Below are 56,608 nucleotides of genomic sequence, written 5' to 3'. Positions count from 1 at the left end.
ACCCGTTGGACGACTACCGGGCAGGCAAACTCCATATATATGACGCTTGCGGCTAGGTCTGTGCCCAGCTTTTTTGCTAAGGTGTTCAGCAATCTATAAGACCATATCGCGAGGTGTCTGCTTGATTAGGGTGCTAGTAGTCGATGATCATGATCTCGTTCGTACAGGCATTACACGAATGCTGGCTGACATCGACGGCCTGCAAGTAGTCGGCCAGGCTGAGTCAGGGGAGGAGTCTCTGATCAAGGCTCGGGAATTGAAACCCGATGTGGTGTTGATGGACGTCAAGATGCCTGGGATCGGCGGTCTTGGTGCCACGACCAAGCTGTTGCGCAGCCACCCGGACATCAAGGTCGTGGTGGTGACGGTGTGCGAGGAAGACCCGTTTCCGACGCGGCTCCTGCAGGCCGGTGCTGCGGGCTACCTGACCAAAGGCGCGGGCCTGGCGGAGATGGTGCAGGCCATTCGCCTGGTCTTTGCCGGCCAGCGTTACATCAGCCCGCAGATCGCCCAACAGTTGGCGATCAAATCCTTCCAGCCCACCAGCGATTCGCCGTTTGATACGCTGTCGGAGCGGGAAATCCAGATCGCCTTGATGATCGTCGGTTGCCAGAAAGTGCAGTCGATCTCCGACAAGCTGTGCCTGTCGCCCAAGACCGTCAATACCTACCGCTATCGCATCTTCGAGAAGCTCGCCATCAGCAGTGATGTTGAATTGACCCTGCTCGCGGTGCGCCACGGCATGGTGGACGCCAGCGCCTGACATGACTACGCCGTTTGATCCAAGTGCCTTTCTCTCGACCTGCAGTGGCCGCCCCGGCGTGTACCGCATGTTCGACAGCGAGGCACGCCTGCTGTATGTGGGCAAAGCCAAGAACCTCAAGAACCGGCTGGCGAGTTATTTTCGCAAGTCCGGCCTTGCGCCGAAAACCGCTGCCCTGGTGGCACGTATCGCCCAGGTCGAAACCACCATCACCGCCAATGAAACCGAGGCGCTGCTGCTTGAGCAGACGCTGATCAAGGAATGGCGGCCGCCGTACAACATCCTGCTGCGTGACGATAAATCCTACCCTTACGTGTTTTTATCGGATGGCAACTTCCCGCGCCTGAGCATTCATCGCGGGGCTAAAAAACAAAAGGGCAAGTACTTCGGGCCTTATCCCAGCGCAGGTGCGATCCGTGAAAGCCTGAGCCTGCTGCAAAAAACCTTTTTTGTACGCCAGTGCGAAGACAGCTTCTACAAGAACCGCACGCGGCCGTGCCTGCAATACCAGATCAAGCGCTGCAAGGCGCCCTGTGTGGGCCTGGTTGAGCCGGCAGAGTACGCCGAGGATGTGCGCCACTCGGTGATGTTCCTCGAGGGGCGCAGCAATGCGCTCACCGATGAGCTGTCCGGGGCCATGGAGCAGGCGGCCAGCACCCTGGATTTCGAAAAGGCTGCCGAACTGCGTGACCAGATCTCCCTGCTGCGCCGCGTCCAGGACCAGCAAAGCATGGAAGGCGGCACCGGTGACGTCGACGTGATCGCCGCGTTCGTCAACCCGGGCGGCGCCTGTGTGCACCTGATCAGCGTGCGTGCTGGCCGAGTGCTGGGCAGCAAGAACTTCTTCCCGCAGACCGGTATCGACGAAGACGTTGCCGAGGTGATGGCCGCATTCCTTGGTCAGTACTACGTGAGCAGCCCAGAGCGCGACCTGCCCTCGGAGCTGATCGTCAACGTGGTGCATGAAGACTTTCCCACCTTGATCGAAGCGATCCACGAGCTGCGCGGTCGCGAGTTGGACATCAGCCACCGCGTACGCGGCACCCGTGCCCGCTGGCAGCAACTGGCCGTGACCAACGCCGAACAGGCCCTGGGCGCGCGCCTGGCCAATCGACAGCACGTTGCCGCACGCTTCGACGCCCTGGCCGAGGTCCTCAACCTGGACGAGCCGCCCCAGCGCCTGGAGTGCTACGACATCAGCCACTCCAGCGGTGAGGCCACGGTTGCTTCCTGCGTGGTATTCGGGCCGGAAGGGCCGATCAAGTCCGACTACCGGCGCTACAACATCGAAGGCGTTACCGCCGGCGATGACTACGCCGCGATGCACCAGGCGCTCACGCGGCGTTTCAGCAAGTTGAAGGACGGGGAGGGCAAGTTGCCCGATATCCTGCTGGTAGACGGCGGCAAGGGCCAGTTGTCCATGGCGCGAGACGTGCTCAACGAACTGGCGGTGCCCGACCTGATCCTGCTCGGCGTCGCCAAGGGCACCACGCGCAAGGCCGGTTTCGAGACGTTGTACTTGAATGATGCCGCCCATGAGTTCACGTTGAAGGGCGACTCGCCTGCGCTGCACCTGATTCAACAAATCCGTGACGAAGCCCACCGTTTCGCCATTACCGGCCACCGCGCGCGCCGTGGCAAAACCCGGCGAACCTCAACCCTGGAAGGGGTGGCAGGGGTTGGCCCGACGCGGCGTCGCGACTTGCTTAAACATTTTGGTGGCTTGCAGGAGCTCTCCCGTGCCAGCATTGACGAAATAGCCAAAGCACCCGGTATCAGTAAAAAGCTCGCTGAATTGATTTATGCCAATCTGCACAGCGAATAGAATGCCTTCTCACCTCGTAGCCAGTTGTGCCGATGAATATCCCTAATCTGATCACCGTACTACGCGTCCTGCTTATCCCGATTTTCATTTTGTTGTTCTATTTGCCGTATGAATGGAGCTACGTCGCGTCCAGTTCGGTATTTGCATTCGCAGCCGCCACCGACTGGCTCGACGGCTACCTGGCCCGCCGCCTGGAACAGAGCACGCCGTTCGGCGCGTTCCTCGACCCCGTGGCCGACAAACTCATGGTGGCCGTCGCCCTGGTGCTGCTGGTGCAGGAACACGGCAACCTGTGGCTGACCCTGCCGGCCGCCGTCATCATCGGCCGCGAGATCGTCGTCTCGGCCCTACGCGAATGGATGGCCGAAATCGGCGCCCGCGCCCACGTCGCCGTATCGAACATGGGCAAATGGAAAACTGCCGCGCAGATGCTCGCGCTGGTCATCCTGCTGGCCAACCCGTCGGACTTCACATTCTGGGTGCTCACCGGCTACGCCCTGCTGCTGGTCGCCGCAGGCTTGACGCTGTGGTCCATGCTGCAATATCTGCGTGCGGCCTGGCCCCATCTGCGAACCACTGTTGAAAAGAAATAAAACTTTTTTGAATCAAGGGGTTGACGGGTGCTGAGGATTCTATAGAATGCGCATCACCAAGCGGGAATAGCTCAGTTGGTAGAGCACGACCTTGCCAAGGTCGGGGTCGCGAGTTCGAGTCTCGTTTCCCGCTCCAAGCATTAATGAAAAAGCCACTCTAACGAGTGGCTTTTTTTTGCCTGCGATTTGTGGAATAGACGCTTTGGCGTCGTTTTTCGTTTCTTGAGAAAACCACTGAAATCCAGGGTGATCGGTAAATCTAGGTACCGTTCCAGGTGCTGTCTCATGGCCAGGCTCGAACCCGCATTGTTGCTGGATACTCTCAGGTCGTGAGACGAGCTGTTCACCCCATCATTGGTTCGGTCTGGCCTTAAATGACACTGAAATCAATTAAAATTCGATGTGTCCGGGGTGAGTAAAATTCGGTGACTCAATTTTCTGAACCCTCTGCCAACCCCGATAGTTGATCCAGTTCTGTGTAGTCAGATGATGTTTCTACAGCCGTAAAGTCGTGATCATTTGTTTTATGAGCGTGCTCCTGAATCGTTGTGAAATCTTCGTTGTCAGGGTTATGGACAGGTACCATTTCTATTTGAAGGGCAGGGCCGAACGGAGCGCAGCTTGAACTCTTCTTCAGAACCATCGCCCAGGATTTGGGTGAGCTTAAAGCGCTGAGCGTGGGGCAGAGCAGTGATGAGGTGGTCCGTTTACTGCATCGGATTCGGGGCGCGCTGGCGGTCGGCAAAGCCAAGAGCCTGATCCAGTTGTGTCGCGAGCTGGAGATCGCTGTCGCACGGGATGGGCTGGCCCACACCCATGCAGATGTTGCAGCGTTTATCCAGCGCGTCGAATGCGCTATTGAGATTTATAAGCTTGGAATGCCGCCCCGTTCAGGCAGATCCCCACCGCATAAGGCTACAAAGCCGACCCCGAGTCGTTTCTTGGAGAACGATGCTGCAGATAGCTATAACGTCGGCGATACGTCTGCCTCCTCATGGTCAGTTTCAACTTCTCCTTGACTGATCACTATGACCGTCTGCCATCTGGACGATCACAAAGCTTTTCTGGAGCACTGGCTATTAACCGGTTCCCGCCATCCTCTTAAGCTGGCTTGACTGATTTTCAGCCAGCAACAAGTAGGAAGTGAACATGAAAAGGTTGCATAAGAAAGTCGCGCTGGTGACTGGTGCCTCCAAGGGCATCGGCGCAGCGATTGCCAAGCAATTGGCCCAGGATGGCGCCACTGTGATCGTCAACTATGCCAGCAGTCGCTTAGACGCCGAGCGAGTGGTTGAGCAGATTTTGCAAACCGGCGCCAGGGCCTACGCGGTGCAGGCGGACGTGTCCAACAGCACTGACCTCAAGGCGTTGTTCAAGACCATCGTGCATGAGCATGGCCATCTCGACATTCTGGTCAACAATGCCGGTGTCTATTCGACCAGTCCCCTGGCCGATATCACCGAACAGGAGTTTCACCGTCAATTCAACCTCAACGTTCTAGGGCTGATCCAATGCACACAAGCTGCCGTTGAAGTGTTCAACGTGCTGGGGGGCAGCATCGTCAATGTCAGCTCAAGCGTGACTTCGTTCACGCCGGCCAACTCAACGGTGTACACCGCGTCCAAGGCTGCGGTTGACGCGATCACCCGCACGCTGGCCAATGAACTGGGGCCGAGAAATATCCGGGTCAACTCGGTCAACCCAGGGTTGGTCGTCACCGAGGGCGTGCACGCCAGTGGCTTCTTCGAAGATGCGTTCCGTCAGAAAATCGAAGCGATCACGCCGCTGGGCCGCATCGGTCAGCCCGAAGACATCGCACCCGCCGTCGCCTTCCTGGCGTCGTCCGATGCAAGCTGGATCACCGGTGAAACCCTGATAATCGGCGGTGGCCTGCACTAAGCCTGGGTGGCGTGCTCGCGCACATAGTGGCGGGGCGACTGTGACATCACGCGCTTGAATGCGGTACTGAATGCGCTTTCGGACTCATAACCCAATGAGAACGCGATGGTGGAGACCGAGTCATCGGAGTTTTTCAGTCGGTCGCTTGCCAGCAACATCCGCCAGTACGTCAGGTATTCCATCGGTGCTGCGCCCACCACTTGCTTGAAGCGCAACGCGAACGCCGAGCGCGACATGGTAGCCCGTTGCGCCAACTCCTGGACGCTCCAGCGATGGGAAGGGTCAGCGTGCATGGCACTCAGAGCGACACTGAGGTGACGGTCAGCCAAGCCGTAAAACCAACCAGTGCCGTTGTTCTCCAGCGTTGCCAGGTGGGTGCGTAGTACTTCGACCAGCATCAGGTGCGCCAAGTGCTCATTCATCAGCGAGCGGCCGGGGCGCTTCTGCTGTAGCTCCGACGTGAACCGTTCCAGCGCCCAGCGCAGGAGCGATGCCTGCGGTTCATTGGCCTGCACGTGAACCATTGAGGGCAGGCTGCTGAGTAATAACTGGGTAGGAACACCGCTGAAGTCAAACCGGCCACCGACCAATTGCGTGTCGTTGCCGCCGTAATGCAGGGCCAGTTCGTCCGTTGCGAGGGTTTGAAAGTGACCATCGGAATTCATCAGCGGCTGGGACATATCGCTGTAGAGCGAAAAAGGCATGCCCCGAGTCATCAGAAAGCAATCGCCTTGGTGCAGGCGCTGCGGCTGCTGTTCGCCCTCTACGTGCAGCCAGCAACTGCCCTTGATCACCGCCGTGAACTTGATGCCTTCGCGCTCGGGAAAGGTGAAAGCCCAATCACCGCCCAGGGAAAGCGTGGCGGAGTGGTAATTACGGATTCTCAACAGTGAAAGAACGTCGGACAGAGGATCCATGCATCACCTGGTTGGACGAATAATAAAGTAATCGCGATTTTATATCAGAGCTAATCCAGATTTCATCTTTAAATGTGAGGTTCTCCATGCAAATCAATTTCGATAAGTCTTATGGCCCGCTGATCGATGGCGTGTTTGAAACTGAGGATAAGTCGCGCTCGTTTGCTGCGGTCGACCCTGCCACGGGCAGACACCTAGCTTACATTCATTATTGTGACGCCAAAGATGTTGATCGCGCTGTGAAGGCCGCGCATGCAGCGTTTCCAGCCTGGCGTACCCTGGGTCAGCAGATGCGCGCACGCCTGGTGAACCTCTTGGCGGACGAGATCGAAGAGCACAGCGAACGTCTGGCCATGATCGATGCCCATGACGTGGGGCGCTGCATCAGCGAAGTACGCAAGGACTACCTGACTGCTGTCCGGCACTACCGCTATTTCGCCTCGGTGATCATGGCCCATGAAGACACCGGCCGTGAAATTGAAGGCGGTTATGCCATTGCCAAGCGTGAACCACTTGGCGTTTGCGGGCAGATCATTCCCTGGAACGCGCCGGCGATCATGGCCGCGTTCAAGCTCGCCCCCGCGCTGGTAGCCGGCAATACCGTCGTGCTCAAACCTGATGAAAATGCTTCGGTGTCGACGCTGGAACTGGGCAAGTTGATCAACAAGATCTTTCCCGCCGGGGTGGTGAACATGGTCACTGGGTTGGGAGAGATAGTCGGTGCAGCATTGAGCGAGCATCCTCTGGTCAGGAAACTGTCATTTACCGGCAGTACCGAAGTCGGCCGCACAGTAGCCGGTGTTGCAGCCCGGCGCCTCGTGCCTTCAACACTGGAGCTGGGCGGCAAGAGTGCCAATATCGTATTCCCTGACATCGACGACATCGATGCGGTGGTCGACAACGCCACTTTCGCGGCCATTCATAACAATGGGCAGTCGTGCCTGGCTGGCACTCGTTTGTTTGTGCATGCCTCGATCGCAGAGGCGTTTCAGGAAAAGCTGATAGCCGCGTTCAAGCGTGTGAGAGTAGGAGCACCCTTGGCAGAGGATTCACGGGTCAGTTGTGTGGTCAACGCCCAACAAGGTGAGCGCGTGTTGAGTTACATCACCATGGGCCTGGAAGAGGGCGCCGAGTTGCTCGCAGGTGGCGGCCGGGCTGCAGTCCCAGGTTGTGAAAATGGCTACTTCATTCAGCCAACGTTGTTACTTGCACGTAACGACATGAGCATCTGCCAGGAAGAGATTTTTGGCCCGGTGCTATCGCTGATCGTGTGGGACGACTATGAAACGATGATCGCCCAAGCCAATGACACTGAATATGGGTTGGCCTCCGGGATCTACACCAGCAATTTGCAGCACGCTATGGAGACTGCAGCACGGCTGGAGGCAGGTTCGGTGTGGATCAATCGTTACTCGAACATTACCGATGGCACTGCGTTTGGAGGGTATAAGAACAGTGGGATTGGGCGTGAGTTTTGTCGGGAGACGCTCAATGCTTATACACAGATAAAGACGATCACAATGCAGGCGCGTGCGCCACTGCCCTGGTTTGCAGGCGTGTAATTCAACGGGGATCTGCGCGCAGCCGTAGGGTGCGCGCATGACTTGCCCCTTCATGATTTCAACGATTGTACGTGGTTAAATTCGCCGCAAACTACCCCTTCACTTGTCCGACCTGCACTGGCATGTACTCGGCGCCGCCTCGGCAGCCATGTTCCAGTTCCTTGCTGCGTCCAGGCACCTATTCATTGCGCATCAATGCCGTGCTGGCCGGCTCAGGATCGGCCACGGCCGTGGCCGATTACCTTGGGAGTTAGGCTTACCCGCGAGGGCCTTGTCCGGTAACCGCATACGAACTGAGCGGCTCCGGCGCACGCCAGCCACCACCCAACGCTTTATAGAGTTGCACCACATTGAGATACGACGCGGTCTCTGCCTGCGTCAGCGCGTCCTGAGCATTCAGTTGCGTACGCTGCGCGTCCAGCTCTACCAGATACGCCGCACTACCTGCTTCATAACGCGCATGTGCCAGTCGAGCCGCACGCTCACTTTGCGCTGCTGCTTCAGCCAGGCTACGTACCCGTTGCTGCGACAAGCTATAGGTCGTCAGCGCGCTCTCGGTTTCCTCAATCGCATTCAGCACCACTTGCTCGTAACGCGCTCGGGTGCCCACCTCACGCGCCTGAGCCTCCCGCTGCCGGGCCTTAACACTGGCCAGGTGCAGCGCCGGCCAACTGACCGAGGGCATCACGCTGAACGCGCGGCTGCCGCTGTCGCCCAAATCCCCACCGCGCAAGGCCACGAAGCCGAGGAAGCCGCCCAGGTCAATCCTTGGGTAAAGCTCGGCTGTCACGGCACCAATGTCCGCATTCGAGGCCGCCAAAGCGCGTTCGGCGCTGGCGACATCGGGACGCTGGCGCAGCAAATCGCTGACCTGGCCAATCGGCAAGCGCGTGACCAATGCCGGAAGCGCTTTCAGGTCGGTCAGCGCTTGCAGCTCATTGGGCCGCGAGCCCGTGAGTACGGCGAGCCGATAACGGCTGAGCGCTTGACGGGTTTCCAAACTCGGCAGTGTGGCTTGCACCCGTGCGCGCTCGGCCAGGGCGCTGGCCAGTTCGTCGGCGGTGCCGCGCCCGGCATCCACGCGGCCCTGGACCAGCGCCACGGTTTTTTCCTGATTACTCAGGTTGGCCTGGGCCACCGCTAACTGCCGTTGCGCGCCGCGCAGTTCAAAGTAGTGACGCGCCACGTCGGCGGTCACTACGATACGGGTTTGCGCCAGGTCCGCCGCGACGGCCTCGGCGCGTGCCGAAGACGCCTGCGACAGGCGCTGCAGCCTGCCGAACAGGTCCAGCTCCCACTGCGCATCCAGGCCAGCCTGATAGGTCTTGGCCAGGTTGCGTTCACCGCTTGGGCCGGGGTTGGCCTGGGACAGGCTACGGGAATAAGCCCCGCTGGCGGTCACCGTTGGCAGCTGGTCCAACTGACGCTGATCCAGCACCGCACGTGCCTCCAGCAACCGGGCCTGGGCGATGCGCAGGTCATGGTTACGCGCCAGCGCTTGATCGATCAGCGCATCCAGTTGTGGGTCCTGGAATTGTCGCCACCAATCCTGTTGCACGCGGGTGCTGCTATACAGCGCGGTATCGGGGCTTTGAGTCAGCTCTACTGCGGGCTCGTTACTGGCCCGGTAGTCCGGGCCGACGGTACAGCCCGTCATCCAGGCCGAGCAGACCAGCAGCGCGAGCGGGCGAATCACGAAGGTATTAAAGGGGTGCATATATGTCTCCTTACACCGTCTGGGTCGTGGCGGCGTCGGCTGCATCGGCAGCGGCCAGCGCACGGGCGCGGGGTGTGGTGGCCGCGATACGATGGTCGACGGCAATGAACGAATACATGGTCGGCAAAACCAGCAAAGTGAACAGCGTACCCACCAACATGCCCACCACGATCACCAGGCCAAGGTCATAACGGCTATGGGCACCGGCACCGGAGGCGAACAGCAGGGGAATCAAGCCCGCCACCATCGCCGCCGTGGTCATCAGGATCGGCCGCAGGCGCATCTTCGCCGAGTGCAGAATCGCCTCACGACGATCCAGGCCCTGCTTGACCTGCATCTCATTGGCGAACTCCACCATCAGGATGCCGTGTTTGCTGATCAGGCCGATCAGGGTCACCAGGCCGATCTGTGTGTAGATATTGATGGTCGCCATGCCCAAGGCCAGTGGAATCAATGCACCGCATATCGACATCGGCACGCTGATCAGAATGATCAACGGGTCACGCAGGCTTTCATACTGCGCAGCGAGTACCAGGTAGATCACGATGATTGCGAACAGGAACGCCATGACCAGCGCGCCGCTTTCCTGATGATATTGGCGTGCATCCGAAAGCCAGTCGTAGGTGAAACCCGGCGGCAGCAGTTTGGCTCGCGCCTCGAGGAACTTCACTGCATCGCCCATGGCCACGCCTGGGTTGGGGATCGCCTGGAAGATCGCCGAATTGAGCTGGTCGAACTGGGTCAATTGATTGGGCTCGACCCCGGTCGAGACGCTGACCAGATTAGACAGCGGCACTTGCCCACCGCTGGCGCTGGTCACATAAAAGCGCGACAGTGCTTCGGGCGTCAGCCGTTCACCACGCAGGCTCTGCGGGATCACATCATAGGAGCGACCGTCCATGGCGAAGCGGTTGACGTAGTTTTCGCCCACCAGCACCGCCAGGGTGTCACCCAGATCCTTCATGGTCACGCCCAGGCTGTTGGCCTTGGTGCGGTCGACTTTGATCTTGATCACCGAGTTGTTGTAGTCCAGGTCGCTGTCGACCACCATGAACAAGCCGCTTTCACGTGCAGCGTGCTTGAGTGCTTCCATCGCCTCATAGACCACGCTGTAGTCACCGGCGCTCTTGATCACCATCTGTACCGGCAGGCCACCGGTCGAGCCTGGCAGTGAAGGCAACTGGAAGGCAAAGACGTTGCTGCCCTCGATGGTGTTGGCGCGGTTCTGCATATCGCCCTGAATCTGGTCAGCGTTGCGCTCGCGTTTTTCCCAATCGACGAAGTTGACCCCGCCGATGCTGTTGGATACGCCGTTGCTGCCGTTGACCAGCCACAGGTTGCTCTGCTCCGGCAATGTCCCCATGGCTTCGTTCCACTGTTTGCCGAACTTCTCGACGTAGTCGATGTTGGCGTTTTGTGGAGACTTGATGGCAGTTAACACCGTGGACTGGTCCTCGGTGGGCGCCAGTTCGGTCTGGGCACGGCTGTATAGCCAGGGCACGCTGATCAGCACGATGACCGCAATCGTAAACGTGACCCAACGGTGGTGCAGCGACAGATCCAGCACCCGGCCATACGCGCTGCCGAGACGGTGAAAGAATCTCTCGGCCTTGCGGGCCATCCAGCCTTCGTTCATCTGGCTGTTGAGCAGCAGTGAGCTCATGACCGGCGACAGCGTAAGCGCGATGATGCCGGAGACCACCACAGAGCCGGCCAAGGTGAAGGCGAACTCCTTGAACAGCGAGCCGGTCAGCCCGCCCATGAGGCCTATGGGCGCATACACGGCCGCCAGCGTCAGGGTCATCGCAATCACCGGCGCTGCCACCTCACGTGCGCCCAGCAGGGCTGCATATGTGGGAGACTTGCCTTCTTCGATATGACGGTGAACGTTCTCCACCACAATGATCGCGTCATCCACCACCAGGCCGATAGCCAATACCATCGCCAGCAAGGTCAGCAAGTTAATGCTGAACCCGAACATCGACATGAACGCGGCCGCACCCAACATCGACAAGGGAATGGTGACCACCGGAATGATCACTGCCCGCGCCGAACCCAGGCTCAAGAAAATCACCAGTACCACGATGGCAATGGCTTCGCCCAGCGTACCGAGTACTTCATCAATCGATGCGCTGATAAAACGTGCCAGCTCAAACGGCACAGCGACTTTCACGTCCGGCGGCAGGTTGGCGCGGATCCCCGGCAGCAATTCATTTACCTTCTTGACGATCACCAGCGGGTTGGCATTGGGCGCGGCATTCAGGCCGAAAAACACTGCTTGAACTCCGTCCATGGTGGCGCTGGTGTCGGTGGACGCGGCGCCCAGTTCCACGGTAGCGATATCATTCAGGTGCACCACACCGGCAGCGCTGGACTTGACCACCAACTGTCGAAACTCGGCGACATCGACCAGGTCGGTGTTGATCTGGATATCCGACACCACATACAAACCCTTGGCCTGGCCGGGCGCAGCCTGCACGTTGTTATTCAACAGGGCCTGGGCCACATCGCTGCCGGAAATGCCATGGGCGGCCATGCGATTGGCATCCAGCCAGATACGCATGGCCATTGTCTGCCCGCCGCTGAGGTTGATGCTGCCGACCCCTTCGATGGAAGACAGTTGCGGTTGCACCACGCGCTGCAAGTAGTCCGAGAGTGCGGCGGTGGACAGGGTCGGGCTGGAAAAACCCACATAGGCCACGGCTGTGGCCTCACCGGAGGACTTCACAATCACCGGATCGTAAGCCTGCTCCGGCAAGCGGTATTTGACCTCGTTGACCTTGGCCATCACCTGGGTCATGGCCTTGTTGGAGTCGGCGTTGAGCTTCATGCGCACGGTGATCACGCTTTTGCCCTGGGTCGACGTCGAGCTCATGTAGTCGACGTCTTCCACGGTGGCGACCGATTGCGCGATGGCCTGGGTGACGAAACCCTGCATCAATTGCGGTGAAGCACCGGGGTACTGGGTGGTGATCGTCAGCGTGGAGCTTTCCGTCAGGGGGTACTGACGAATCGGCAGGTTATTTATGGCCAGCAGCCCCATCAATAAAATCAGGGTGCTGACCACCAGCGCCAACACCGGGCGCCGCACGAACAAGTCGGTGAATTTCATTTTCAGATCCTTGGTGTATCAGCGGCTTGCGGCTTGGTCGAGCCCTACGGTGTCCTTGAGCGCAATGCGTACCAGGGCGCCGCTGCTCAAGCGCAACTGACCGGAGGTGACCACGCGATCACCGGCCTTTACGCCGTCAAGCAGCACGACCCGGCCATCCGAGCGTTCGCCGGTCTTCACGTAGACTTGGCGTACCGTGTTGGTCAGTTGGGTATCAGCGCCCTCGACGACGTAGACAAAGTCACCGTAGGCGCTGTAGCTCACGGCTGTTTCAGGCACGCTGATCACGTCTTTTTTGGCTGGCAGATGGACTTCGCCATTGGCGTACATGCCGGGTGACAGCAGGTTGTCCGGATTCGGAACCGTGGCCTGGACCAGCACCGTGCGGGTGCCGGGGTCGATACGTGGTTCGAGGGTACTGACGTGGCCCTTGAACAAGCGCTGGGGGTACGCGTCTACGCTGACGCTCATCTCCTGGCCCGTTTTGAGCTGTGCCAGGGCACGTTCGGGCAGGGTGATGTTGGCGTACAGCGTCTGTGCGTCGGTCAGCGACACCATGGCATCTCCGGCCTGCACGAACTGGCCCAGGTTGACCTTGCGTACACCCAGCACGCCGGTGAAAGGGGCCTTGATGCGTTTCTGATCGATCAGCGCCTTGATCCGCACGATATCGGCCAGCGCCTGGGAGTAGGCGGACTGCACCTGATCCAGTTCCTCTTGCGTCGCCGCCTGTTGGGGCAGCAAGCGTTGGGTTCGTTGCAACTTGGCCTTGGCGTTGGCGGCCTGGGCCTGAAGCCTGGCCAGTTCGCCTTGCTCCGGCGCATCGTTGAGTCGCACCAGAGTTTGCCCGGCTTTCACCCGCTCGCCGGGTTGGAATGCAATGGCACGTACCAGGCCACCGCTTTCGGCGGTGACCATGACTTGGTGGGTGGCTTCCAGTTCACCGATACCCGCCAACGTGTTAGGCATATCGGCTTGCGTGGCGGTGGCGACGGCTACCTGGATGGCCGGCGCAGCCGTTCCGGCCGTCGTTTGGGTAGGTTGCGCAGAGGTGGACTGCCGGTACAAGCCGACGGCGCCGCCAATGGCGAGCACCGCAGCAATCGTGACGCACACTTTAAGTTTTTTATGCATGATTCCGGTACTGACGTAAGGCAAAAAATTAAGAGCCCTGATGGCTCAACGGTGACGAGCGCTCAACTGGACTGTTGATGCGCATGAGGGAGTCGGACCCGTGCAGCGAGAATCGCCAGCACGGCACCGAGCCCCAGAAAAAAGACCAAGGCGGCGAGCACGCTGGGGGCAAGCCCCATCGCGTCCACCAGCAGCCCAAGTGGAATGGGCACAGCGTTGAACAGGTAGATGGTCATATAGAAATACGCCACCAACTTGGCGTGGCAGTTGGCGGGAGCCAGCTGATTGATCAGCCGCGCACTGCCGACAAAAATGGCGCCATAAGCGTAGCCGCCGATTACCAGGGCCAGCGCCGCGAGCGTCAGCGAATGGACCGAGAAGGCCGTCAGCAGGAGCAGGAAGGCGGCACACTGGGCGAGCAATCCAGAACGCAATGCACGCGCTGCATCCAGGCGTTTGCAATACAGCTGGCTGGCCCCGGCGATCAACAGGTACACCGCCATGCTGTAGCCAAACATCCCACGGTCACTCAAGCCCAGTTGCTGTTCGGCAGCGCCGGGGCCAATCACGAAGACGCAGGCCGTGAACGACCAGCTGAAAAACACCGACCACGCGCACAAGTGGAAGGGCCGACCAATACCCCGCAGGCCTTCACGTAACGACGCTTGTGCAGTGTGAGCGGCGGTGTGGGCCTGGAGGGCGTGGCGGGGCCAGAGCGCCAGTACGCCGAGGGCGGCGACAGCGACCAGGGCCATGATCGACCAGAAGGGCAGGCTGGCCGGGTACAGGTTCAGTTGCAGTGCCACGCCGCTGAGCACTGGGCCGAAAGCCAACCCCAGGATCATTGCCAAGGTGGCCAGCGTCGCCGCCAACTTGCCGTTGTCGAGCGGACCGAACCGCACCAGCGTCACGTTCACCGCGGTGGTCATGATCCCTGCGCCAAGCCCCGAGATGGCGCGGGCCGCACATAGGGCCCACAACGAATCGCATTCGGCGCACAACCAGGCGCCGATCAGCACCAGTGCAATGGCTGGGAGCAGCAAAAAACGCTGGTCTTTGACATGGCCGGCGATGCGCGCCAGGGTCATCAAAGCCAGCAAAACACCGGCACCGTAGGCGCCGAATATAAACGTCAGGTCCACAGCGTTGATCTGCAGGTGTTCTTGGTAAAAAGGGTACAGCGGCGTGGGTGCGCTGCTGTTCATGAGCGCTGCGGTCAGTGACAGCGCGAGAAAAAACATCAAGCCTTTTGAGCCGTGTTTAGTGATATCGACGGACATGAGTCTCCCAGCCCAGCGCTCAGGGCTTTTGCCGAGTGAATGTTTGCAAGCGGGATGTGAATGCGGTTTAGAGGGCTTTGCCCATTGGCAAATGATACGTACCGGTGCGATTGGCACCATGCCCGAAACCCCAGGCTTCATTTGCCATCGTCCAAAGCGGGGCCGACCTAACTCATCGGGGGTAACAACCGTGGGTTATCGTCAACGGCTGGCCGACTACCTAGACTTGAGCCAATTCTTCACGGGCTTATCGAGAGTAAAAACATGCGCTTACGAGACCTGGGCATCACCATTGGCACGGGCACACCCGGGGCGTTCAACGCCATCACCGACGTGCCCGGCGTTCGCGTCGGCCATCACACCCTCAATGCCGAAAGCACCGACGGCTCGATGCATACCGGTGTGACCATCATCGAGCCGCGGCCGGTCGCAGCTCATCTGGCGCCGTGTTTCGCCGGCGTTCACGTGCTCAACGGCAACGGCGACGCCACCGGTCTGGAGTGGATTCGCGAAGCAGGCTTGCTGACCACACCCATTGCCTACACCAATACCCACAGCGTCGGCGTGGTACGTGATGCACTGGTGGCCGCCGAACGTGAAATGGGCAAGCAACACACCTATTGGTGCATGCCGGTGGTGCTGGAAACCTACGATGGCATTTTGAGCGATATCTGGGACCAGCACGTCACCGCCGAGCATGTGCACGCCGCATTGGCGGATGCACACAGCGGCCCGGTGCAGGAAGGCTGCGTGGGCGGCGGTAACGGGATGATCTGCCATGAATTCAAAGGTGGGATTGGTACGTCGTCTCGCGTGCTGAGCGCCGAAGAGGGCGGCTGGACCGTGGGCGCACTGGTGCAGGCCAACTACGGCGTACGCAGCGCCTTGCGCGTGGCGGGTTACCCGGTGGGCAGCGTATTGCAGGACACGCCTTCGCCTTATGACGGGCCGGTGAACGTCGGCGTGCCTGGCATGGGGTCTATCGTGATCACCATCGCCACCGACGCGCCCTTGCTGCCCCATCAATGCACACGCCTGGCACAGCGCGCGAGTATCGGCTTGGCGCGGGTCGGTGGCGGCACCGAAGACGACAGCGGCGACATCTTCATCGCGTTCTCTGTAGGCAATACTGGCTTGCCGGTTGCTAATCTCGGGCAACCCGGCCCGCCGACCACGGCCTTACAGATGGTCAATAACGACTACATCTCCGCGTTGTTTGTGGCCGCTGCGGACGCCGTCGAGGAAGCAATTCTCAATGCTCTGTTGGCCGCCAACGACCTGCAGGGCCGTGGCCGACAAGCACTGGCGCTCAAACCTGAACAATTGCTGGCGGCGATGACGAAGGTGGGTTGGACGGCTGCTGTTCACTCCTGAGCCTGAAGGAACAATAGGAACAGCTCGGACTGGGATTTGATCCCCAGCTTGTTGTACATGTGCTTGCGATGCACCTTGACCGTTTCGGCAGAGATCGCCAGCTTGCGGGCGATCTCTTTGTTCGAGCAGCCACTGAGCATCAACTGCGCTACCTCGGCTTCACGGCTCGACAACGCCGAGCTGATCTGCAGCGTCGGTGACAGCAGGCGCTCTTGCCAGTCCGTTGACGGCTCTGCTGACGGCGCGCTGTTCGAAGCCTGTTCAAACACGCAGCGCTGACGCATCAGGCCGGCCACCCAGGGCTGGATCAACCGCAGCAGTGCCAGTTGCTCCTGGCTGAAGCGGCAACGGCTGCCCAACGACAGGCTCAGAGTGCGCTGGGGATCGAGTTGCACATTGAGATGTATCTCATCGGCGACCACGTTCAGGCGGAAGTAGCGCTGGTAATAATCGGTCTGCTCAAAACACTCGGGGGCAACGTCGTCCAGTTGAAACAGCCCACTTCGCGGTGATTCGCGATTGGCCAGGTAAAACGGATCGAGCAGGTAAAGCCCCTTGAGGTAGTCCTGGAACAGCGAGTCGGTGCCGCCTTCCTCCGTAGGCGATTCAGCCAGTACCAGTGGCCTGCCAGGGTTGAAGATCAGTACCACCCAGCTGTCCACCGGCACATAGCGCCCGAGCAAACGCGTCATGGATACCCAGAAGTGCGGTTGGTCGAGGTTTTCGATCAGCCGCCCGACCGCGTCATGCCAGGCCACATCCTGCAAGGTCAGATTGGTTTGACTACCCATTGCGGGGTACCCCATTGAAGTAATTTTTTCCCATTGCGCTGCACCCCATACTCATTTGAAGGCCCGGGTAAATTCGGGTTTCCACTTTGCCCAAGGACCTGCCATGAACATCGAACTCTTGCAGTTAGCCGGCCGCGACGGTGATACCGCTTATAACCTGGGACGCACCTTGGAGACCATCGCCAACTGCAACGCGGATACCGACTTGCTGGTATTTCCGGAAACCCATTTGATGGGCTTCGTCGGTGGCGAACAACTGGCCAAGGTCGCCGAGCCTCTGGACGGCCCGACGCTGCAAACCGTGCAGCAGGCGGTGCGCCAACGCAATGTGTCGGTTGTGATTGGCTTGGTCGAACGTGATGCGGACGCCTATTACAACACCTCGGTATTGATCACACCCGAGGGTATTGCCCTGCGCTATCGCAAAACCCATCTGTGGCCCTCCGAGCGCGCCGACATCACGCCAGGCGATCGCTTCGTCACTACGCTGTGGAACGGCGTGCGTGTCGGCCTGCTGATCTGCTACGACATCGAGCTGCCGGAAACGGCGCGGGCGCTGGCGCAACTGGGTGCTGAATTGATCATCGTCACCAACGGCAACATGGACCCCTACGGCCCGGTGCATCGCACCGCGATCATGGCCAGGGCCCAGGAAAACCAGCTGTTCAGCGTGATGGTCAACCGCGCAGGGCAGGGCGATGACGGCTTGGTGTTTGCTGGCGGAAGCGCCGTGGTCGACCCGTTTGGTCGCCTGTTGTACGAAGCCGGGCGCGAAGAAACCCGTCATGCGATCAGTCTGGACCTTGCTCAAATCAAGGCGGCTCGCAGGGATTATCACTACCTCAATGATCGTCGGTTGCTGCTGCAAGGCGAGGCTGTCGAGCATCCCAATGGCCGCCGTGAACTGCTGATTCGCTGACCGCGTTTGTACCCTCCATAACAATAATCAGCTGGCGCGCAGGTGCCGGCCCAGGAGTTCGTGATGATCGCTATTCGATGTATGCAATGGGGACTGGCTGCCGTGATCAGCGGCGTAATGGCTTGCGCTCAGGCGGCGGAGCCGAAGGTCAATATCTATAACTGGTATGACTTCATCGCGCCCACTACGCTGAAGGATTTCCAGGCGCAGACCGGCATTCAATCGGCCTACGACGTGTTCGACAACAGCGAGGTCATGCAAAGCAAACTTATGGCCGGGCGTAGCGGCTATGACGTGGTAGTCGCTACCGGCGACCTGTTGCCGAACCTGATCAAGGCCGGTGTACTCAAGGAACTGGATCGCTCGCAACTGACCAACCTGTCACATCTGGATCCGGATATCCTGGCCAAGGTCAGCAGCAACGACCCCGGTAATCGTTTTGCCGTGCCTTATCTGTGGGGCACCACCGGCATTGGTTACGACGTCGCCAAAGTCCACGCGCTCCTGGGTGACAACGCACCGGTAGATTCCTGGGACCTGATTTTCAAAGAAGAAAACCTCGCCAGGCTGGGCGAGTGCGGCGTGGCGATGCTGGATGCGCCCGCTGAAATCATCCCGATCGCCTTGCACTATCTGGGGTTGCCCTATAACAGCCAGAACCCGGAAGACTACCTCAAGGCCCAGGCCCTGTTGTTGAAACTGCGCCCGCACATTCGCTACTTCGACTCCTCGCGCTTTATCACCGATCTGGCCAACGGTGATATCTGCGCCGTCGTCGGCTGGGCGGGCGGCGTGATGGACGCTCGCAAAGCTGCCGATGCCGCCGGCAATGGTCGCCGGATCCAGTACAGCATTCCCAAGGAAGGCGCGCCGATCTGGGTGGAAAACCTGGTGCTGCTCAACGATGCACCGAATCCCCAGCAGGGCCTGGCGTTCATCGACTACATGCTGCGCCCGCCGGTGATTGCCGCGTCGTCCAATTACCTCAGCTATGCCAATGCCAACAAGGACGCCAAAGGGCTGGTTGATGCGAAGGTGCGCGATAATCCTGGGGTTTATCCTTCCAAGGCAGTGCTGGATACGCTGTTTGCGCTGGAGCCGCTGCCGTTGAAACTGGAGCGGGTGCGTACGCGGGTCTGGAGCAAGGTCAAGAGTGGGACCTGAGCTTGCGTAGCCAGGTGCTTATGGCTTCAACGAGTTCGACCTTGCATTCCACCGGCAACCAATGCCCGCCGGGTAGGCTTGCCACGGTGAGATCTACGCAGGCCGCCCGCATTGGATCGCCCAGCTGATTACCTTTGATGGTGTTCATTTGATCGTAGTCGCCGTTCACAAACAGTACGGGCAATGACAAGAGGCCGCCATTTAACGCCCGGTGCGCATATTCAATGTTGGCATCGTCGTTTAAATACCAGGCGCAGGGAGCGCGGAAACCATGCGCCTGGAAACTGCGCACCAATTGCGCGAAGTCTGCCTGCGGCCAGAGCGCAAGGTCTGGCTGGGTGAGGGGGGCCCGGTGCGCTTGGCCGAACCGCCCGCCCTTGCGGGTCACTTCGGCATTCGCTGCAATCTTGCCGATATTCGCCGGGTCGCCTCGGCGATAAATCGACGCCAGCGATGCGGCTTTATCCGCATCAAGGTCAGCGACAGCGCACGCAAAGTGTGTGTTGTAGTAGCGGTAATAATCCCATTGACCGTCCGGATACGTGTCCGCCGGGTAGATCGAGCGATCAACCAGTGGGACGAGCGTTGGCAGCGCGTTAGTGGTGGGGAAGTACGGGACCGAAATCAATACAACACCGCAACTGCGCTGAGGCTCATGAGCGACCAGTTCACCCGCCACGACGCTGCCCCAATCGTGGCCTACCCAAATGGCGGGCCTGCCACCGAGATGGTCGTGAAGCTCTGCCATGTCGGCCACGATGTTTTCAAGGGTGTACGCCTGCGTGGGCGCGGGTGCAGAAGAACGACCATAACCGCGCATGTCGGGTGCAACGCAGTGCCAGCCTTGTGCCGCGAATGCTTGGATCTGTGCGCGCCAGATCAGGCTGAGCTCCGGCCAACCGTGCAGGAACAGCATCAATGGCCCATCGGCCGGTCCCATCTCTACATAGTGCGTCGTATGGCGCGGGGTATTGAGGACACGCGAGGTCAGCTTGGAAGTGGACACAGTCTCTCCTCATGCTACGTCGGCTGATAAACTCGAAGCGGCAACACTATACTGAGCGGTAGGCTTCATGTTTCGTTCCCATTCGGCGCTTCCAGCGCCCGAGGCAAAGTCTTGCGTGTGAATGAAATTTATCCAAGGTGGAATGCTTTCTCGGTACATACACTCAGGGAAGAGCGAAAGGCGGCAATAGCAGTCGCGTTTTTCAACACAGGTGCATTGAGGATCAAGTATGTTGAATGTTGACCAGCCCCCCACAACCACACGCGAACCCAGTGAATACGAGAGCCTGGTCGCGATGGGGACTCACTTGCTCGATGTGATTCCGGGGGCAATTTACCTCTGTGACCGCCACGGGTGGCTCGTCAGGTTCAACAGCGAAGCGGTTAGTTTGTGGGGACGAACACCAGCCCTCGGTAAGCATGGCGACCGCTATTGCGGCTCATATCGACTTTATACGACGGACGGCGCGCCATTGGCGGTCGACGAATGTCCGATGGCTTCCACGCTCAACGCTGGCCTGTGTGCGCGTAATCAGGAAGTCTTGATCGAGCGCCCTGACGGATCTCGCTTCGTAGCGCTCATGAATGTCCGCACGCTTAGCGATCGCCATGGACGAATCCAGGGCGCGATCAATTGCTTTCAGGACGTCTCGGCGCACCACGCAATAGCCGAGGAGCTGCGACGCAAAAGTTCCGACCTCGAAGACTTTTTCGAAAACAGCGCCGTGGGCCTGCATATTGTCAGCGGCGAAGGCATTATCCTGCGCGCCAATAAAGCCGAGTTATCGCTGCTGGGCTATTGCGCGGACGAATACATCGGCCGTCACATCACTGAATTTCATGTGGATGAACCGGTCATCGGCGACATCCTCCATAAACTCGGCAGCGGCGATTGCCTGAACAGTTACCCGGCGCGCCTGCGGGCCAAGGACGGCAGCATCAGGCACGTAGCGATTACCTCGAATGGGCGATTCGAAGACGGCAAGTTCTTCAACACACGTTGCTTCACGATTGACGTGACCCGCGTGCACGACGCCGAAACCGGGCGCCAGGAGAGCGATGACCGGCTGGCGGCGACCTACGAGGCGGCGACCATCGGCATTGCCGAGGCTGGCGAGGACGGTCGCCTGCTGCGGGTCAACGATGCCCTTTGCACCATGCTCGGGCGCCCTCGTGAGCAATTGCTGGCGATGACCTTCCTGGACTACACCCACCCAGACAGTGTCGAGCAGGACGCGGCGTTATACGCACGACAGGTGGCGGGTGAACTGGACAACTACGTGTTGCGCAAACGCGCGTTCAAGTTCGATGGCCAGGCGCTTTATCTGGATGTTCATAGCTCGTCGGTCAGGGCGCCGGATGGCCGGTTCCGCTATGGTGTGCGGGTCATTCAGGACGTCACGCTGGCCCGAAAAATGGAAAACCGGGTGCGTGAAAGCGAACGGCACATGCGCGATCTGCTCGAGGCGCTGCCGGCAGCGGTCTACACCACCGACGCCGAAGGGCGTATCACTTTTTATAATCGTGCGGCCGTCGAGTTGTCGGGGCGCACGCCGCAACTGGGCGACCTGTGGTGTGTCACCTGGAAACTGTTCAACACCGACGGCTCTTTTCTGCCTCACGACCAATGCCCGATGGCCGTGGCACTCAAGGAAAACCGCGCCATACGCGGCGTCGAGGCCGTCGCCGAGCGCCCGGATGGCACCCGCGTGTCTTTCACGCCGTATCCAACCCCGCTGCACGACGCCGATGGCAATCTGATCGGCGCGATCAACATGCTTGTGGATATCACCGAGCGAAAGCAGGCCGAAGACCGACAAAAGAACTTGATCGATGAACTCAATCATCGGGTCAAGAACACTCTGGCCACGGTCCAGTCCCTGGCGTCCCAGACCGCGCGTAACGCGCAGGATGCCAAGGACGGCTACACCCGGTTCGAAGCCCGATTGCTCGCCTTGTCGCGTGCCCATGACCTGCTGACGAAGCGGCATTGGGGCCTTACGCCGCTGGGAGTGCTGGCCCAGGAAGTGTTGGTGCCGGTGTTTGGCCATGATTCCGGTCGCGTGGTGATTGCCGGTGATGCCATTGAGGTCGACACCCGCGTCGCCCTGAACCTGACCATGACACTCAACGAACTGGCGATCAACGCCCTCAAATACGGAGCGATGTCCACCGACACCGGGACACTCTCGGTGAGCTGGAGCGTGCGACCCCAGCCCAGCGGCGCGCTGCTCACCGTGGACTGGCGCGAACAAGGCGGGCCTTCGGTATCCACGCCGGAGCGCGAAGGCTTGGGTTCGCGGTTGATGAAGCGCTGTATCGAGCGTGATCTAGGCGGTTCGTTCGAACTTGACTTCGCCCCTGAGGGCGTTCACTGCCGCTTCTCGTTTATGCTCGCTGAGAACCAGACATGACCACGTTCCCAGGCACCAGAGTGCTCCTGGTTGAAGACGAGGGCACCATCGCCATGTTGATCGAGGAAATGCTCGAAGACCTGGAGTGCACCGTAGTCGCCTCCGTGGCCCAACTCGCCAAGGCGATACACGTGGCAGGGGTGGTGGATGTCAACTTGGCGATCCTCGACGTGAACCTGGCTGGAGAATACGTCTTCCCAGTGGCGCGGATTCTGCGCGCACGCCACATTCCGTTTTTGTTCAGTACGGGCTACGGCGGCAGTGGCCTGCCGGAAGAGTTCAGGGGCTGTCCGGTCTTGCATAAGCCATTTGCGGAAAAGGATCTGCGGTTGAAAATTGCGCTGACGCTGGAGTCTTAGGTAAGACCCACGGTGTTGCGCAGGTAACGGGCCGGTGAGGTGCCCAGGGTTTTACGAAACATCGTGATGAACGAGCTGACTGACTCATAGCCGAGCGCTTCAGCGGTTCTCTGCACTGATTGCCCTTCGGCCAGGCTTTGCAGGGCGACGATGATCTGCCATTGCTTGCGCCATTGTCCGAAGGTCAGGCCGGTTTCGGCTTTTACCAGGCGGGCCAGCGAGCGTTCACTCATGGCCACGTGGCGTGCCCAGTTCGCCATGGTGGCGCGGTTGGCGGGATCTTGCGCCAGGGCTCGGGCGATGGTACGCAACGGGTTTGAGGCGGGTAGAGGCAGGTAGAGTTGTTCGGTGGGGGCCAGTTCAAGCGCTTCGAGCAGTACGTGGGCCAATCGAGCAGTGCGTGAATCGGCCGGGTAATCCTGAGCCTGGCCGCTCAGGTGCAGGATCAGCTCAAGGATCAATGGCGACAGCGCCAAGGTACAGCAGCGATCCGGCAGCGATGCAGCGCAGGGCTCCACGAACAGAAAACACACCTGCCCGTTGGCTGTCACGCGGTTGCTATGGGCGACGCCCCCCGGGATCCACACGCCGAACCCTGACGGCACCATCCACACGCCATCTTCCACCGTACACACAATGCCACCGCAACACGCCACCACCAGTTGCCCCTTGCGGTGCTTGTGTACGGCAGACTCGCTGTCGTTGCGCTGGGGTTCCAGCATCAGCGCTACGGCGGGCTGGGAAAGGGTGTCGTACTCAAACTGATCGACTTGGATCTGTGCCATGCAAGGTCATCCAGGGTTGTCCGGATTTGATTATATTTTGGCAGTGTACTCAATATCGGCAGTGGCAGTAATTCCCTAGCATCACCTACAAGCCTTGCCTTCCTTGGGCGGGCGACTGCTAGAACCTTCCGAATCCCGGTGCTTGCCATGCTTAGCGAAATCTCGATTGCCAACCTCTACTTTCCGCCCTTGTTGATCTACCTCGGTGCGTCCCTCCTGGCCTACCGGCTGATCGAACGTCTGGGCGGTCGCTGGCTGGACCGAGCGTGGCACCCGGCGCTGGCGCGTTTTTTTGTCTTGCTCATCGTCGTGTCGACGATGGTCGTCCATTGCTGAGCGAGGCCGCGCATGTCTATCGTCAAACTGCTTAAAACTGCCGCCACCGTGGGGCTTGGCGTGCTGGCCCTGGTGTTTTGCCTGCAACTCTGGCGGGCATACGTGCTGGCGCCCTGGACGCGGGATGGGCGGGTGAGTGCACAGGTGATCCGCATTGCGCCCGAGGTGTCCGGCCAAATCGATCAGTTATGGGTCAGTGACAACCAATGGGTGGCAAAGGGTGCTTTGCTCTATCGGATTGATACGCGTGCTTATCGATTGACCCAGCAGCAGCGCGCAGCGCAATTCGCAGAAGCGCGGAGTGTGTTCGAGCAGCGCAGTGCGCAGTTCAAGCGGCGCGCGCAACTGGGCGGCGCCATCGCCCGGGAAGAGATCGACAACGCGGCGCGTGACTTGGCCGTGGCCCAAGCACGTTTGGACGCGGCACGCAGCCAGTTGGCCCAGGCCCAGCTCGACCTTGACCGCACGACTGTGCGTTCGCCAGTGGACGGCTACGTCACGCAACTGCGGTTGCAGCCCGGTGACTATGCGCAGGCGGGTGCTACCAACCTGTTCGTGGTCGACGCTCATAGTTTCTGGATCACGGGCTATTTTGAAGAGACCAAGCTGCCGGGTGTACTCATCGGCGCACCGGTGTCGATCAAGCTGATGGGCTTTGACCCGCTGCTGGAAGGCCACGTGGCAAGCCTGGGCAGAGGCATTGCCGACACCAATGAGTTGCGCAACGACAGCGGCTTGCCCCAGGTGAGCCCGACCTTCAGTTGGATTCGTCTGGCCCAGCGAGTGCCCGTGCGCATCGAGTTGGACAAGGTGCCGGACGGGGTAGAGTTGGCGGCGGGCATGACCGCCAGTGTCGAAGTGACGCAGCCGGGCGCCGCAGCGCGCTGGCGACTCACCCAATGGCTGCAGGCGTTCATGTGATGACTGGCCTGGCGACACGCTTTTTCGCGGCGATCCCTCGGCCCTGGACGTCCGCCACGCTTGCCTACGTGCTGCGCAGTATCCTGGCGGCAAGCCTGGCACTCTGGCTTGGTTTCCAACTGCATCTGGATTCGCCATTCTCGGGTGCGTCCACGGTGTTGTTGCTGGTGCAGCCCATCCAAGGGGCAGTGCGAGGCAAGGGTGTGTACCGGATGCTGGGCACCCTGGTCGGCATGGTCGCAGCCTTTGTGCTGATGGGGCTGTTCGCGCAACAGATGCTGTTGTTCATACTGGGCGTCGGTATATGGCTGGGCCTGTGCGTCGGTGCAATGACGGTTTTGCGTCATTACCAGGCCACCGCGGCAGTGGTGGCGGGCTATACGGTGTGTTTGGCGCTGGGCCCTGCCATCGTCGCCCCGGAACAGGGCTTCGACCACATCATCACTCGTGGCACGGCGGTAGCGCTCGGCGTGCTCAGCTTGAGCCTGGTAGCGACGCTGTTCAGCGCCAAGACCATGGCGCATAAAGTTCGAAGCTCGCTGATCGACGCCTGCGCGCGCAGCGCCCGGCTGCTCGCGGCAAGCCTTGTGGGCGAAGAGCCTGCGCAGCTGGCGACGCAACGGCACCAGCTCGCGATCGATATCAGCAAGGTGGACGACCAGCTTGGGCTCGGCCGTGGCGAATCGTCGCTGATCCGCTCGCGGCAGCTGGCGATTCAGGCCGGCCTGGCGCATCTGCAGTCGGCTGTGCTCGACGTGCACCCGGACGACCCCGACCCCGCAATCGACCCCGCGTTGCGCGCCCGCATAAGCACAGGCTTGCAACAACTGAGTGAATGCCTGGCGCAGGCGCGCTGCGACTTTCGCGCCGCGGCCGCTACGCTGGAGCAACTGCGTCGCTGGGTGGATGATTGCGCCGATTCAAGGCCACACCTGCGGTGGCGCAGCGAACGCTTGGACGACCAACTGACGGACCTGGGCGAGGCCCTGTTGAACTTCGCCAGCCTCGACCAGGCTCGCCGCGCACCGGTACGCGCCGTGGGGTATCACCGCCATTACGCGGATGCGGCGCGAAACGGCATCCGGGCACTGCTCGCCATACTGAGTGCGGGTGCGATCTGGTATTTCAGCGGCTGGGATCAAGGGCCCACATTACTGGCGGTGCTGGGGCCGTACTGCACCCTGGTGGCGACAGCTGCCGCGCCAGCCCAAGGTATCAACGGTTTTATCCGCGGCACGCTCTACGCGATTGTGGCGGCGGCGCTGTGCAAATTCCTGTTGATGCCACAGATCAACGGCTTCCCTCTGTTGTTGCTGGTCATGGCAGGCTTCTGGTCGTTCGGCATCCATGCCACGAGCCAGCCGCGCCATGCCCTGCAAGGGGTTGCCTACCTGATCGGCTTCAACACCTTGGTCAGCACCGGCATGACCGCCACCTACGATTTCGTCGGTTTCGCCAACCAGGCGCTGGCCTGGATCGTAGCGATGATTGTGTGCCTCTTGGCGTTTCAGATCCTGCCCAAAGATCCAGCCAGGCAGGTACGCGCATTGACACGTGCGCTGCGCCGGCATACACGCCTGCTGCTACGCCAGGCAAATACAATCGATCATGCTCAATGGCAAGCGGAGCAACAACACCGGTTAGTTACGTTGAAGAGTTTGCTTGGCGCTGATCACCCGCACGCTGACCCGGCGGGCTACTTGTCGCTGCAACTGAGCAAGCAATTGAATCGGCTACAGCGCAAAGCCAGCGGTGTTGATCCGGCATCTCCCGTGGCCCGATGCGTGCAAAGCGGTGCGCGGCGGGTTGCACGATATGCCCATCATCCCGCGATCGGCGCCGCACAGGCGCGGCGCACATCCCGGTCGTTGAGCAGGCTTGGTGCGCCTCATCTGGCGAGCGGTTATCAGAACCTGGCGCGGCTGCTGGAGCAATACGCGAACCTGGTGCTTTAGGGCTAACATGAGTCAATGCTCATGCTCAGCGCTTACTGCTAACTCGCCGGACACCCTATCTATGAGAGATCTGCCGCCCACCGCGACCTTGCGCGCCTTCGAAGCCGCCACTCGCCACCCGACCTTTACCGCGGCCGCGCAGGAGTTGCATGTTACTCAGAGCGCGGTCAGCCACCAGCTCAAACACCTGGAAGCGCTTTGGGGCCTGGCGTTGTTCGAGCGTGGCCAGTCGTTACGCCTGACCCCGGCGGGGGCTACCCTGGCGCCCATCGTGCGCGAATTCTTCATTAGCCTGGAGGCGACCCTGGCCGACCTGCGCGAGCAAAAGGGCAGGGTACGGCTCAAGGTCAGCACCACTTATTCCTTTGCCTTGAAATGGCTGCTGCCACGCTTGCCGAACCTCGCTCGCCAGCACCCCGAGCTGCTGGTTGCGCTGGACACCACGGACGACGTCATCCACTTTTCCGACGCCCAAGCGGATGTCGCGGTGCGGCTGGGCAAGGGGAATTACCCGGGCCTGTATTCGGAGTTTTTGTTCGGCGAGCAGGTGTTTCCCGTGGCCAGCCCCGAACTGTTGCGGCGCCTTGGCACCCCGCGCAGCCCCGCCCATTTATTGGACTTCCCGCTGCTGGCCCGCGATGGCGCCGAGCTGGCACCGAAATGGGAGGTCTGGTTTCAAGCCGTGGGGCTGGCTTTTACGCCGCTCAGGGAAAGCGTCAGGTTTGGCGATACCAACATGACCGTCGAGGCGGCCCTGCTCGGCCATGGCATCGCGTTGGTGCGCAGCGGGCATGTGGAGCAGGAAATAAGTGACGGTCGCCTGGTGCGCCTGTTCGATGTGCCGTTCCCGTCACCGCTTGCCTACTATTTTGTGTGCCCCAAGGGCATCGAAACCCAGCCGCATATCTTCAGCTTTCGTCAATGGCTGATGAGCGAGGCGCTGAAAGTACAACGGGCGGATCAATGAGGTATGAGTATCTGTTCATGCTGTGATGAGCAGACTTCGCTGTAAGCCGGGGCCTTGGCTTGCCTAAGATGGCGCATGCCTACTCATATCATCTTCCTGGTGCTGTTCGCCGCCCTGCTTCATGCCAGCTGGAACGCGCTATTGCGTGGTGGTGCCGACCGGCTATGGTCGATGACTGTCATGTGCATGGCCATTGCCTTCACCAGTCTCATCGCCGCTACGTTCATGGTGACGCCGGCGATTGAGAGCTGGGGCTATGGGGTGCTTTCGGCGTTGCTGCATGTCGGTTACAACCTGTTCCTGGTGCGCAGCTACCGGGTGGGCGACCTGGGGCAGATTTATCCGATTTCCCGGGGCTCGTCGCCGGCGCTGATCACCCTGGGGGCTGCGGTATTTGCCGGGGAACGCATTGCTCCCGTCGAGTTGCTGGGGATTGCACTGGTGTCAGGGGCGATTATTTCCCTGGCTTTCAGCGGGCGTCGGTTGTCGGTTCCCAGCCTGCCTTATGCGCTGGGAACGGGCTGTTTCATCGCGGCCTACAGCGTTGTCGACGGTATCGGCGCCAGGCTCTCCGGCGCGCCGCTGGCCTATACCGTATGGATGTGCGCGTTGTGGGGCGTGATGATGCCAGCGGTGTACATCGGCCTGCGCGATGCCCGCAGTTTATTAAGCCTGCGCCCCGGTACCTTGGCCGCAGTGGTCGGCGGGCTGGTGTCTTTGCTGGCCTATGCAATCGTGATCTACGCGATGAACGAAGCGCCGTTGGGCGCGGTATCGGCATTGCGCGAAACCAGCGTGTTGTTCGCGATGTTGATTGGCTACTTTTTTCTTGGCGAAACCCTTACCGCGCGCAGGGTCCTGGCGTGCGTGGTGATCGCCGGCGGCACCCTCATCATCGGCTGATACAGCCATCATCCAAGGAGGTATTTTCAATGGTTGACGTCTCGCAGGCACCGCTGATCCTGATCACCGGTGGCAGTCGCGGAGTGGGTGCCGCGACCGCCCGGCCATCGACCGCAGGTTCGGGCGCCTCGACGTACTGGTCAATAATACCGGCGTGCTGACGACTCAGTCGCGTCTGGAGGACCTGAGCCTGGAGCGCATGCAGCGCATCTTCGCGGTCAACGCCATCGGCCCGATGCCCGTGTGGTTAAAGGTGAGCACTGGTAGAACGGTGCCGGGCCCTGGAGGTTGCTTGCACTGGCCCTGAAGCATCGGTTGTTTCACTTGAGGCGAGTGTGGCAGAGGTTGAAGGCGCGATAGATGATCTTGAGCAGGCGCTGTTGAGTTTTCAGCAGGGTGGGGCGTGAGCCGTATGGTCTGGTTCAAGCCGAGGCGAGGCTGTTGGTGTAGGAAATTTCTGTGGGTGCTATTGCTGCAGTGCAAGCAGAGTGCTTGTATGCTTGCGCCCATAAACCGGTGGCCTCTGTAAGTGCCGACGTTCGAATGATGGCTGGACTGGAAACCGGACTTCCTTAAGGTGCCGACGTGAAGCGCGATACCCGCCTTGTGATGCTTTTGCTGTTGGTGATTGGTTGCTCCCTGACCTCGTTGACGATCTGGAAGGTTCTGTCTTCGCGTGAGCGCGCGCTGGCGGAAGTGGATGTGCATGGTTTGAACCTGACCCAGGCACTCAATACCTATACCGAAGGTATCGTCCGGCAAAGCGCGCTGTTGTTGCTGGGCCTGGTCGAGCGCCTCGAAACCGAAGGCAGTGGCCCGGCGCAAATCGAGCGTATCCATGCGTTGATCAACCGCCAGCAGCCGCTGATGCCGCAGCTCAGTGGCATCACGGTGTATGACCGTCAGGGCGGCTGGTTGATGTCCTCCAACCGGCGGATTCCAGAGGGGGCCAATAGCAGCGATCGCGCCTATTTCATTCATCATCGTGACGATCCGAGCCCCGAGCCGTTCATTGGCCCACCGGTTCAGAGCCGTGCCAATCAGGAATGGGTGGTTACCGTCAGCCGCCGATTCAATGATGCATCGGGCAATTTTGCCGGGGTGGTCGCGGTGACGCTGGGGGTGGAAAACTTTCTGCGCGTGTTCGGCAAGCTTGACGTTGGCCAGGAGGGTGCCATCGGCTTGTCCTACACCGACGGCACGTTGCTGGTGCGCTATCCCTTCCGTGAACAGGACATGGGGCGCAATTTTTCCAAGTCGCCTATTTACGCCAAGTATTTCGATCAGCCTTTCGGCACCACCGCGCATACCTCCAGCCTGGATGGTGTGGAGCGGTTGTATGCCTTTCGCAAAAGCGAAACGCTGCCGCTGATTACCACCGTCGCGCTGGGCAAGCATGAAGCCCTCGCGGCGTGGCGCATCGAGGCGGCACTGTCGGCAGTCGTGGTGGCGGGCTTGTTGGGGCTGACCGGGCTGATCGGCTGGTTCCTGATTCTGGATATTCGCCGGCGAACCGCGGCGGAAGAGGCGCTGCGCGTCGCCCAGCAACAGTTGCTCGATTCCAATCGGCAATTGGCGTTCCTGGCGATGAAGGACGCGTTGACCGGTTTGGCGAACCGCCGTTGTTTCGATGAAACACTGGCCCTGGAAGCACGCCGGGCGCAGCGTGAAGGTACGTCGCTGGCGTTGTTGATGATCGATATCGACCATTTCAAACGCTACAACGATGCCTTCGGTCACGTGGTCGGCGACACTTGCTTGCAGAGGGTCAGCAGGCTATTGGAACGATGCGCGCGACGACCGTCAGACCTGGTGGCGCGTTATGGCGGTGAGGAAATGGCGATCATCATGCCCGGCACCGACAGCCAAGGCGCGGCGGTGGTCGCGCAACGGATCCTTGAGTCGCTGCAGCACGAAAACATCACGCACCCAGGCAGCCCGTTCGGTTACGTCAGTGTGAGTATCGGCATTGCCGCGGGCACGGGTTTGCGTCTGGAACCGCCGCTCGGATTGATCGAGGCGGCTGATCAGGCGCTTTACTCGGCGAAGGCTGCGGGACGCAATGGATTTTCCCTGCAAGCCACGGGGCCTTGATTGTCTGCTCTAACCTCACATCCCCAGCGTCGGAATCATCACTTCACCACACTCCATGAGTTGGCCCGCCGTCACTTCCAACTGCGCAGTGGGCTTGGCCGCATAGCCAGCAATGAAGCCGGCGCTTAGCAGTAAAAGGCACAGGCAGGCTTTTCTCAGAATCATGCGCGTAGTTCTCAAATTAGGTCGCAAGGGAGATGCACAGATTGTGTATTCAAGAAAAGGTTCCTGAACAAGGCGTCACACCGTTAGCTGATCGCCAATAGGCAAGCGCCGAACACGCATGCCGGTGGCCGCCGCAAGGGCATTTCAACTCCTCGCCGATGCGCCGGGTTGGAGTCATCAGGGCAGTGGGTCAAATAATCCATCAGGCGCCCAGCCCATCACTGTTTCAAGGTGACCTGTGTGTTCGTCCCGTTGCTCTCTGAATACGGTAAAACCGTGCTTCTTGTAGAAGTGAAGGCTGGGAACATTCTGCGAATACACGCTCAGTTGAAGTGAGGTTCTGGCTGCCTGCGCGTCCTTGAGCAATTGTGTACCGATACCACTGCCCTGATGCTCAGGCGCGACAAACAGCGCCGCCAGGGTGTCTTCATATACGCAACTGAAGCCCAGCACTTTCCCGTCGGCTTCAAACACACGGGTCACGGCGCTGGGCAGGTAGACCTCGCGCATGGCGCCCAGTTGGTCATGCCAGAAGGCGGGGTCGATAAAGTGGTGGGCCAGGATGGACGCGTGCAGCCAAATATCCAGGACGGGTTCCAGGTCGGCAGGTTGAAAGTGGCGAATCATAGTGCCTCAGTGTTTGAGTGAGCAGGCCGAACCCTGGCGAGACCGGCGCTGCCGCGCTTGAAGGTTCCTGCTGCTGCGATGGTGAGTAGGCGGCGAAAAGTCGGGCATTGTGCGTGGTTGGGGGCAGGGCAGGCGGCCGCATGGCGCAAGCCCCGGCTCATCGCCTGCAGGTGTTTGACCGTGGCATCAATCTCGTCGGCCTTGGCCAGCAGCACCGCTCTATCCACATTGGCCTGGCCATTGGGTGACAGCATGGCGTGTATCTCGTCCAGCGACAGGCCACCCGCCTGCCCGAGGGCGATGACCGCCAACTGCTCAACGACCGCTGCTGCGAAATGACGGCGAGCACCGGGCGGGCTGGTCGATGTAATCAACCCCTTCTTTTCATAAAAACGCAGCGTATGGGCAGGAATGCCCGTGCGTTTGACGACCTCGGTGATATCCATTGGCAGACCATTGACTTGAAGTTGACTTCAACTTCTATGATGCCTGCGCAGGTCGAATGGGTCCATGACTAAGAGGTAGGTATGACAGCGCTGGAAGGGGTTGCACAGGTGGTGTTGTTGGGGGCAGGGGCTACCGTGGTGATGGATATGTGGATGCTGCTGATGAAGGTGCTTGGCGTTCCGACCCTGAATTTTGCGTTCGTAGGCCGTTGGGTCGGCCATGCGTGCCGGGGGCGATTTGCGCATTCAAGCATTGGGCAAGCGCTTCCCGTTCGAGGTGAAGTAGCCCTGGGTTGGATCGCGCATTACGTCACCGGAGTGGTGTTCGCGTGGGTGCTGGTGTGGATTGAAGGCGATGCCTGGTTGCTGGCGCCGACCTTTGTACCTGCACTGGCGTGGGGTGTTGTGACAGTGGCCGTTCCGCTGTTTGTGATACAGCCGGCCATGGGGGCCGGGTTTGCATCGTCCAGGACGCCGACGCCAGGCAAGAACCGACTGCGCAGCCTGATCAACCATGGCGTTTTTGGTGTGGGCCTTTACCTGGCGGCGTGGGTGATCGCCTGGGCCTGATGCAGATCAGCGCAGGAATTTGACGTACACGCACTCGGGGTCGTCTTCGTCGAGGTTCTCGATCTGCCCGCTGGGTATGAATCCGGCCTTTGTCATCAATGCCTGGGACGCGCGATTGGAGGCGTTGGTGGAGGCGAACAACTTCGGCGTCTTGCAGGCCGCCTCGTCCGCCGCCAGCAGGCGCAGGGCCACACCCTGGCGCTAGCAGGTCGGTGATACCACCACAAGGGCAATAAAGCCGTGATCGAAAAAGTCGTGGGTGAGCACCAGGTACCCGGCGCACGCGTGGTCGCTGACTGCCACCAGGCATTGCTGGTTAACCACGGCGTCGTGGATAAATACGCGGCGGTGGGCATGGGCAGCCGCGTAGGCGTCCAGTTCAACCAGGGCGTGTACGTCGTCGGGTTGGGCCTGGCGGATCAGCCACTCTGTGGCGGTGGGGGAGCGGTGTTCAGTCATGGGCGTTCTGGTTTTTTCTTCCACGTGGCGAGTGCCGGCTTCACGTTCATGTATGAGTCCCTAGCGCATAGGGATAGCACATTTTTATTACGCAACGGTAGGCGCGAGCTTGCTCGGGAAAAACTCTCAGGCGCCGTGTTCATTCAGAAAGTACGCGTCTGCGTTGACGATTTTCGCGAGCAAGCTCGCTTCTACAACCAAAAGGGAAATCTGTCGGCAACGGTTATCCGATTTTATGAAAATTGCTCTGAACTATCGCGCTCGGCACGCCCTCGCAACAGTATCCATACACAGGAGGGAATCCGATGAACCACTACCCAACACCACCCTTCAATCCCCAGCAGCAGCCCGTTCCGGGCGACCAGCGCAAGATGGACCCGATGCCGGATTGCGGTGAGCAAAGCTACAAAGGCTCGGGGCGCCTGGCCAACAAGATTGCGTTGATCACCGGCGCTGACAGCGGTATCGGGCGTGCGGTGGCGATTGCCTTTGCTCGCGAAGGCGCGGACGTCGCGGTGTCGTATCTGGACGAGCATGAGGACGCCAAGGAGACCGCTCGCTGGGTCGAAGCGGCAGGGCGCCAGTGCCTGTTGCTGCCCGGCGACCTGGGCGACGCGGCGCAGTGCACGGCGATCGTCAATGACACCGTCGAGAAATTCGGCCGTATCGATGTGCTGGTCAATAACGCTGCATTCCAGATGACCTATAAGTCTCTGGAGGACATTCCCGACGAGGATTGGGTGAAAACCTTCAACGTCAATATCACGGCGATGTTTCGCATCTGCAAGGCAGCGTTGCCGCATATGGCGCAAGGCAGTTCGATCATCAACACCTCGTCGGTCAATTCCGATATGCCCAACCCGACCCTGTTGCCCTATGCGGCCACCAAGGGTGCCATTGCCAACTTCACCGCCGGCCTGGCGCAGATGCTGGGCGAGCGTGGCATTCGGGTGAACAGCGTAGCGCCGGGGCCGATCTGGACGCCGTTGATCGTGTCGACCATGCCCGAGGAGTCGGTGAAGCATTTCGGTGGCAACACGCCACTGGGCCGCCCAGGCCAGCCGGTGGAAGTGGCGCCCATCTATGTGTTGCTGGCGTCGGATGAAGGCAGTTACATCTCTGGCGAGCGCTATGGCGTGACGGGGGGCAAGCCGATTCTTTGAACAGGCACATAACCCTGATTCAAGCAGCTCTAAAATGTGGGAGGGGGCTTGCCCCCGATAGCCATGGGTATCTACACAACTTCGTAGCAGCCACCAGTAACCACGATGTGAAGCGAGCCGCTCTTGATCTTGATCTGCTTTTGATCTTGATCTTAGGCGCCCCGTTAAACCACGCTGGCCGGAATTCGCCAGGGATTTGGGGGGTAAACCGGCAGGGATGCCGGTTTAGCCGCCCCGCGCCATGGATGGCGCGTGGCGGCGGCCCCCCAAATCCCTGGCGGATTACGGGCACACCGAGCCTAGGCGAGGTGCCGAGTGGTGGGGCAAGAGCGCTTTGGTTACTTTCGCGCTTTTCGAAAGTGACCCGCTGTAAAAGCGGAACCAATAGCAGCCGTGACTCAAATAACGGATATGTACTCGGTCAAAGTCCAGCATCCTGGTCGGCTCTTAGGCCGCCATCGGGGGCAAGCCCCCTCCCACAGGTCCGGCGTCACACCAAAGGTGTGTAGACACCCATGCCCCGATAGCGACAAACCAGTCCACGCTTTGTTGACTGACACGCCCCGGACGGGGCGTGTCTTTTTTGTAGGAGCAAGCTTGCTCGCGAAAGGCTCACAAGCGCCGCGTCCCTTCAGGTTTACGCATCATCGTTGACGTTTTTCGCGAGCAAGCTTGCTCCTACGTTCTCATAGCCCGCCGTATACGCATCCACTCTCGATAAGCCGCAGTCCGCTGCGCATCCGCAAGCTTCTTCGCCTCGGTGAAGCGCGCCCAGGTTGTTGCATCGCCGCTGTAGTGTTCGATGATGTTATACGCCTGCGCATCCAGTCGATCCGCTTCGAAAAACATCTGGGTGTTCTGCGCAATCTCCTCATCCCACCTTTGACTGATTGTGTAATCCAGCACCTGACTGTTCATTGTGTGACACCCTCCGCCCACTGAATTTCTTCCGCCCCGCACCAGCGCACATCGGTAATGCCGTATTTTTCCGCCATCGGCTTGGACACGCGCTTGAGGTTGTTTTGACCGAACCTGGGGATGACCGCCACGCCGGCATCGCAACTGGCCCAGTGCCATGCTTCAGCATTGTTCATGCGTGCCGTACGCACGATAAAGGACCTCGGCTCGCCGTGAAGTTGATACTTGATGGTAAATAGCTCGTTGGTTTTCATGAGGCCTCCCTATGCTCATGAACTACAGATAATTGGCGTCAAAAAAAATTCAAAGAACTTGTCGGGCAATTCGATGGCGGGCTGTCAGCGCTGTGGCAGTCAGTCATCCACGGTAAACGCTACCCACCCGGCTCCATCAGCGGGCCGCTCTATCTCGGCGATTACACCGCCGACGGAGGTACCGTCTGGCAAGTTCACCATGACGAAATTGGGATGGCCGGGCCACTCCAGTGGAGTGTCAAAGTCCAGGCGAACCAGGGTTGGTTTACCACTACCTGTCAGATTTACGTCAACGTGTTCGTTGAGGCGTTCATCTGCTTGGGTTCCGAGGTGACGCGAAGCCGTGATGATGCTGGCGGGGCCTTGATAATCGTAAGACATGTTGCAATACCTCATGCAAAGGGCAGCGGATGCAGCCGTATTCTTGTGTGGCAAGCGCGGGTCAATGATTGTTCAATCCAGATGATCCGGCGGCGCCGTCAGTGCCGGTGAGGCGTTGCGGTAGGGTCGTCGATCTGGATGATCGTGCCGTGGCGCCAGGCATCCGCCCCGGGTGCAATGGCCGGTGGGGCTATATCGGCGCGAGAGCGCTTCTTCTCGGTGCTGTCGATACCCAGGCGTTGATCGCGCTCGGCGACCATCCTTGGATCAGCCTGGCCGTCAGCGGTAAACCCCATCATCAGTTGAGGCACACCCAATGGCAGGCGCTTGTGCAGGTCGGTATGCCAGGTGTGCCAGGTCTTGCCGTAGGTGTGCACCAGCTTTTCCATCAGCGCGTGCTCGGCCACCGCGGGAATGCCGGGTGCGATCAGCTGGCCGGACTTCACCTCATGCACATGGCTGTGCCACAAGGCTTTCTCCGGTGCCGGCAGGCTGTTGAACAACTGCTCGCTGATGATGTATTCCACGCCCATCAACTTGGCGTCCTTGCGGTTGCCGTCGTAAATCACGCACTGGATCACCTCCTCATTGAGGATGGCGCAGTAGTGGTGCGCTTCCATCTGCACGTCGGGGTGGCCGTTGTAGAAGTGAAAGCCGTCCAGGTAGGCATTGAGCGCGTCGATGGGCGGACGTGACTGCAGCAGGGCGGCACCGGTATCGAGTGCTCGCGTGCCTGGCGATTTGGCATCACCCGGCGCCACCACGTTTGAGGCTGAGTCGTTGCCCGCGCACGCTGTCAACGAGGCGACGCAAATTGCCAGGCACAGCGATGGCAGTGCAGGTTGCAGGCGGTGAATGTTCATCGGGGATTCCCTCCATGGGCAGTTGTCGAGAACATCTAGAAAGCCTGCCGAGGAGGGTGTTCAACCGGATAGGGGGGCGCATGGTTTGCGACGATTTGTGGAACAAGCGTTCAGCGTACCGGGTCCTTTTTCACAAGCGTGCAGTTCGGCGCAAATGGCAGTCGCCACACCGGTTTACTGGTGCCTGACGGCAAGGACGGCATTCCGGCCGGGACCATCTGTAGCGAGTCCCTAGCCCTGGAGTTTGATGGTCACCAGCAGTTCATTGGCGTTGTTCTTGCCGGCATCAACGACAACGCCGTGATAGGTGCGGCCTTCGGTTTTGATCTGAACCGTATGGGCCTTCAATAGTTGTTCCGGCCACGGCGAGAGAATTTGCAGCGACACGCCCGCACCCGCTTCCATGACCTTCGCCATGCACTCGCAAGACAGGGGGTTCACGCCGAGCAGCGTGTCTTGAAGGTAGTCGATTTTGACGCGTTGCAAGGGGGTAGCAGCACCAGCGTGCATGGCAAGCCTCGTTGATTTTTGCGTTTACTCTACGGAGGAGAGGCGGGACGATTGTCGCGAAACTACCATGTCTTCCAGGATTTCCCGAACGAGCCGATTGATCCCTGGCTCGCCGTGATACTGGGCACGGTTGATGTTGGCGATGGTGAACTGGTTGGCATCGGGCGCGAGCACCGTCACCGACAGGCTGTTATCCGGATTGATCGTGCAGGAGACACGGCAGTTGCACAGCCGCCTCGCAAGCGCGCGCTGGATTTGCGCTTTGGTCAACGTGTCCATGGGGTCACCGGATAGCAGGCCTTAACGGATCAAGGGTAGCTCAAATTGGTCGTGCGTAAAGGCTAGCGAGTTGATGGCAAGCCACTCGTCAGTCGCTGAGGCTGCGCATTGAACATATGGGCGGTTGCGCCAGCCTGATACAGCATAGGCTGATGCATCACCCAAACATCGCTAGGGGAATCTCATGAAGAAGTTATATATGTGCCTGGGCTTGTGCAGTGTGTTCATGCTGCACGGTTGTTTTGACAGTTCCGATAACACCACCAAAGACAACACCAGCGGCAGCAAGTCTTCGGTGCAGATGCAGGAAGGCAAGGCGGACGAAAGCAAATAGAGGTCCCCGGGCCAAATGTGAGAGGGGGCCTGCTGCCGATATAGGTGTGTCAGTCTATGCAACTGTGACTGAACCACCGCAATCGGGAGCAAGTCCCCTCCCACGGTTCATACATCACTCAGCGCATATGCAGGATGATCGGGCTGCTGCTCGCAGGGTCAGTATGCCCGCGCAACTTGCTCACCGCCTTCGCCTCGACCGCGCCACCGTTGTTGCCCCAGGTTCCGCGCACGTAGCTCAGCACATCAGCGATTTCCTGGTCGGACAGCTGCTCACGAAACGCCGGCATCCGGTAGGCGTCCGGCATCCCGGCCGCCACCACGCGCTGCGAGCCGTTGAGGGTGATGTTGATCGCCGAGGCGCTTTCCTTGGCCAGCGCCGACGTGGCGCCGGCCAGGGGCGGCATCCATTCGGGCTGGCCTTTGCCGTCGAGGCCGTGGCAGGAGGCGCAGCGGGTCGCGTAAGTGTGGGCGCCGGGCACATCCTGGCTCGCTGTCACCGCCTGATACTGCCAGGGACTGCCATCACGCTGCGGGTCACCGGGCAGTGATTTGAGATAGCGGGCGATAGCGGCCAGGTCCTCGTCCTGCATGAACTGCGTGGAGTTGTTGAAGGCTTCGGTCATCGAGCCGTAGACCACGGCATGGGCATTGCGCCCCGTCTTGAGGAACTGCACGATCTGCGCTTCGCTCCAGCGGCCCAGGCCGGTGTTGGGATCCTGGCGCAGGCTGGGTGCGTACCAGCCGTCAAGCAGCGCTCCAGCGAGGAACGGCGCGCCGGATTCGTCCAGGGCTTTCTCGTTGAAGGCCAGGCCACGCGGTGTGTGGCAACTGCCGCAGTGGCCGGGGCCCTGGACAATGTAGGCGCCACGGTTCCACAGCGCGTCCTGGTCGGGCTTGGCGGCGTAAGTGGCGGTGGGCGCAAACACGCCATTCCACAGGGCGATGGGCCAGCGCAGGTTGAGCGGCCAGGGAATATCGCTGGGGATATTCGGCTGGTTGGCCGGTTGCACGCCCTTCATGAAAAACGCATACAGCGCCTTCACATCGTCGTCGCTGAGCTTGACGTAAGACGGGTAGGGCATGGCCGGGTACAGCCGACGGCCGCCCGGTGCGACACCCTGGCGTACGGCGCGATCAAAGTCGGCCAGGCTATAGGCGCCGATGCCATGCTCGCGGTCGGGGGTGATGTTGGTGGCGTGGATCGCCCCCAGGGGCGTGGCCATTTCCAGGCCACCGGCGAAGGGCTGCTTGCCGGCCAGGCTGTGACAAGCCACACAGTCACTCACCCGCGCGACGTATTCGCCGCGACTGACCAATGCAGGGTCGAAACTGGTGGCCTGTTGCTGTTCAAACGGCGAGGCGGGCTCGCGGGTGACGTACCAGGCCAGCAGGCCTGCGGCGACCAGGCAGGGCAGCGCCAGCCAGCCTGCGGTTCTTGCGAATCGGCGGTTGTTCATGGGCGTTCCCTGTGGGTTAACTGAAGGTGTGGCGGCTCAACGGCAAGCTGCGGATGCGCTGGCCGGTCAACTGTGCCACCGCATTGATCACCGCTGGTGCCACGGCGGGCAATGGCGGTTCACCGATGCCTCCCATCTTTTCGCCGCTCTCGACGATCTTCACGTGCACCTGCGCCATACGCGAGGGCGGCAGGATCGGATACAGGTCGTAGTTACGCGCCCGTGGCATACCGTCCACGTACACCGCTTCCTCCAGCAACGTTTGCGAGAGCCCCAGGGCTACCGCGCCGCTGACCTGGGCTTGAATGATCGCCGGGTTGACGATGCTGCCCGGGTCGATGGCCTCCCAGATATGGTGAACCTTGACCTGGCCGTTCTCGATCGACACTTCGGCGACTACCGCCGCGTGAGAGCCAAAGGGCGAAGCCATGGCCACCCCGCGTGCACGGCGCGTGCCGTCTTCGGCGGTGTAGGGGCCACGCTTCCAGCCACCGGACAGCTCGCCCACCGCTTGCAGCAAGGTGGTCAGCCGCGGGTTGTCGCGCAGCAGGTGCAGGCGCAACTCATACGGGTCGTGGCCGCCCTTGTCCGCCAGCTCATCCAGGAATGATTCGTAGAAAAAATCGTTAAGGGAATTACCCACTGAACGCCAGTAGCCGAGCATGGGCGCGCCCTTGACGTAGATCTGCGCGATGCGCTTGTTGGGGATCGCATAACTCTTGCCCGACAGGCCTTCCAGGGCAGTGGGGTCGATCTGCTCGCCCTGTTTGCCACTGAGGGCTTCGGTAGGGCCTTCGGTGGCACTCACTGCTTCGATGGCTACCGGCAGGCCCTTGTCGTCCAGGGCGGCACGAAACTTCACCACGGCGAGCGGGCGCAACACATCGCGCAGGAACTCTTCTTCACGGCTCCAGATCAGCTTGATCGGGCGGCCGACGGCCTTGGCCAGCGCGATAGCCTGCGGGTACGGATTAGCCGAGTCATACAGGAAATGCCGACCAAAAAAGCCCCCCAGCAGCGGGGAGTGCAGGGTGATTTGCTCGGTGGCGAGGCCGGTGCGCTTGGCAATGTCGGCGCGGAACATATCCGGCGCCTGGTTGGGCAGCCACACCTCAAGCGTGCCGTCGGGGTTGAAGCGCGCCAAGGCTGAAGGCGGTTCCAGTTGGGCGTGGTTGAGGTATTGGTTATGGTAGGTGGCTTCGACCCGAGTCTTGGCGCCAGCCAGGGCGCCGGCGACATCGCCCTGGTTTTCGTCATCGCGGGCCGGACCCTGCTGGGCGGCGAGGAAGTCGAGGTATTTGTCGCTGGAAAAATCCGCCGGCATCGCCCGTACGGTCGAGTCGGCAGAGGCTTCCTGCCATTCAACCTGGATGGCCTCCACTGCACGCTTGGCGTGCCACCAGCGTTCGGCCACCACTGCCACGGCGCCTGGCAAGGTATGAACCGAATGCACCCCCGGCATGGCCTCGACCTGGGCCTGGTTGCGCAGGCTGCCCACGCTCATGCCCAGGCGCGGCGCGTGCTGGACGGCGGCGTGGAGCATGTTGTCGAGTTTAAGGTCGATGGTGTAAAGCGCCTTGCCGGTGGATTTGTCATAGGCATCCAGGCGTTTGACCGGCTTGCCGATCCAACGGAACTGGCTAGGGTCGCGCAGGGTGATGGTAGCGGGGTCGGGCACCGGCATATCGAGGGCACGACCGGCCAGTTCACCGTAGCCCACGGAGCGGCCGGAAGCGGCGTGTACCACGCGGCCAGGCTGGGTGGTCAGCTCGCTGAGCGGCACGCGCAGTTGCTCGGCGCCGGCCTGCATCAGCATGGCGCGGGCGAGGGCGCCGAGGCGGCGCATGGTCGGGTAGCTCATGCGCACCGACATGCTGCCGCCGGTGATGCGCAGGCCGTTTTCCATTACCACGTAGGCTTCACCCGGGGGGGCGGCTTCGACGATGAAGGTGGCGGGGTCGGCATCCAACTCTTCGCCGATGATCTGTGCCATGGCGGTGTGGGTGCCCTGGCCGCCTTCCATGAAGGGGCTGAGCAGGCGCACGCTACCGTCCGGGCGAATTTCCAGGAACGCCGGCACTTGGGTGCCGCGTTCAGCAGCGCCGGTGGCGGCCTGCACCCGCGACGAGCCCAGGGGCAAGCCAAAGCCGATGACCAGCGCACCTACGGCGGTACTGGCGAGAAAGCGCCGACGCGACAGGTTGATCGGCTCGTCCAATTTAACGCCGGGCAGGATCTCGGACATATTCATCAGGCGGTCTCCTTCCCGGCGGCCAGGCCATCCATGGCGGCATGGATGGCGTTGTAAGTGCCGCAGCGGCACAGGTTGACCATTGCCGCATCGATCTGCGCTTTCGACGGAGCGGGGGTGTGCTTGAGCAGCGCGGTGGCCGCCATCACTTGCCCGGACTGGCAGTAGCCGCACTGCGCCACCTGGTGCTCGACCCAGGCAGAGACCACGCGTTTGCCCACCTCGTCGGCCTCGATGGCTTCGATGGTGGTGATCTCGCGACCGACCACCCCGGCTACCGGCGTCACGCACGAGCGCACCACATTGCCGTCCACCAGCACCGAACAGGCGCCGCACTGGGCCAGGCCGCAGCCGTACTTGGTGCCGGTCAGGCCCAGGTTGTCGCGGATCACCCACAACAACGGCGTGTCTGCCTCGGCCTCGACTTGATAGGCCTTTTGGTTAATACGTAATTCCATGGCTGGCTCACCTGCTGATCATCGGTTGGTGCTGCAAAATTCTTATAGGAACGGTGCGACTGTACGTCGCCCATCGTCGAACTCTAGACCACCGCGCAACAGCTATCTATGCAATCGACTTCAAGTTCAGAGGATCAGGCAAGAATTCAACAGGATTGGGTCACTGTCCTCTGTAGAGGCGAGCCTTCATCAGCCGCCAGTGAATTGAAACCCGCCTGACAGTTTTTCCTTCAAATACCCCACCAGCACCGTCACGGCCCTGGGCACATGGGGCGAGTAGGGCCGAATCAGATAAATTTCATCGGCAAACGCGCCCTTGAGCGTCCAGCCCTTCAACACCTGCACCAGCTTGCCGCTGGCCAGGGCGGCATGGGCGCTGAAGTCCGGCAGCAAGGCGACGCCCAAGTGATTGAGCGCCGCGTCGCGCAAGGCCTCGCTGTTGTTGGTTGAAAAGCTGCCGGCGATGGGCACGGTGGTGCGCTCGATATTTTTGCTGCCGCGCTCGAAGGTCCAGGCCGGCTGGTCGCTGCCCCGTGGGTAGTAAAGGCAGTTGTGGGCGCCCAGGTCTGCCGGGGTTCGCGGTTCACCGTGGCGTTGCAGGTAGTCCTGGGTAGCCACCAGCACTGAGGTGGTATCGCACAGCTTCCACGCCACATGCGTCTCCGGCACCTGGAAACCGTGGCGCACCGCCAGGTCGTAGCCTTCGGCCGCCAGTGAGCTTAAGGCGTCGGACACGTCTAGCTGGATGCGCACTTGCGGGTACTGCTGCAAAAAGCCGGAAAGGTGCGGCACCAGTTGTTGCCGGGCAAACGCCACGGGGGCGGTCAGGCGCACCAGGCCGCGAATTTCGCCGACGGAGTCGCGCACAGACGAGAAGCTGCGGGCAATCTGCGCATAGGCGCTGCGCACTTCGCGGGTCAAAGACAGCCCGGCTTCGGTCAATAGCACGCTGCGGGTGGTGCGGGTCACCAGGCGCGTACCGGTGGCTTTCTCCAGATCGGAGATGCGCTGGCTGACCGCCGATTTGCTCACCCCCAACCGTGCCGCGGCGGCGGTGTAGGTGCCTTGTTCTTCCAGCACCGACAGCCAGTGGATATGGGTCCACAGCCCTTCGATCTCAGCCTTTTCCATGAGTGTATTGTTCGCATAAAAGGACAATAAGTTCTGGATTCTGCTCTGGTTTGGAACAAATCAAAAGCCTATCGTGTGTCCCAACGCTACCCACCTGGGATCCATTGCCATGACCACGACCATTGAGCACTACATCAACGACCAGCGCGTGAGCCGCGATGATCGCTATCAGGACGTCTACAACCCGGCCACCGGTGACGTCACCGCGCGCGTGGCCCTGGCCAGCCGCCAGACCGTAGGCGAAGCCGTCGCTGCCGCCCAGGCTGCATTCGCCGGCTGGGCCGACACCCCGCCGATCCGCCGCGCCCGCGTGTTGTTTGAATACCTGCACCTGCTGCGTGAGCGCAAGGATGACTTGGCGCGCATCATTGTCGCCGAGCACGGCAAGGTCTTCACCGACGCCCAGGGCGAAGTCGACCGTGGCATCGACATTCTCGAATTTGCCTGCGGCATTCCCAACCTGCTCAAGGGCGAGCATTCCGACCAGGTCTCCCGTGGCATGGACAACTGGACCATGCGCCAGCCGCTGGGCGTGGTGGCCGGCGTGACGCCATTCAACTTCCCGGTGATGGTGCCGATGTGGATGTACCCGATCGCCATCGCGGCGGGCAACACCTTCATCCTCAAGCCAAGCCCCACCGACCCGAGCGCTTCGTTGTTCATGGCCGAGCTGCTGCGTGAAGCGGGCTTGCCCAAAGGCGTGTTCAACGTGGTGCAGGGCGACAAGGAATCGGTGGATGCGCTGATCGAACACCCGGACGTCAAGGCCGTGAGCTTTGTCGGTTCTACGCCGATTGCCCAGTACATCTATGAGAGCGGCGCCCGCAACGGCAAGCGCGTACAAGGCCTGGGCGGGGCGAAAAACCACATGGTGGTGATGCCCGACGCCGATATCGAGCGCACCGTCGATGCACTGATGGGCGCTGCCTACGGTAGCGCCGGCGAGCGCTGCATGGCCATTTCGGTGGCGGTGCTGGTGGGGGATGTGGGGGATAAGGTCATCGCCGCCTTGAGCGAGCGCGCCAAGACGCTGCGCATCACTGATGGCCGCGACTTAAAAGCCGAGATGGGCCCGATCGTGTCGCGGGCCGCCCTGGAGCGCATCAGCGGCTATATCGAGCAAGGTGTACAGGCCGGCGCGCAATTGCTACTCGACGGTCGTGACTACGTGCCCACCGAACCCGGCCTGGAAAACGGCTTCTGGCTTGGCGCCACGCTGTTCGACCACGTGACCCAAGACATGAGCATCTACCGCGAAGAAATCTTCGGCCCGGTGCTGGCCTGCGTGCGCGTCAACGATTTCGCCGAAGCGGTGAAGCTGGTCAACGACCACGAGTTTGGCAACGGCGTCAGCTGCTTCACCCGCGACGGCAACATCGCCCGCGAATTCGCCCGGCGCATTGAAGTGGGCATGGTTGGCATCAACGTGCCGATCCCTGTACCGATGGCCTGGCATGGTTTTGGCGGCTGGAAGAAGAGCCTGTTTGGCGACATGCATGCCTACGGCACTGAGGGGGTGCGTTTCTACACCAAGCAGAAGTCGATCATGCAGCGTTGGTCGGAGAGTATTGAACAGGGTGCGGAGTTTGCGATGCCGGTGTCGAAGTAAGGTCTCACGAGCACTGTAAGTCCAAGTGTGGGAGGGGGCTTGCTCCCGATAGCAGAGTGTCAGTCAGTCTCTATGTGACTGAAACACCGCTATCGGGAGCAAGCCCCCTCCCACATTTCGTACGCGTTTGTTCTGAATTGACGCGATGAGCATAAAAGTCCAGTATGGAATTATAAGTACAAAACAGCTGCTGTCCGTTTTTCTTCACTCTTGCCAAACCAACAACAACCCGCGAGAACCCGATCATGAAGAAACGCCACCTTATTCCCGCCCTGGCCCTGAGTCTGTTCGCTGCCAGCCACCTGCTGGCCGCCGAGAAAACCCTGCGCATCGGCATCGAGGCCGCTTACCCACCGTTTGCGTCCAAGACCGGCGACGGCAAGATCGTCGGCTTCGACTACGACATCGGCAACGCCCTGTGCGCGCAAATGAAGGTCAAGTGCGTGTGGGTTGAAGGTGAGTTCGATGGTTTGATCCCGTCCCTCAAGGTCAAGAAAATCGACCTGGCGCTGTCGTCCATGACCATCAACGAGGACCGCAAGAAGTCGGTGGATTTCACCCACAAATACTACTTCACCTCCTCACGCCTGGTGATGAAGGACGGCGCAGTGGTGGATGACCAGTACGCCAGCCTCAAGGGCAAGAACGTCGGCGTACAGCGCGCCACCACCACCGACCGTTATGCCACCGAGGTGTTCGAACCCAAGGGCATCAACGTCAAGCGCTACAGCAATAACGAAGAGATCTACATGGACCTGGCCGCAGGGCGCCTGGACGCGATTTTTGCTGACACCATCCCCTTGAGTGACTTCCTCTCGATGCCACGCGGCCAGGGTTACGCGTTTGTGGGGCCGGAACTCAAGGATCCGAAATACGTGGGCGAGGGCGCGGGGATTGCGGTGCGCAAGGGCAATGGCGAGTTGGTCAGCGAATTGAATGCGGCCATCGACGGCATTCGTGCCAGTGGTGAATACCAGAAGATTTCACAGCAGTACTTCAAGGCTGATATCTACGGCGACTGATCCAGGGAAATACGCGGTCAATGTGGGAGCTGTCGAGCTCCCACAGGGGGGCGGCGCTGTCTTCAGAAAGGGCTCAACCCTTGAGTTCCTTCAAATGCTTGTAGACCGTCGCCCGCCCCATGCCCAGTACGTTGGCGATATAGTTGGACGCGCTCTTGCCCTTGAACGCGCCTTCGGCGTGTAACGCCAACACCAGTTCACGTTTGTGGTCGCGGGTCAGCAGGTTCAGGCTCAACTGACGCTCACGCAGCCAGCCATGCAGAAAGGTGTTGATGCGCTCCTGCCAATCATCGCGAAACAGCGCGTCCGGCTGGGCGATCAGCTTGCTCGGCGACAGGAACAGATCCAGCGCGGCCTTGGCGTTTTCCAGCAGTGAGATATTCAGGTTGATGCACAGCACGGCCAGCCGGCGACCGTTGTGGTCGTGCAGCACGGTGCTCAGGCTGCGGATTTTCTGGCCGTCCCAGTTGAGCTTTTCATAAGGCCCGATATTCACTTCACTGACGTCACCGTCGAGCATGTCCTCCAGCGACGAGTCGTCACCCAGGCTGCGTTTGGACAGATTGTTGGCGATGTAATCGACGGTTTGCGTGCGCAGGTCATGCAGGACCACCTCCGCATGGGGAAAGAACAGCGTGGCGATCGCATCGGCAATCGCACGAAAGTTCTGCATGACGTTGTCGTGTTCAGCGGTGTTCATCAAAGGGGCTCCAGGCGGACGGGGGAGAGCATACCAGCGTCCAGCCCGAACTGTACGAGGTGCTCGGGCAGCGGCTCGCCGCGCACCAGTGCAGCGCTGGCCTGGCCCATGGCCGGTGAGGTCTGGATGCCATAACCGCCCTGTGCCGCCACCCAGAACAGCCCCGGTACCTGTGGGTCAAAACCGCTGAGCAAATCCCCATCGGCCACAAAACTGCGCAGGCCGGCCCAGGTGCGCGTCGGGCGGCGGATGGTCAGGGTGGTGGCTTCCTCGATCTGGTAGATGCCCATGGCGATATCCAGCTCTTCGGGTTGCACGTCCTGGGCCTGGACCGGGTCGGCATTGGCGGGCGAGCCGAGGAACATGCCCGCGTCGGGCTTCATGTAGAAGGCTTCGTCAAGGGCCACCAGCATCGGCCAGTCATGGGCATCGACGCCGTCCGGGCCGGCGAAGATAAATGCGGAGCGACGTTTGGGTTGCAAACCGATGGAGGCCGCGCCTGCCAGGCCGCCGATATGGTCGGCCCAGGCACCGGCAGCATTGATGATGACCGGCGCGGTGAAGGTCCCATCCTGGGTACGCACATGCCACAGGCCATCGGCGAGGCGGCTCAAGCCCAGCACATGACTGTCGGTGCGTACTTGGCCATTGTTGCGACGGATGCCGCGCAGGTAACCCTGGTGCAGGGCGTCGGTATCGATGTCGCACGCCGTTGGGTCATAGATTGCGCCGTGGACTTTTTCCCGGCGCAGGATCGGCAAGCGTTTGCAGGCCTCGTCGGCGCTCAAGCGTTGCACCTGTGCCACGGTGGCTTTGGCGCTCAGGTATTGACTGTCGAGTTCGGCCGGGTCGCCGGTGAAATCGACGGTCATTTCGCCCCGCGGAGTGAGCAGTGGGTGTTCGCAGAAACCTGCTGGCGGCTGGTCGAAAAACGCGCGGCTGGCCAGGGTCAGCGCGCGCACTTGCGGGGTGCCGTATGCAGCGGTGTAGAGCGCCGCCGAGCGCCCCGTGGAGTGATAGGCCGGATGGTTTTCGCGCTCCAGCACCAGCACCTTGGCGTGCTGCGACAACCAGAAGCCGGTGGACGCGCCGGCAATGCCGCCGCCGATGATGATGAAGTCTGCGTGGTGCATGTGAATCTCCTGATTAGCGCTGGCGTTGGTACAGGGCATTGGCCAATGCAATATCTTCCAGGCCCAGGCCGATAGAGCGGAAAAACACATGGCGCTGAGGGTCCGGGCGCTGCGCCATATCGCTGAGCAGTTCGGGCAGGTCGCCGAGCACCGCACGTTTATCCCAGCCGTGCTGTTCGCTGGCAATCAGCATTTCGCCCGCCGCATCCGGGGTGGTCTGGCGATAGTCGCAGTACACCTGCATCTGTTCCAGGCACGCCGGAGGCACTTCGTGGGCACGCGGCGCGTTGGTACTGATGGAGGTGATCAGCGCGGGCTTGCTCAGGCGCATCGGGTCGATCACAGGGCCTGCCGATGAGGTGCAGAGCAGAATCACATCGGCATCTTGCAGCGCGGCATCGCAGCTGGCGGCGAGGCTCAGGCGCGGGTCCAGCGCGTTGAGTTGCGCGCGCGTTTCGGCGCTGGCACTGCCAAGGCTTGGGGAATACAGGCGGATGTGCTGCCAGTCACGCAGGTTTTGCACATAGCGCAGGTGTGCCTGGGCGACCTTGCCGCTGCCGATAATCGCCAGGCGCTGCGCCGACAGCGGCGCCAGCGCGTCGACTGCCAATGCGGTGGTGGCGGCCGTGCGTGCGGTGGTCAATTCAGCGGCATCGCACAACAGCAGCGGCTGGCCGCTGTGCATCGACATCAGCAGGGTCCACGCCGTCACCAGCGGGCCCTGTTCACGCACGATGTAGGGCGAGGTCTTGACGCCATACACGCCATCTTCTGCCAGCACTCCCAGGTAATTGATGAAATCTCCCGCGCCTTGGGGAAACTCCACCCACTGCTGCGCCGGCTGCACCGCCTGCCCGGCGGCGAGCTCGCGAAACAGCTTGCGCAGGATAGCGGGCACGTCGATTTGAGCCAGCAAGGTACGGGCCTGGGCCTGGTCGATGATGAGGGGGGGATTGGACATGGACGCCTCTGAATAAACTTATTTGTCCATTATGGACTTTTAGTTTGCGTTCGCAATAACCCATGGAAAAAATCAGATCAATGTGGGAGGGGCGGTGCGACGATTCGACTTGCCCCCGATGGCGGCGGGTCAGTCACAGATGTGCTTCTGACACTCCCTCATCGGGAGCAAGCCCCCTCCCACAGTTTTAACCATGGCGCGCCCAAAGGCGCCACTAACCAATGTGCAATATCGACAGTGAGCAATAGCGAAAACGGCATGTAACACGTGCCACGCTTATTGGAGGAACCTATTCGCTTGGAGGTGCGACTCATCTGACGGCTGATGTAGTTACGAGGGGGCGCGATCTGTGTACGCAAACTCCACCAGCGCAGCCTGCCCCCTATGATGCAGTCAGGTGGGGTAATCGCAATTGTCTGGAAAAGGTACCTCATCAATGTTCTTGGATGATTTTTCTTCACTGAGCCCCGATTGCTATTTGCCCGGTGATCCCTCGTATTCAGAGATCACGGGCGCACTGGATTTCCCCAGCAACAATACAGCTGACCCTCTCAGCGAAACATCGAGCATTCTGGCCCGACCTCTGTCCCAAGAGGCGCTTTACACTACGATCATCCATGGACCTTTCACGGGCTCTTTGCGCAATACCCTGGAAGAACAGCTGCAGTGTATCGATGCGTATGCCCTCCGGGTTACCGCGCTGATCGATAGCATAGAACGGGGGAACGAAGGTGAGCGCAATATCCGGTTCCAACAGACTCGTCAGTTCCTGGAACCTGCAGGTTACTTTAGCGCCGGATTGTTGGCCGCTGGGTACGACCCCCATGAAAAAATCAGCGTGACATTCAACACTTACGTAGGGAAATGGACGCCGGAGGTAAAAACCAACACGGACACACGCACCTACTTTGCATGGGAAATAGCAGCCGGCGCGCTAAAGCACGACCGGACATCGGAAGGTGGCCTGGTCAATTTCCGAACAACCCACATCGAGCCACAAGACCGCAGCAGGATCAGTGATCTGGAGGCGTTGGGAGCGCGACTCCAGGGCCATTGGGAAGCTGAGGTAGCCAAGCCAATGAGCGATGAGTCAGGGCCACTGGCCGAGCGCTCGGGCAAAGCGGATGTCTATGTGCTGCGCGGCACCTTGCAAAGCCTGTTAAACGATAAGACTGGCTTCGAACAGTTAAGCGTTGAAACACAAGAGGCGATCCATCGAACATTATATTGGAACGGCCAAGTCATTATTCCCAATCTCTATGGTTACCCATTGGCAGGCTATGCCTTTATTCCTGACTTGCCCTTTGATGGGAATGTCGAGCATCGACCCAATAAGGGGTTGATGATTGATTTGAAGAGCGGCAAGGCCAGTGAAATATCGGGCGATAGAGGGTTTTCCGAGTGGGCCAAAGAAAATCGCCATAGCATCGTCAGTCGATTCAATGCCAGCGACAGACAAGGCGGTAAAGACGCGCATTGGCCCAAAGCTGGCGAGGTACTTGATCATTACATTGCGGGCAATCTTGCTACCTATCCGGGGCGTCAAAACATAGTCAAAGACAAGGCTGTGCCGGTGTGGGAAACATTCAATTATACGAAGTCGCGAGGCAGTGATTATTTTTTGAAGCACGGTAGCCTCAGCTCCGGTATTGCCGCAGCGTACCAAGGGTTAAATGCCAATAATGCGGTGTGGAATGACCAGACACAGGTATTTGGCGCCTCGCAGCAACGATGGAAGGCAATAAAAGAAGTATGGGGCAGTACCTTTGGTTATGCGCCCGTCGTTGGCAATCTGGGCCAGATCGTTTTCGGAGTGCACGACTCCATTTATGGCATGACGGCTAATGATCGCGTGGCAGGCAATGCCGCAGCGGCCATTTCAGCTTTGCAGCTGGCGCACGAGCTGTCGCCAGTCGGGCCAGAGGCGCAGGAGCCGCCGCTCATACCGTTTAACGCCAGCGCCAATGATCGTTACCAATGGCACCCTGCAGCGCAGCCTAACGAAGTTGAACTGACGCGAATATCCAATGCTCCGGCCACTACGCCTTCCACCCCAGCGCCAACCTTTGCGGGAATGCGCGAGGTGGAGTTCAGGGGCAAGAAGTATTTTGTTGCTGACAAACCCGATGTGGCAGATGGTGAACATTACAAGTTGCGAGTACCCGACGCGCAAGACCCCTCAAAATTGGCATATAGCGGCATTGCCGCCAAGCCGGATGAGGCGGGAGTGTGGACAAGAATGGGCGTCCCGGGTGGGGGGCTGAAAGAATATTTTTCCCGTAAATACAGGCAGGCACGGGAAACGTTGGACGCCGTTGCTCAACAACATGCCGACATGGCGCTCCCCGTCAAGGAACACGAGGTCGAGCAGTTTACAAAGACGCTGGTTACACTTATGGGCGAGAGTAATGCGGGTGAGTTCGAATGGATTGAAACCTACACTCACGCGGATTCCGACTTTGTCAACGGGCCACTGAGAGCGGGTAAAACCACGCCTGAGCTTGAAGCGTTTCTCGGCGAGTTCAATCAATTGAACCCTTATGAAGGCAAAGCTTATCGCTCGGCTTTTGTAACGGATGAAGGCGCGAAAAGGCTTAAAGATGGTGTTGGGAAAGTGTTCCAGGACCCGGGGGTGCAATCTGCTTCGGCGACGGTGCGTAATTCTGCCGAATGGGAAGGATGGGCCAAAGGCGCGGCGAAGCAGCGAACCCATGCCACCCAGCAGGTGGTGTATGTATTTGATGAGTCAGTGCCGAAAATGAATATGTCGACGGACTTTTTGAAGGACCATGTTGCCATAGGTGCTGGAAAGGTTTTGCAGGTGCTGGCTTTCAAAGAGCAGGGCCAAAAGTTGTTTGTGTACCTCGCTTCGCCCTCCAAAATACCGAAGCATGTTTACAATCTATTTGATGGGAAGATCATTTACTGATTGCCTGAGCCCCTCAGTCGGCTGGATGGCGGCATGACTATGTGCGCCACGCCGCCGTTTTGCCATGGCGTTGAGGGACTGGCGAATCAGCGCCGTCCTGCCCGCGTACTCACATCCACCCACACCGCCACTACCAAAATGCTGCCCTTGACGATCATCTGCCAGTAACTGTCCACGTCGAGCATCGACATGCCGTTATCCAGGCTGGTAATCACCAATGCTCCGAGCAACGCGCCATACACCGTGCCCGAGCCACCGCGCATCGAGGTGCCGCCAATAAAACATGCGGCGATGGCGTCGAGTTCGCCCATGTTGCCCGCCGACGGTGACCCGGCGGCGAGGCGGGCGGTGTTGACCAGACCGGCGAGGGCGCACATCACGCCCATGATGCCGAAGATCCACAGTTTCACCGCTTGCACATTGATGCCCGACAGGCGCGTGGCTTCCATATTGCTGCCCACCGCATAGACGCGGCGGCCGAACACGGTCTGGCGAGTGACGTAGCTGAAAACGCCGAGCAGCACCAGTAACAACAGCACCGGTACTGGAATTCCGTCGTAGCGGTTCAGCGTGGTGACAAACCCGGCGAGCACCGCACCGATCAGCACCACGCGCAATCCATCACGCATCAGCGAGTGCGCGGCCAAACCATGCAGCGCGCGGTTGCGCCGTTGTTTCCAGGTGAGGAATACCGTCAGGGCAAACAGCAACACCCCGAGCCCGACACCGACGGTGTGAGGCAAATACCCCTGGCCCACATACACCAGTGACGGCGACACCGGCGCAATGGTGGTGCCGCCGGTAATCCCCAGCAAAATCCCGCGAAACGCCAGCATCCCGCCCAGGCCGACGATAAACGAGGGAATGCGCAGATAGGCGGTCATGTAACCGTTGGCCAGGCCGATCATCAACCCGCACAGCGCCACCAGGCTGAGGTTGGCCAGCAGCGGTACGTGATAGACCACGTCCAGAATCGCCGCCAGCCCGCCCAACAGTCCGAGCAACGAACCTACCGACAAATCGATCTCGCCGCTGATAATCACCAGCACCATACCGCACGCCAATATGCCGGTGATCGACATCTGCCGCAGCAGGTTGGACAAGTTGCGCGGCGTGACGAAGCCGCCCTCGGTCTGCCAACTGAAAAACAGCCAGATGAACGCCACGGCGATCACCAGGGCGAGCATTTTGTAGCGGGTGAAAAGCTGTTTGACCTGATTCATCTACGCGGTCTTCCGATTATTAGGGTGTTGGCTGAGCGCAGCGGCGAGCACCTGTTCCTGGGTAAGCCCCTCGTTGATGAAGTCACCGCGCAGTTGGCCGTCGCCGATTACCAGCACGCGGTTGGATACGCCGAGCACTTCGGCCAGCTCCGAGGAAACCATGATGATCGACACACCTTCGGCCGCCAGCGCGCCCATCAGTTTGTAGATCTCATACTTGGCGCCCACATCCACCCCACGTGTGGGTTCGTCGAGGATCAGCACCTTGGGCTTGGCCATCAGCATTTTCGCGAGCACGGCCTTTTGCTGATTGCCGCCGGACAGGCTGGTGATCGGCAGCAACGGGCTGGCGGTCTTGAGGTGCATACGTGCGATTTGCTGGTCGATGCTGCCCAGTTCGGCCTCAGCGTCGATGCGGCTCAGGTGCGCATAGGTGTCGAGCACAGCCAGGGTGATGTTATGGCCGACGCCCAGGTCGGGAATGATGCCTTGGCGCTTGCGGTCTTCGGGCACCATGCACAACCCGGCGCGGATCGATTTGAGCGGTGTGCGCGTATCGACGATTTGGCCGTCCAGCCACACCTGCGCGCTGTAGCGTCCGGGGTAGGCGCCGAACAGTGCCGACACCAGTTCGGTGCGCCCGGCGCCCACAAGCCCTGCAATGCCGAGGATTTCGCCGCGCTTGAGCACAAACGAAATATCGTCGACGCGCTTGCGCTTGGGGTTGTCGACGTCGTAGCAGGTGACGTTGCGCGCTTCAAAAATCACCTCGCCCACTGCATGTGGCTCGGTGGGGTAGAGGTTGCTCATTTCGCGGCCGACCATTTGGGTGATGATCTGTGCAATGTCCATGTCCGCCATGGCGGTGGTCGCGATGTGCTTGCCGTCGCGGATCACTGCGATGGTGTCGCACACCGCCGCCACTTCATCGAGCTTGTGCGAGATATACACGCAGGCCACGCCCTTGGCCTTGAGGCCCTGGATGATGTCCAGCAGCACTTCGATTTCCGAGCGGGTCAGGGCTGAGGACGGCTCGTCAAGGATCAACAGGCGCGCTTGCTTGTTGAGGGCCTTGGCGATTTCCACCAGTTGCTGGTAGCCGCCGCCGTACTGCGACACTGGCAGCGCCACGTTCATGTCCGGCACCTTGAGTTCGCGCATCAAGGCTTCGGCCCGTTGCAGCATCGCCGGGTAGTTCATGCGCCCGCCGGGCAGGGTCAGCTCGTGGGCCATGAAGATGTTTTCGGCTACCGACAGGTCGGGCATCAGGGTCAGTTCCTGGTGAATGATGACGATGCCGGCGGCCTCGGTTTCGCGAATGGACTGGGCCTTGAGCGGCTGTCCGTCCCAGAGGATTTCGCCCTCCCAGGTACCGTAGGGGTAGACCGCCGACAGCACCTTCATCAAGGTGGATTTACCGGCACCGTTCTCACCGCACAGCCCGACGCACTCTCCCGGGCGTACCTTGATATCGATGCCATTGAGGGCGTTGACACCGCCAAAGCTTTTGACGATGCCGTTCATTTGCAGCAGGTAGTCGGCGGCCATGGCGGTCATTGCCCGCCGATCTGCTCTTTGGTGTAGAACCCATCCTTCTCCAGCACGTCGATATTGGCTTTGGTCAGCGGTGTTGGGGTGAGCAGGATGGTGTCGACTTTCTTGCTGCCGTTGTCGTACTGCGAGCTATAGGTCGGCTTTTCGCTGCGCGCCAGTTGCACCGAGAGTTTGGCGGCTTCGGTGGCGATCAGCTTGAGCGGCTTGTAGACGGTCATGGTCTGGGTGCCGTCGATCACGCGCTTGATTGCCGCAAGGTCAGCGTCCTGGCCGGAGATCGGCACCTTGCCCGCCAGCTTCTGTGCGGCCAGGGCCTGAATCGCGCCGCCAGCGGTGGCGTCGTTGGAGGCAACGATGGCATCGATCTTGTTGTCATTACGGGTCAGGGCGTTTTCGACAATGCTCAAGGCTTCGGTAGGATTCCACTCCTTGACCCACTGCTGGCCGACAATCTTGATGTCGCCCTTGTCGATAGCCGGTTGCAGAACCTTCATCTGGCCTTCGCGCAGCACCTTGGCGTTGTTGTCTGTCGGTGCGCCGCCGAGCAGGAAGTAATTGCCCTTGGGCGCCGCCTGCAGCACACCGTTGGCCTGCATCTCACCGACTTTTTCGTTATCAAACGAGATGTACGCGTCGATGTCTGCGTTGAGGATCAGGCGGTCGTAAGACACCACTTTGATCCCGGCCTTCTTGGCTTCGGCTACGGCGTTGGTCAGCACCGTGGCGTTGAACGGCACGATCACGATCACATCGACGCCACGGGAGATCAGGTTTTCGATTTGCGAGATTTGCTTTTGCTCGTTGGCATCAGCGGACTGCACGAAGACCTTGGCATCAAGTTTTTCCGCGGCGGCGACGAAGTAATCGCGGTCGCGGGACCAGCGCTCCAGGCGCAAGTCGTCGATGGAAAAACCGATTTTCGGATGGGCCGGATCGGCCATCACCGGCAAGGCGAGCAGGGCCAGGGCAGTGGCGAGCAGGGTGCGTTTGAATGACTTCATGGTGGTGCGTCCTTTTATTGTTGTTGGAAAGACACTAGGTGAAGACTCTCATTGTGGCGAGAAAGCTTGCTCCCTCGCCACAGGACACTCAGGTGTAGATAAACCGATTCACAACGCCCTCAAGCATCTCCTGTCGACCACTCACGGCCTGCGGATTCAGTTCGTGGGCAAACGCATGTTCAGCCAATGATTCCAGGCTGAACTGACCTGCCAGCACCGCCTGGCCCAATGGCTGCTGCCACCCGGCGTAACGCTGGTCCTTGAATTGCTGCAACGTGTCGTTCTGCACCATCGCCGCCGCACGTTCCAGGGCCAGCGCCAGCACATCCATGGCTGCCACATGCCCGTGGAACAGGTCCACCTCGTCCAGGCTTTGGCGGCGCACCTTGGAATCGAAATTGTAGCCACCGTTCTTGAAGCCTCCGGCCTTGAGGATTTCATAGGTGGCCAGGGTCATTTCTTCGACGCTGTTGGGGAACTGGTCGGTGTCCCAGCCGTTCTGCGGGTCGCCGCGGTTGGCGTCGATGCTGCCGAAGATCCCGAGGGACACGGCCGTGGCAATTTCATGATGAAAACTGTGCCCGGCCAACGTCGCGTGGTTGGCCTCGATGTTCACCTTGATTTCGTTCTCCAGGCCGTATTCATGCAGGAAGCCGAACACCGTGGCACTGTCGTAGTCGTACTGGTGCTTGGTAGGCTCCTGAGGTTTTGGCTCGATCAACAGGTCACCCGTAAAGCCGATCTTGTGCTTGTGCTCCACCACCATGCGCATAAACCGGCCGAGCTGCTCACGCTCACGCTTGAGGTCGGTGTTGAGCAGGGTTTCATAACCTTCACGGCCGCCCCACAACACATAGTTGGCGCCCTTGAGACGCAGCGTGGCATTCATCGCACTGAACACCTGCGCGGCGGCGAAGGCGAACACTTCCGGGTCGGGATTACTCGCGGCCCCGGCGGCAAAGCGCGGGTTGCTGAAGCAATTGGCGGTGCCCCACAGCAGCTTGATGCCGGTCTGTTCCTGATGGCGCTCCAGGTGATCGACCATCTGTGCGAAATGGTTGCGGTACTCCTTGAGCGAGCTGCCTTCCGGCGCTACGTCGGTGTCGTGAAAGCTGTAGTAGTCGATGCCCAGCTTGGAAAAAAACTCAAAGGCCGCCTCCGCTTTGCCGATTGCCACCTCCATCGGATCGCCATTGCGCTGCCATGGGCGTTTGAACGTACCCATGCCAAACATATCCGCTCCCGGCCACACAAAGGTATGCCAGTAACAGGCGGCCATGCGCAGGTGTTCGCGCATGGGTTTGCCGAGGATCAGTTTGTTGGCGTCGTAATGGCGAAAGGCGAGGGGGGATGCGCTGGCAGGGCCTTCGAAGCGAACCTTCTCGACCCCGGGGAAGTACGGCATGGCGGTTTCCTTAT

At 60.2% G+C, this 56,608-nt stretch carries 50 protein-coding genes, 1 tRNA gene and 3 pseudogenes; 25 read left to right on the top strand and 29 right to left on the bottom strand.

Annotated features, from left to right (window positions below):
• Positions 1–121 precede the first annotated feature (121 nt).
• From uvrY to TK42_RS24190, 6 genes and pseudogenes are all read left to right on the top strand, one after another.
• Positions 122–763 (top strand): UvrY/SirA/GacA family response regulator transcription factor, encoded by a 642-nt coding sequence (gene uvrY / locus TK42_RS24215; RefSeq protein WP_005786991.1) that lies wholly within the window; start codon positions 122–124, stop codon positions 761–763.
• 1 nt (position 764) lies between these two features.
• The gene (gene uvrC, locus TK42_RS24210; protein ID WP_103735337.1) at positions 765–2,588 is read left to right on the top strand and encodes an excinuclease ABC subunit UvrC; all 1,824 of its coding nucleotides are present in this window, start codon (positions 765–767) and stop codon (positions 2,586–2,588) included.
• Positions 2,589–2,620: 32 nt separating this feature from the next.
• Positions 2,621–3,181 (top strand): CDP-diacylglycerol--glycerol-3-phosphate 3-phosphatidyltransferase, encoded by a 561-nt coding sequence (gene pgsA / locus TK42_RS24205; RefSeq protein ID WP_034135291.1) that lies wholly within the window; start codon positions 2,621–2,623, stop codon positions 3,179–3,181.
• Positions 3,182–3,241: 60 nt separating this feature from the next.
• A tRNA-Gly gene (locus tag TK42_RS24200) sits at positions 3,242–3,317 on the top strand.
• Between the two features lie 496 nt (positions 3,318–3,813).
• Positions 3,814–4,200: pseudogene (locus tag TK42_RS27450) on the top strand (Hpt domain-containing protein); the annotation flags it as partial.
• 130 nt (positions 4,201–4,330) lie between these two features.
• Complete coding sequence (locus tag TK42_RS24190) at positions 4,331–5,080, top strand: SDR family NAD(P)-dependent oxidoreductase (RefSeq protein WP_103735335.1); 750 nt, start codon at positions 4,331–4,333, stop codon at positions 5,078–5,080.
• On the opposite strand, the gene TK42_RS24185 is transcribed toward TK42_RS24190, so the two are convergent.
• Entirely contained in the window at positions 5,077–5,997 is a 921-nt protein-coding gene (locus TK42_RS24185; RefSeq protein ID WP_103735334.1) for an AraC family transcriptional regulator, read from the bottom strand. The two genes, TK42_RS24190 and TK42_RS24185, sit on opposite strands and share 4 nt — an antisense overlap.
• An 86-nt stretch (positions 5,998–6,083) precedes the next feature.
• Between TK42_RS24185 and TK42_RS24180 the strand changes: the two genes are divergently transcribed.
• A complete protein-coding gene (locus TK42_RS24180) occupies positions 6,084–7,559 on the top strand; it encodes an aldehyde dehydrogenase (protein ID WP_103735333.1) in 1,476 nt (491 codons plus the stop codon).
• A gap of 256 nt (positions 7,560–7,815) precedes the next feature.
• On the opposite strand, the gene TK42_RS24175 is transcribed toward TK42_RS24180, so the two are convergent.
• From TK42_RS24175 to TK42_RS24160, 4 genes are all read right to left on the bottom strand, one after another.
• Entirely contained in the window at positions 7,816–9,276 is a 1,461-nt protein-coding gene (locus tag TK42_RS24175) for an efflux transporter outer membrane subunit (protein ID WP_103735332.1), read from the bottom strand.
• A 10-nt stretch (positions 9,277–9,286) separates the two neighbouring features.
• Complete coding sequence (locus TK42_RS24170; RefSeq protein ID WP_103735331.1) at positions 9,287–12,388, bottom strand: MexW/MexI family multidrug efflux RND transporter permease subunit; 3,102 nt, start codon at positions 12,386–12,388, stop codon at positions 9,287–9,289.
• Between the two features lie 18 nt (positions 12,389–12,406).
• A complete protein-coding gene (locus TK42_RS24165) occupies positions 12,407–13,522 on the bottom strand; it encodes an efflux RND transporter periplasmic adaptor subunit (RefSeq protein ID WP_103735330.1) in 1,116 nt (371 codons plus the stop codon).
• A 62-nt stretch (positions 13,523–13,584) separates the two neighbouring features.
• Positions 13,585–14,802: an MFS transporter gene (locus TK42_RS24160; RefSeq protein ID WP_032876642.1), complete on the bottom strand. Its 1,218-nt coding sequence runs from the start codon at positions 14,800–14,802 to the stop codon at positions 13,585–13,587.
• A gap of 264 nt (positions 14,803–15,066) precedes the next feature.
• On the opposite strand from TK42_RS24160, the gene TK42_RS24155 reads away from it, so the two are divergent.
• The gene (locus TK42_RS24155) at positions 15,067–16,176 is read left to right on the top strand and encodes a P1 family peptidase (protein ID WP_032876639.1); all 1,110 of its coding nucleotides are present in this window, start codon (positions 15,067–15,069) and stop codon (positions 16,174–16,176) included.
• Here the strand turns inward: TK42_RS24155 and TK42_RS24150 are convergent.
• Entirely contained in the window at positions 16,167–16,967 is an 801-nt protein-coding gene (locus TK42_RS24150) for a LuxR family transcriptional regulator (protein ID WP_032876637.1), read from the bottom strand. The two genes, TK42_RS24155 and TK42_RS24150, sit on opposite strands and share 10 nt — an antisense overlap.
• 103 nt (positions 16,968–17,070) lie before the next feature.
• Between TK42_RS24150 and TK42_RS24145 the strand changes: the two genes are divergently transcribed.
• Both TK42_RS24145 and TK42_RS24140 read left to right on the top strand, forming a co-directional pair.
• On the top strand, positions 17,071–17,886 hold the full coding sequence (locus tag TK42_RS24145; RefSeq protein WP_103735329.1) for a carbon-nitrogen hydrolase family protein: 816 nt from the start codon (positions 17,071–17,073) through the stop codon (positions 17,884–17,886).
• Between the two features lie 63 nt (positions 17,887–17,949).
• Entirely contained in the window at positions 17,950–19,050 is a 1,101-nt protein-coding gene (locus tag TK42_RS24140) for a polyamine ABC transporter substrate-binding protein (RefSeq protein ID WP_103735328.1), read from the top strand.
• On the opposite strand, the gene TK42_RS24135 is transcribed toward TK42_RS24140, so the two are convergent.
• Complete coding sequence (locus TK42_RS24135; RefSeq protein ID WP_103735327.1) at positions 19,034–20,056, bottom strand: alpha/beta hydrolase; 1,023 nt, start codon at positions 20,054–20,056, stop codon at positions 19,034–19,036. The genes TK42_RS24140 and TK42_RS24135 overlap by 17 nt on opposite strands.
• A gap of 229 nt (positions 20,057–20,285) precedes the next feature.
• On the opposite strand from TK42_RS24135, the gene TK42_RS24130 reads away from it, so the two are divergent.
• Together TK42_RS24130 and TK42_RS24125 are read left to right on the top strand one after the other, a co-directional pair.
• Positions 20,286–22,469, top strand: a complete 2,184-nt coding sequence (locus TK42_RS24130) for a PAS domain S-box protein (RefSeq protein ID WP_103735326.1) — start codon at positions 20,286–20,288, stop codon at positions 22,467–22,469.
• Complete coding sequence (locus TK42_RS24125) at positions 22,466–22,828, top strand: response regulator (protein ID WP_103735325.1); 363 nt, start codon at positions 22,466–22,468, stop codon at positions 22,826–22,828. The genes TK42_RS24130 and TK42_RS24125 overlap by 4 nt, the downstream gene beginning before the upstream one ends.
• Here TK42_RS24125 and TK42_RS24120 read toward each other — a convergent pair.
• On the bottom strand, positions 22,825–23,613 hold the full coding sequence (locus tag TK42_RS24120) for a helix-turn-helix domain-containing protein (protein WP_103735324.1): 789 nt from the start codon (positions 23,611–23,613) through the stop codon (positions 22,825–22,827). The genes TK42_RS24125 and TK42_RS24120 overlap by 4 nt on opposite strands.
• Positions 23,614–23,760: 147 nt before the next feature.
• Here TK42_RS24120 and TK42_RS24115 point away from each other — a divergent pair, with 147 nt between their 5' ends.
• The 7 genes and pseudogenes from TK42_RS24115 to TK42_RS24085 all read left to right on the top strand — a co-directional run bounded on the left by TK42_RS24115 (position 23,761) and on the right by TK42_RS24085 (position 30,789).
• Positions 23,761–23,949, top strand: coding sequence for a DUF1656 domain-containing protein (locus tag TK42_RS24115; RefSeq protein ID WP_103735323.1), 189 nt, complete (start codon positions 23,761–23,763; stop codon positions 23,947–23,949).
• Between the two features lie 12 nt (positions 23,950–23,961).
• Positions 23,962–24,870 (top strand): HlyD family secretion protein, encoded by a 909-nt coding sequence (locus TK42_RS24110; protein ID WP_032876619.1) that lies wholly within the window; start codon positions 23,962–23,964, stop codon positions 24,868–24,870.
• Entirely contained in the window at positions 24,870–26,825 is a 1,956-nt protein-coding gene (locus TK42_RS24105) for an FUSC family protein (protein WP_103735322.1), read from the top strand. The genes TK42_RS24110 and TK42_RS24105 overlap by 1 nt, the downstream gene beginning before the upstream one ends.
• 61 nt (positions 26,826–26,886) lie before the next feature.
• Positions 26,887–27,792, top strand: coding sequence for a transcriptional regulator GcvA (gene gcvA / locus TK42_RS24100; protein WP_103735321.1), 906 nt, complete (start codon positions 26,887–26,889; stop codon positions 27,790–27,792).
• 75 nt (positions 27,793–27,867) lie between these two features.
• Positions 27,868–28,695, top strand: a complete 828-nt coding sequence (locus tag TK42_RS24095) for a DMT family transporter (protein WP_032876610.1) — start codon at positions 27,868–27,870, stop codon at positions 28,693–28,695.
• Between the two features lie 29 nt (positions 28,696–28,724).
• Positions 28,725–28,933: pseudogene (locus TK42_RS24090) on the top strand (SDR family NAD(P)-dependent oxidoreductase); the annotation flags it as partial.
• A gap of 347 nt (positions 28,934–29,280) precedes the next feature.
• The gene (locus TK42_RS24085) at positions 29,281–30,789 is read left to right on the top strand and encodes a sensor domain-containing diguanylate cyclase (RefSeq protein WP_032876607.1); all 1,509 of its coding nucleotides are present in this window, start codon (positions 29,281–29,283) and stop codon (positions 30,787–30,789) included.
• 15 nt (positions 30,790–30,804) lie between these two features.
• On the opposite strand, the gene TK42_RS27020 is transcribed toward TK42_RS24085, so the two are convergent.
• The 3 genes from TK42_RS27020 to TK42_RS24075 all read right to left on the bottom strand — a co-directional run bounded on the left by TK42_RS27020 (position 30,805) and on the right by TK42_RS24075 (position 32,027).
• Complete coding sequence (locus tag TK42_RS27020; protein WP_177464527.1) at positions 30,805–30,954, bottom strand: hypothetical protein; 150 nt, start codon at positions 30,952–30,954, stop codon at positions 30,805–30,807.
• A 177-nt stretch (positions 30,955–31,131) separates the two neighbouring features.
• Entirely contained in the window at positions 31,132–31,581 is a 450-nt protein-coding gene (locus tag TK42_RS24080; RefSeq protein ID WP_103735320.1) for an N-acetyltransferase, read from the bottom strand.
• On the bottom strand, positions 31,578–32,027 hold the full coding sequence (locus TK42_RS24075) for a helix-turn-helix domain-containing protein (RefSeq protein WP_034119103.1): 450 nt from the start codon (positions 32,025–32,027) through the stop codon (positions 31,578–31,580). Before TK42_RS24075 ends, TK42_RS24080 begins: the two co-directional genes overlap by 4 nt.
• An 81-nt stretch (positions 32,028–32,108) precedes the next feature.
• Between TK42_RS24075 and TK42_RS24070 the strand changes: the two genes are divergently transcribed.
• Positions 32,109–32,597: a DUF2938 domain-containing protein gene (locus TK42_RS24070; protein WP_078821008.1), complete on the top strand. Its 489-nt coding sequence runs from the start codon at positions 32,109–32,111 to the stop codon at positions 32,595–32,597.
• A 6-nt stretch (positions 32,598–32,603) separates the two neighbouring features.
• Here TK42_RS24070 and TK42_RS24065 read toward each other — a convergent pair.
• Positions 32,604–33,056, bottom strand: a pseudogene (locus TK42_RS24065) (N-acetyltransferase family protein).
• Positions 33,057–33,361: 305 nt separating this feature from the next.
• Between TK42_RS24065 and TK42_RS24060 the strand changes: the two are divergent.
• On the top strand, positions 33,362–34,219 hold the full coding sequence (locus TK42_RS24060; RefSeq protein ID WP_103735319.1) for an SDR family oxidoreductase: 858 nt from the start codon (positions 33,362–33,364) through the stop codon (positions 34,217–34,219).
• 678 nt (positions 34,220–34,897) lie between these two features.
• Here TK42_RS24060 and TK42_RS24055 read toward each other — a convergent pair.
• From TK42_RS24055 to TK42_RS24030, 6 genes are all read right to left on the bottom strand, one after another.
• On the bottom strand, positions 34,898–35,137 hold the full coding sequence (locus tag TK42_RS24055) for a hypothetical protein (protein ID WP_005787380.1): 240 nt from the start codon (positions 35,135–35,137) through the stop codon (positions 34,898–34,900).
• Positions 35,134–35,391, bottom strand: a complete 258-nt coding sequence (locus tag TK42_RS24050) for a DUF6555 family protein (RefSeq protein ID WP_005787382.1) — start codon at positions 35,389–35,391, stop codon at positions 35,134–35,136. Before TK42_RS24050 ends, TK42_RS24055 begins: the two co-directional genes overlap by 4 nt.
• Before the next feature lie 99 nt (positions 35,392–35,490).
• Positions 35,491–35,772 carry a hypothetical protein gene (locus TK42_RS24045; RefSeq protein ID WP_103735318.1) on the bottom strand — a complete coding sequence of 94 codons (282 nt, stop codon included), beginning with the start codon at positions 35,770–35,772 and terminating at the stop codon, positions 35,491–35,493.
• A 98-nt stretch (positions 35,773–35,870) separates the two neighbouring features.
• On the bottom strand, positions 35,871–36,635 hold the full coding sequence (locus TK42_RS24040; protein ID WP_103735317.1) for an OBAP family protein: 765 nt from the start codon (positions 36,633–36,635) through the stop codon (positions 35,871–35,873).
• A gap of 231 nt (positions 36,636–36,866) precedes the next feature.
• On the bottom strand, positions 36,867–37,145 hold the full coding sequence (locus TK42_RS24035) for a hypothetical protein (protein WP_032876579.1): 279 nt from the start codon (positions 37,143–37,145) through the stop codon (positions 36,867–36,869).
• 24 nt (positions 37,146–37,169) lie between these two features.
• A complete protein-coding gene (locus tag TK42_RS24030; RefSeq protein ID WP_005787385.1) occupies positions 37,170–37,424 on the bottom strand; it encodes a hypothetical protein in 255 nt (84 codons plus the stop codon).
• A gap of 184 nt (positions 37,425–37,608) precedes the next feature.
• On the opposite strand from TK42_RS24030, the gene TK42_RS27015 reads away from it, so the two are divergent.
• Positions 37,609–37,758, top strand: coding sequence for a hypothetical protein (locus tag TK42_RS27015; RefSeq protein ID WP_005787387.1), 150 nt, complete (start codon positions 37,609–37,611; stop codon positions 37,756–37,758).
• Between the two features lie 118 nt (positions 37,759–37,876).
• Here the strand turns inward: TK42_RS27015 and TK42_RS24025 are convergent, their stop codons facing one another.
• The 4 genes from TK42_RS24025 to TK42_RS24010 all read right to left on the bottom strand — a co-directional run bounded on the left by TK42_RS24025 (position 37,877) and on the right by TK42_RS24010 (position 43,057).
• A complete protein-coding gene (locus TK42_RS24025; protein ID WP_103735316.1) occupies positions 37,877–39,217 on the bottom strand; it encodes a cytochrome c in 1,341 nt (446 codons plus the stop codon).
• A 16-nt stretch (positions 39,218–39,233) separates the two neighbouring features.
• Positions 39,234–41,468 carry a xanthine dehydrogenase family protein molybdopterin-binding subunit gene (locus tag TK42_RS24020; protein WP_103735315.1) on the bottom strand — a complete coding sequence of 745 codons (2,235 nt, stop codon included), beginning with the start codon at positions 41,466–41,468 and terminating at the stop codon, positions 39,234–39,236.
• Complete coding sequence (locus TK42_RS24015; protein WP_032876571.1) at positions 41,468–41,926, bottom strand: (2Fe-2S)-binding protein; 459 nt, start codon at positions 41,924–41,926, stop codon at positions 41,468–41,470. The genes TK42_RS24020 and TK42_RS24015 overlap by 1 nt, the downstream gene beginning before the upstream one ends.
• Positions 41,927–42,115: 189 nt before the next feature.
• Positions 42,116–43,057: a LysR family transcriptional regulator gene (locus TK42_RS24010; protein ID WP_103735314.1), complete on the bottom strand. Its 942-nt coding sequence runs from the start codon at positions 43,055–43,057 to the stop codon at positions 42,116–42,118.
• Positions 43,058–43,166: 109 nt separating this feature from the next.
• On the opposite strand from TK42_RS24010, the gene TK42_RS24005 reads away from it, so the two are divergent.
• Complete coding sequence (locus TK42_RS24005; protein WP_032876565.1) at positions 43,167–44,666, top strand: CoA-acylating methylmalonate-semialdehyde dehydrogenase; 1,500 nt, start codon at positions 43,167–43,169, stop codon at positions 44,664–44,666.
• Positions 44,667–44,911: 245 nt separating this feature from the next.
• Positions 44,912–45,688, top strand: a complete 777-nt coding sequence (locus tag TK42_RS24000; RefSeq protein WP_032876562.1) for an ABC transporter substrate-binding protein — start codon at positions 44,912–44,914, stop codon at positions 45,686–45,688.
• 73 nt (positions 45,689–45,761) lie between these two features.
• Here the strand turns inward: TK42_RS24000 and TK42_RS23995 are convergent, their stop codons facing one another.
• The 3 genes from TK42_RS23995 to TK42_RS23985 are packed head-to-tail and all read right to left on the bottom strand — an operon-like array spanning position 45,762 to position 48,482.
• The gene (locus tag TK42_RS23995) at positions 45,762–46,388 is read right to left on the bottom strand and encodes a transcriptional regulator (protein ID WP_103735313.1); all 627 of its coding nucleotides are present in this window, start codon (positions 46,386–46,388) and stop codon (positions 45,762–45,764) included.
• Positions 46,388–47,521, bottom strand: coding sequence for an FAD-binding oxidoreductase (locus tag TK42_RS23990; protein ID WP_103735312.1), 1,134 nt, complete (start codon positions 47,519–47,521; stop codon positions 46,388–46,390). The genes TK42_RS23995 and TK42_RS23990 overlap by 1 nt, the downstream gene beginning before the upstream one ends.
• 13 nt (positions 47,522–47,534) lie before the next feature.
• Positions 47,535–48,482 carry an ornithine cyclodeaminase family protein gene (locus TK42_RS23985; RefSeq protein ID WP_103735311.1) on the bottom strand — a complete coding sequence of 316 codons (948 nt, stop codon included), beginning with the start codon at positions 48,480–48,482 and terminating at the stop codon, positions 47,535–47,537.
• 436 nt (positions 48,483–48,918) lie between these two features.
• Between TK42_RS23985 and TK42_RS23980 the strand changes: the two genes are divergently transcribed.
• The gene (locus TK42_RS23980) at positions 48,919–51,411 is read left to right on the top strand and encodes a hypothetical protein (protein ID WP_103735310.1); all 2,493 of its coding nucleotides are present in this window, start codon (positions 48,919–48,921) and stop codon (positions 51,409–51,411) included.
• Between the two features lie 86 nt (positions 51,412–51,497).
• On the opposite strand, the gene TK42_RS23975 is transcribed toward TK42_RS23980, so the two are convergent.
• The 4 genes from TK42_RS23975 to xylA all read right to left on the bottom strand — a co-directional run bounded on the left by TK42_RS23975 (position 51,498) and on the right by xylA (position 56,594).
• Entirely contained in the window at positions 51,498–52,634 is a 1,137-nt protein-coding gene (locus TK42_RS23975; RefSeq protein WP_103735309.1) for a sugar ABC transporter permease, read from the bottom strand.
• Complete coding sequence (gene xylG / locus TK42_RS23970) at positions 52,635–54,191, bottom strand: D-xylose ABC transporter ATP-binding protein (RefSeq protein ID WP_103735308.1); 1,557 nt, start codon at positions 54,189–54,191, stop codon at positions 52,635–52,637.
• Positions 54,188–55,189 (bottom strand): D-xylose ABC transporter substrate-binding protein, encoded by a 1,002-nt coding sequence (gene xylF, locus TK42_RS23965; protein WP_032876549.1) that lies wholly within the window; start codon positions 55,187–55,189, stop codon positions 54,188–54,190. The genes xylG and xylF overlap by 4 nt, the downstream gene beginning before the upstream one ends.
• An 88-nt stretch (positions 55,190–55,277) precedes the next feature.
• Positions 55,278–56,594, bottom strand: coding sequence for a xylose isomerase (xylA, locus tag TK42_RS23960; protein WP_103735307.1), 1,317 nt, complete (start codon positions 56,592–56,594; stop codon positions 55,278–55,280).
• Positions 56,595–56,608 lie beyond the last annotated feature (14 nt).

Origin of the sequence: Pseudomonas sp. GZJR-8 (genome assembly GCF_002916705.1) — a bacterium.
GTDB lineage: Bacteria > Pseudomonadota > Gammaproteobacteria > Pseudomonadales > Pseudomonadaceae > Aquipseudomonas > Aquipseudomonas synxantha_A.
The sequence above is the reverse complement of the archived record's forward strand: the minus strand, read 5'-3'. Positions and strand labels throughout refer to the sequence as shown.

Excerpts from the sequence above, each read along its gene's own strand:
- TK42_RS24005 (WP_032876565.1), top strand. The coding sequence starts at position 43,167 with ATGACCACGACCATTGAGCACTACATCAACGACCAGCGCGTGAGCCGC.
- gcvA (WP_103735321.1), top strand. The coding sequence starts at position 26,887 with ATGAGAGATCTGCCGCCCACCGCGACCTTGCGCGCCTTCGAAGCCGCC.
- TK42_RS24050 (WP_005787382.1), bottom strand. The coding sequence starts at position 35,391 with ATGAAAACCAACGAGCTATTTACCATCAAGTATCAACTTCACGGCGAG.
- TK42_RS24035 (WP_032876579.1), bottom strand. The coding sequence starts at position 37,145 with ATGCACGCTGGTGCTGCTACCCCCTTGCAACGCGTCAAAATCGACTAC.
- TK42_RS24080 (WP_103735320.1), bottom strand. The coding sequence starts at position 31,581 with ATGATTCGCCACTTTCAACCTGCCGACCTGGAACCCGTCCTGGATATT.
- TK42_RS24125 (WP_103735325.1), top strand. The coding sequence starts at position 22,466 with ATGACCACGTTCCCAGGCACCAGAGTGCTCCTGGTTGAAGACGAGGGC.
- TK42_RS23975 (WP_103735309.1), bottom strand. The coding sequence starts at position 52,634 with ATGAATCAGGTCAAACAGCTTTTCACCCGCTACAAAATGCTCGCCCTG.
- TK42_RS23995 (WP_103735313.1), bottom strand. The coding sequence starts at position 46,388 with ATGAACACCGCTGAACACGACAACGTCATGCAGAACTTTCGTGCGATT.
- TK42_RS24040 (WP_103735317.1), bottom strand. The coding sequence starts at position 36,635 with ATGAACATTCACCGCCTGCAACCTGCACTGCCATCGCTGTGCCTGGCA.
- TK42_RS24130 (WP_103735326.1), top strand. The coding sequence starts at position 20,286 with ATGTTGAATGTTGACCAGCCCCCCACAACCACACGCGAACCCAGTGAA.
- TK42_RS23985 (WP_103735311.1), bottom strand. The coding sequence starts at position 48,482 with ATGTCCAATCCCCCCCTCATCATCGACCAGGCCCAGGCCCGTACCTTG.
- uvrC (WP_103735337.1), top strand. The coding sequence starts at position 765 with ATGACTACGCCGTTTGATCCAAGTGCCTTTCTCTCGACCTGCAGTGGC.
- TK42_RS24110 (WP_032876619.1), top strand. The coding sequence starts at position 23,962 with ATGTCTATCGTCAAACTGCTTAAAACTGCCGCCACCGTGGGGCTTGGC.
- TK42_RS24160 (WP_032876642.1), bottom strand. The coding sequence starts at position 14,802 with ATGTCCGTCGATATCACTAAACACGGCTCAAAAGGCTTGATGTTTTTT.
- TK42_RS24000 (WP_032876562.1), top strand. The coding sequence starts at position 44,912 with ATGAAGAAACGCCACCTTATTCCCGCCCTGGCCCTGAGTCTGTTCGCT.
- TK42_RS24120 (WP_103735324.1), bottom strand. The coding sequence starts at position 23,613 with ATGGCACAGATCCAAGTCGATCAGTTTGAGTACGACACCCTTTCCCAG.
- TK42_RS27015 (WP_005787387.1), top strand. The coding sequence starts at position 37,609 with ATGAAGAAGTTATATATGTGCCTGGGCTTGTGCAGTGTGTTCATGCTG.
- TK42_RS24060 (WP_103735319.1), top strand. The coding sequence starts at position 33,362 with ATGAACCACTACCCAACACCACCCTTCAATCCCCAGCAGCAGCCCGTT.
- TK42_RS24025 (WP_103735316.1), bottom strand. The coding sequence starts at position 39,217 with ATGAACAACCGCCGATTCGCAAGAACCGCAGGCTGGCTGGCGCTGCCC.
- xylF (WP_032876549.1), bottom strand. The coding sequence starts at position 55,189 with ATGAAGTCATTCAAACGCACCCTGCTCGCCACTGCCCTGGCCCTGCTC.
- TK42_RS24170 (WP_103735331.1), bottom strand. The coding sequence starts at position 12,388 with ATGAAATTCACCGACTTGTTCGTGCGGCGCCCGGTGTTGGCGCTGGTG.
- TK42_RS24105 (WP_103735322.1), top strand. The coding sequence starts at position 24,870 with ATGACTGGCCTGGCGACACGCTTTTTCGCGGCGATCCCTCGGCCCTGG.
- TK42_RS24095 (WP_032876610.1), top strand. The coding sequence starts at position 27,868 with ATGCCTACTCATATCATCTTCCTGGTGCTGTTCGCCGCCCTGCTTCAT.
- TK42_RS24175 (WP_103735332.1), bottom strand. The coding sequence starts at position 9,276 with ATGCACCCCTTTAATACCTTCGTGATTCGCCCGCTCGCGCTGCTGGTC.
- TK42_RS24070 (WP_078821008.1), top strand. The coding sequence starts at position 32,109 with ATGACAGCGCTGGAAGGGGTTGCACAGGTGGTGTTGTTGGGGGCAGGG.
- TK42_RS24165 (WP_103735330.1), bottom strand. The coding sequence starts at position 13,522 with ATGCATAAAAAACTTAAAGTGTGCGTCACGATTGCTGCGGTGCTCGCC.
- TK42_RS24140 (WP_103735328.1), top strand. The coding sequence starts at position 17,950 with ATGATCGCTATTCGATGTATGCAATGGGGACTGGCTGCCGTGATCAGC.
- TK42_RS24155 (WP_032876639.1), top strand. The coding sequence starts at position 15,067 with ATGCGCTTACGAGACCTGGGCATCACCATTGGCACGGGCACACCCGGG.
- TK42_RS24075 (WP_034119103.1), bottom strand. The coding sequence starts at position 32,027 with ATGGATATCACCGAGGTCGTCAAACGCACGGGCATTCCTGCCCATACG.
- xylG (WP_103735308.1), bottom strand. The coding sequence starts at position 54,191 with ATGACCGCCATGGCCGCCGACTACCTGCTGCAAATGAACGGCATCGTC.
- TK42_RS24145 (WP_103735329.1), top strand. The coding sequence starts at position 17,071 with ATGAACATCGAACTCTTGCAGTTAGCCGGCCGCGACGGTGATACCGCT.
- xylA (WP_103735307.1), bottom strand. The coding sequence starts at position 56,594 with ATGCCGTACTTCCCCGGGGTCGAGAAGGTTCGCTTCGAAGGCCCTGCC.
- TK42_RS24015 (WP_032876571.1), bottom strand. The coding sequence starts at position 41,926 with ATGGAATTACGTATTAACCAAAAGGCCTATCAAGTCGAGGCCGAGGCA.
- TK42_RS24180 (WP_103735333.1), top strand. The coding sequence starts at position 6,084 with ATGCAAATCAATTTCGATAAGTCTTATGGCCCGCTGATCGATGGCGTG.
- TK42_RS27020 (WP_177464527.1), bottom strand. The coding sequence starts at position 30,954 with ATGATTCTGAGAAAAGCCTGCCTGTGCCTTTTACTGCTAAGCGCCGGC.
- TK42_RS24115 (WP_103735323.1), top strand. The coding sequence starts at position 23,761 with ATGCTTAGCGAAATCTCGATTGCCAACCTCTACTTTCCGCCCTTGTTG.
- TK42_RS24150 (WP_032876637.1), bottom strand. The coding sequence starts at position 16,967 with ATGGGTAGTCAAACCAATCTGACCTTGCAGGATGTGGCCTGGCATGAC.
- TK42_RS23990 (WP_103735312.1), bottom strand. The coding sequence starts at position 47,521 with ATGCACCACGCAGACTTCATCATCATCGGCGGCGGCATTGCCGGCGCG.
- TK42_RS24010 (WP_103735314.1), bottom strand. The coding sequence starts at position 43,057 with ATGGAAAAGGCTGAGATCGAAGGGCTGTGGACCCATATCCACTGGCTG.
- TK42_RS24030 (WP_005787385.1), bottom strand. The coding sequence starts at position 37,424 with ATGGACACGTTGACCAAAGCGCAAATCCAGCGCGCGCTTGCGAGGCGG.
- TK42_RS24020 (WP_103735315.1), bottom strand. The coding sequence starts at position 41,468 with ATGAATATGTCCGAGATCCTGCCCGGCGTTAAATTGGACGAGCCGATC.
- TK42_RS24045 (WP_103735318.1), bottom strand. The coding sequence starts at position 35,772 with ATGTCTTACGATTATCAAGGCCCCGCCAGCATCATCACGGCTTCGCGT.
- TK42_RS24185 (WP_103735334.1), bottom strand. The coding sequence starts at position 5,997 with ATGGATCCTCTGTCCGACGTTCTTTCACTGTTGAGAATCCGTAATTAC.
- TK42_RS23980 (WP_103735310.1), top strand. The coding sequence starts at position 48,919 with ATGTTCTTGGATGATTTTTCTTCACTGAGCCCCGATTGCTATTTGCCC.
- TK42_RS24190 (WP_103735335.1), top strand. The coding sequence starts at position 4,331 with ATGAAAAGGTTGCATAAGAAAGTCGCGCTGGTGACTGGTGCCTCCAAG.
- pgsA (WP_034135291.1), top strand. The coding sequence starts at position 2,621 with ATGAATATCCCTAATCTGATCACCGTACTACGCGTCCTGCTTATCCCG.
- TK42_RS24055 (WP_005787380.1), bottom strand. The coding sequence starts at position 35,137 with ATGAACAGTCAGGTGCTGGATTACACAATCAGTCAAAGGTGGGATGAG.